Raw genomic sequence first — 57,671 nt, forward strand, 5'->3', positions numbered from 1 at the left:
GAAAAAGAGCTCAGAGCCTACTACGACAATTGGCATGTCATGCTTAAAAGCGATATCCCACAAAATGTAGAAGTTCTGAAAAAATTGAGCAAAACCAATTATCATTTGTATGGTCTAACCAACTGGTCTGAAGAAACATTTCCCTACGCTTTGGAGAACTATGATTTTTTCCAGCTTTTCGATGGTAAGATTGTTGTTTCAGGAACCGAAAAGTTCATCAAGCCAGATCCTAAAATATGGCACATCTTACTGGAACGATATGGAATTCAGGCAAAGGAGTCTATTTTTATCGACGATAATCCTAAGAATATCGAAATGGCAAAGGAATTACGATTTCATACCATTCGGGTTTATCCAGAAACCAATTTACGACAAGAGCTTATCCATTTGGGTGTAAGATTAGAATAACCCATTCAGAATAAAATTTTATTAATCCTCATTATAAGTTATTTTTATTAATTTAGATGGGGATTTTTACATCCTGCCATTGTAAACCGAAGGTGAACTACTTTAAGACCTTTCATTTAACTTTCGGTAACCGATGCAATCTTATATACATATACACCATTACTAAATAACAAAATATGATACGTTCAATCTTATTAACTACCCTATTGATGACATCCGGAGTTTTATTCAGCCAAAAGCTTACAACAGTTTCTTATAAAGATGGTTCACAAAAGCTGAATGGATTGATCACGTCCAATGCAGGGAAAAAGCTCCCTGGCGTATTAATATTACCGGCATGGAAAGGAATTGATGAAGAAGCCAAAACTGCGGCATTAGAGCTTGAAAAACAAGGTTATATTGCTTTTATAGCTGATATTTACGGAGAAGGAAACATCCCGGCTAACAATGATACAGCAGGAAAAACAGCAGGTCACTACAAACAAAACTATACAGAATACCAAAAACGTATTTCATTAGCATTGGAAGAGCTTAAGAAAAATGGTGCTGTCTCCAATAAGTTAGCAGTTATTGGATATTGTTTTGGTGGAACAGGAGCATTAGAAGTTGCCAGAGCAAATATGCCCGTAGCAGGAGTGGTTTCTATTCATGGAAGTATTGGAAAAGATCAGACCAGGAAAAACGGAGCAATATCTACAAAGATGTTAATTGAAAATCCGGCTGATGACAAAGGTGTTACTCAGCAAGATTATGACAACCTGGTCAAAGAAATGAATGAGGGAAATGCAGATTGGCAAATTATAACCTATGCGCATTCCAAACACACTTTCACGGATCCGAAGTCTCCCGATTACAATGAAGTAATGGCTAAAAGAGCCTGGAATCATACATTGATATTTTTGAACGAGGTTTTGAAATAGATAAACTACTTCTATTTAAATTCTATAATTAGAGAAAGGTGAGCGTAAAAGCCCACCTTTTATGTTTAAGGTTTTTTTGAATGGTATAAATTATTTAGCTTCTAATTCAACGCTATACTCTTTGGGAGAATATTTAATAAATGAGCCTGTTGCTAAATCGATTCCAATACCAATAGCACCACCAAGAAGAATGTTTACTAGTGTTACCGGATTAAAAGTCTTAGTCAACTTTACCTCTTTATTGCCAAAACCTTCTTTTTCAAATGTAACGGTCTGTTTTCCTAATCCTCGTGAGATAGGTGCAACGCAAGGAGTAGTGCATTTTTCAACTCCTTTATGAATCACTTTAGCCCCTTCAGGATTTGAATTAAAAGATACCTTATCCGTAGTTCCGGTAAAAATAGTTGCACATGAAGTAGTAGAAAGTACCATTACTGACAATAATACAATAGATAATTTATTTCTCATAGATCGATTTTTAAAGCGGCGAATTTACAAATAATCTTTATATAAAAAATAACCTCAATAATTGAAGTTATTTATATCTCTATGATTTCAATGAAATTCATTTCTATCATTGCCGTTATTATAGAAAGAAAGTCTATTCTTCCCTATTCACAAGATCAATGGAAAAAGCAGGGAGACAAATAGCAATATATTCACAGGGCTCTGTAAAAGGATTGCTATATCGTACCCTTGCACCTTTCTCTACCAGGATACTTTGTCCCTTTTCTAGTGTGATTACCTCTCCATCTATTTCGAATTGTTTTTTACCTGAAATAATAATTGTGAATTCATCAAACTGTGGAGTCTGATGAGGCTCGCTCCAATCAGGAGGAGCTACCATATGAGCAATGGATACATTGGAATTTTGGGTGGAATTTCCCCAGTGCTCTTCAATCAATTTTCCATCTGTGGTAGGAACTACAAAAGGAGATTTCTGAATTTTATATTTTTTCATTCCAGCCAGTTTTCTTTTTTAATTTCATATACAAAATTCGTTCTGGTGGGTTCTGCAAAATAAGCAACTTCCTCTTCTCTGATTTTATCTCCGCCTAACCTTTCCAGTGCAATTTGAGAACGAAGGTTTTCCTTTCCAATATGAAAATGAACTTTGTCTACAAACTGAAAGATATAATCAAGCATTAGCTTCTTCACCTTTGGATTAACTCCTTTTCCCCAGGATTTGGTTCCATAGAAAGTATATCCGATAAATATGCTGTTATCTGCTTCATCAAAATCATAATAACGGCTACTTCCCAATATATCGCCGGAAGTTTTATCCATGATTTTAAAAGCTCCTTTGCTTTCAATAGCTCCTCTGAAAAAGTTTTCAAAAACCTCTCTTTTATATCGGTCTTTATTAGGGTGTTGTTCCCATACTTTTGGATCGGAAGCCACTTCGTATACAGATTCAAAATCCCCTTCTTGTAAGGGGATTAATTGAAATTCTTTATCTTCTAAAATAGGTTGAATAGAAAAATTCATGAGTCTTAGCTTTTTGCTTTAGCAGCGTCAGTTTCTATTTTTTTGATTTCTTTAAGCTTATCGGAAATTTTGATTACGGCATCTAATTTTGCAGGTTTCAAAGCAACTTCTGCCTCAGCCATATCCCATTTGATTACTAAATTCCCAGAGTTTTCATCGGTTGGATTTAATGTAATCTCAAACCATTCCTGCTTATCTGCTAATTTGTTAACAGGTACAGTAACATCTACCACATCTTGTTTTGGATCATAGGTATAAGCTCCCCATTGCTGGAAATCTTTATTCAGAATCACTTTCCATTCCTTTTCTGTAGGTATGATAAATAATCCATATGTTCCTGCAGGAACTGTTTTACCACCAAAGTTTACAGATTGTCCGAATGTAATTTTTGTAGAGGAGTTAGCTCCCGCTCTCCAAACCTGTCCGTAAGGAACTAGCTCACCGAAAATCTTACGGCCTTTTACTCCCGGTCTTCCGTAATCAATGCTGATTTTAGACATAGAGAATTGCTGTTCTACCTTTTGGCGCGGACTTGCAGCCGGTACTGAATAATCCTGTGCGAAACCTAAAGCTGAAGCTGATATGCAAAGTGCAAATAATAACTTTTTCACGTGTAAATTTTTGCCTAAAAATACGAAATCAAAACAAAACAACCTGCTTCAATGTCAATAATTTTTGCTTACTCCCAATCTTTTTATCTGTTCTAACAATGCTATGTAACAACAAAAATGGAAGTAAAAAATTAATCCGCAGAAACGGTACAATCAGAATAAAATGGCTTTCTCTAATTCCAATAATTTCTGCTTTCTCCAGATTCCGCCTGCATATCCTACCAGATCACCATTAGATCCGATCACACGATGACAGGGAACCAAAATTGCTATTTTATTAATTCCGTTGGCAGTTCCTACTGCTCGTATCGCTTTTGGATTTCCCAGAAATTCTGATTGTTGTTTGTAGGTCCTGGTTTCACCCATTGGAATTTCCCTTAAAAGTTGCCATACTTTCTCCTGAAATTCCGTTCCGGTCATGTACAACGGAACATCAAATGTTTTTCTCTTCGCTTCAAAATATTCTTTTAATTCATCTTCCAGCTGCTGGAAGTGTTTATTCTCGCCCTGTACGATCTCAGCATTTAATGCTTTGGATAATGCTATAAATTGCCTTTCCATATTTTTCCGGTCCGTAAACTCAAGTAAGCAAATACCCTCATCTACTGCACAGGCAAACATGGTTCCCAAAGGAGTTTCAATTCTTTTAAGGTCAATAATTCTTCGTATTCCGGTATTTTTAGGTGACACGCCTACTATATCTTTAAAACGTTCATTGAACCCGCTTAAACTTTCATATCCTGAATCAAAAGCTGCACTTACAATGCTCTCCCCATTTTTTATTTTTTTGAAAGCTTTATTCATTCTCAGCTCCCTCTGAAAAGACTGAAATGTCATTCCATGATTTTTAAGAAACCAGCGGCGAACTTTTACCGGTTCAATATTTCTTTTCATAAGCTCTGCATCCTTAATTTTTAAAGACTCATTGTTTTGTAGCTCATCCAGTAATTCCTGTATGTATTCCGGTGTTTCATTCAGCTTTCCAAGAGGCTTACAAATTTTACAAGCTCGGTATCCCTGCTGCATGGCTTCTTCGACATCCAAAAAAAACTCTACATTTTCTTTCTTTGGTTTTCTTGCAGTACATGTTGGCCGGCAAAAAATACCGGTTGTTTTCACCGCCATCCAGTAAATCCCCTCAAATGAGGAATCTTTATCCAGAGACGCCTGATACATTCTTTCTTCTGTCAGTTTCATGATTACATAAAAATAGGTGAAAAGTTCTGTTGATCTATAATTTCCCGGCCTGCAGTTTCCAAATGATTATAAATATAACCATTTAAAAAATTACCCAGAGAAATTCTTCTAACTCCCAAATTCTTCAAGGTTTCAAAATCCGGAAGATCGGGCATACACATGACATTGACCGGTAGCTTCGTAGCACCCACCACCGTTTGAATATCCTGTTCAGCAGTTATACAGGGAACAAAAATTCCATTTACCTCAATGGTTTCCAAAAGCTTTATTCTTTCCAGAGTTTCATTGAGCGGATTTTCGAGCCTCAACAAGAAGGGGTCAGTTCTCAGATTAATAAACATTTCAACATTCTGCTCTTTAAGCTTTGCCATTATCTCACCCAACCTATTATTAATAGCTCCTTTATCCAATATTTCCCTGGTTCCGTCAGCCACAATACTGTCTTCAATGTTAACACCAACGACTCCCATTGATGCCAGTTTTGAAATATTGGAAACAACCTCATCCGCATTATTGCCATAACCGGCTTCCAAATCGACAGACAGAGGTAATGACACGGATTTCAATATTCTTTCAATAATATACAGGTATTCATCAAAGCTCATCTCTTCTCCATCTTCATACCCTAAACTGTGAGCTACCGCAGAACTTGAGGTTGCTATTGCTTTATATCCTAACCGTTCATATATTTTGGCACTTTGTGCATTCCAAACATTTCCTATTAATAAAAGTTCATCCTGATGATGTAATTCTTTGAAAATCTGAGTATTTTTCATTTTATTTTTTTATAAAATTACTCTAATTCGCGTTTTCTATGCAACCGAAAAATGGACAAGTATTTTTTAGTTCTTTTGGATTTCAAAAATAAAGGGTAATTTCCTGAATTAAAATTTTTGAACTTATAACCAATACAAAATGCTTAGAAAAATACATATTCTCTTTCTTCTTGGCCTTGGTTTTATTCTTGCCCAAGCGCAAGAAACCATTCCGTTCCGGCTGACTAAATACAACAACATTATCGTAAAAGCTTTGGTCAATCATAAAGATTCTCTGCATCTGATGTTCCAGATTGCTATGCAAGATGCTTCCATATCTCCTGAACGAACGAGAAAAGCGGATCATATTACCTTTAGCAGTGATGACATCAGCGACAATAATACCTTACAAATCGCCCAAATAACCAAGACCAACATCCGGTTTTTTAATAATGAACTCACCGGCCATGAAGCAGATGGTAAAATAGGCACAGGTCTTTTTTCAGGTAAGGTATTTAAAATCGATTATGACAATAACCGGTTTGTTGTCTATGATCAGTTACCTGACATAAAAGGTTATCAGGCTATTCCATTGTATCCGGAAAGAGATCAGCTTTATATCAATGCCAATAATATTATCGACAATAAAGCACAGGAAGGTCATTTTCTTTTGCAATCAGGATATTCCGGTGGACTTTTATACAGCAACCAATTTGCAGAGGAAAATGAACTCGATAAAAGATTAAAGATCACTACTGAGAAAACTTTGAAGGATTCCAGTGGTAAAAGTGTCATTACAAAACAGGGCATTTTACCACAATTAAAAATAGGCGGTATTATTATGGATCAGGTTTCTGCTGGATTCTTTGCAGGAGATATCAAAACACACAAAGTGAATTATTTTGGTGCTGATACACTCAGAAGATTTATCTGGATATTTAGTGCTGACCGGACAACCGCTTATATTAAGCCTAGTAAGTATTTTACCGCTCCTTATTATAAAATCAATTAATAAAAATAATTCGTGCATTCATGGCTAAAAAATAGTGTCTTGATCTTTTTTATTCCTCCAATTGAAAATTTTGATTCGCCCACATTTTACAAGGTTTTATCCATTCATCAGATGCTATGTATAAAAATCTATGCTTTAGTCCTGTATTTAACTCAACTTCTCTGAAATTTTTGACGGGCAACTTTGATAATTCCTTTCTCTTAATTGCAGACACTCCATAAGTATCTGACTTTTCATAGATCGTCAATATATTTCCACAAAAATTGATTTCCGGCATTTCTTCAATATCGGAATCCTCAAAGCTGCCTATAAAAACAAAATTAAGATTGGGATTTTCGGCATACGTTGAGACATATTGAGCAATATATCCTCCTTTTGAAAGCCCAATCACGGTTATATTATTGGATTTTATTCCTTTTGCCAATAAACTATCAATTTGATGTACCACTTTTTTAGCATAGTCAATGGCATCGGTTTTCGGTTTTCTTTTTTCGCTCAATACAATAAAACCATCTTTTCTAAAGGACTCTAAAATTTCATTGTATTCTGCTTTTACACCATAATTCGGTTCAAAAGTTCCGGAAAGATTCTGTTCTAAAAACTTGTTGTGTAAAAAGAAAATATATTTTTTTTCAGTTTTGTTAAGCTCCGTTTTATTTGGATGACAATTGAAAAGGAATAGTGAAACTAAAAATAGAATTAATATATGATTTGTTTTCATTATTTGGATCTAAAGTTATATTCCATAACTGGATATCTGAAAAATGGAATCTTTAATCATAATAGTACAATATGATAAGCTAGTACTATTTACTTAAGCCACTCATTAAATGTAATAAAATAATTTTATGCGTAAGCTATAGTTGTTCCAGTTTCGTTCTAAAATATCCATTTCCATAAATCAATGTTTTTTCAGAGGAAAAGCTTTTATCTTCTATAACAAAATCTATTTTACCATAGATACTATCTCCAACTTTGTAATAAATTTTGTCTAGGGTTATATTTTGTTTCAGTATTTTATAATCTGGAGATTTTCTATTATCCGGAATGACATCAGTAAAAGAATAGGGTCGTAATTCGAATCTTCCAAGTATATAATCTAATTCATATCCTCCTCCATAATACCCAGAATTAAATCCAATCTTTATTATGGTTTTTCCATTCCAACATATGGCTCTACAATTGTTAAAGTTAGCTATTTCAAACTCTTCTTTTGTTACAGGCTTTTTGTCAGTATAAAATAAAACATTTGAACTTTTCTTTCTATGAAATCATAAATCTCTGTTCCATTTATAATTTCTTTTTGGGTATCCATTATTCTGAATATTTTTTCACTTCGAATGCTTGAATCAATGGTAGCAGGAGTTAACCTTGAATAAATACCTATATAAAAATAAAGAGTTCCTCCTATTAAAATAAGAAAGATAAACATTAAAAAATATTTTAAAAATTTCATTTAATTTCTATATAAGAATACTATTGTCTAAATTATTCAAAAAATTCAATTTTCACTAAAAAGCCTCGTAAGAAAACTTACGAGGCTTTTTATATATTTGATTTTTACAGATTACATCGCATCCATTTTGAAAGTCATGCTTTCAATTACTTTTAAGATGGCTTCTACCGTATCCATTGAAGTTAAACATGGTACTCCATTTTCAACACTCATTCTTCTGATCTGGAAACCGTCTCTTTCAACCTGTTTTCCTTTAGTCATGGTATTGACAACATACTGTACCTTTCCTTTTTGGATCAGGTCAATCAGATTGACATCTTCCTCTCCTATTTTGTATCCTATTTTACAAGGAATACCTTTTTCTTCGAAGAACTTCGCCGTTCCTTCCGTAGCCCAAACTCTGAAACCTACTTCATGGAATCTTGCTGCTAATGCCGCCGCTTCCTCTTTATGCTTATCTGCTACGGTGAAAAGAATGGAACCATGCATAGGAACTTTTCTTCCAGCAGCAATTAGTCCTTTGTAAAGTGCTTTTTCCAAAGTGGTATCTTTCCCCATAACCTCTCCTGTAGACTTCATTTCAGGTCCCAGAGAGATATCCACTTTTGTTAATTTTGAGAAAGAGAATACCGGAACTTTCACAAACACTCCTTCTTTATTAGGAACCAGTCCGTTTTTATATCCAAGATCTTTCAGCTTCTGACCCAGAATTGCTTTTGTTGCAAGATTAGCCATTGGTACATCTGTAATTTTAGAAAGGAAAGGAACCGTTCTTGATGAACGTGGATTTACTTCAATTACAAAAACATTTCCTTCGAATAAAACGTACTGGATATTCATTAGTCCGATCACGTTCAATCCTTTTGCCAGTCTCTGGGTATAATCAACCAGGGTATCGATTTCCTGCTGTGAAACATTTTGTGGTGGATATACCGCAATAGAGTCTCCGGAGTGTACTCCCGCTCTTTCGATATGCTCCATAATTCCCGGGATAATCACTGTCTCACCGTCACAGATGGCATCTACTTCAACCTCTTTTCCGGTAATATAGCGGTCTACCAATACAGGGTGTTCCGGGCTTGCGTCCACCGCAAATTCCATATAGTGCGCCAGTTCTGATTCGGTGTATACAATCTCCATTGCTCTCCCTCCCAGTACATAACTTGGTCTTACTAAAACCGGGTATCCGATTTCGTTAGCGATTTTTATAGCTTCTTCTTTTGATGTGGAAGTCTTTCCTAAAGGCTGAGGAATTCCAAGCTCCTGAAGTGCTTTTTCAAATTTGTCTCTGTTTTCTGCACGATCAAGGTCTTCTAATGAAGTTCCTAAAATCTTCACCCCGTGGCTTGCCAATTTGTCAGCAAGATTGATTGCAGTCTGCCCCCCAAACTGTACAACAACTCCTGTTGGTTTTTCCAGTTCGATGATGTTCATTACATCTTCTTCTGTTAATGGTTCGAAGTAAAGTTTATCTGAGATCGAGAAGTCTGTAGAAACAGTTTCAGGGTTATTATTAATGATGATCGCTTCATAACCCATTTCTTTGATCGCCCATACTGAGTGTACTGTTGCATAATCAAATTCAACTCCTTGTCCGATTCTGATCGGTCCGGAACCTAGAACGATAATCTTTTCTTTATCTGTAACTACACTTTCGTTTTCTTCTTCGTAAGTTCCGTAGAAATAAGGGGTTTCACTTTCAAATTCGGCGGCACATGTGTCTACCATTTTGTACACCGGCATTACCCCGTTTTCTTTTCTGAAGTTGAAAATCTCGCGCTGGCTAACATCCCAAAGGTGAGCGATATTCAAGTCTGCAAACCCCAGTTTCTTAGCTTTAATTAATGTTTCCTTATCGAATTTATTATCAGCAATCACTTTTTCGAAGTCAATCAACTTCTTGATTTTCCAGATGAAGAATTTATCAATCTTACTCCATTCCACGATTTGCTCCCAGTCATACCCTCTTCTTAATGCATCTCCGATAATGAATAGTCTTTCGTCATCACAAACTCTGATTCTTCTTTCTATTTCTTCTTCTGTAAGAGCTTCAGCCTGCTTTTTCTTTAATCCTAAATGTCTGATTCCTGTTTCTAAAGATCGGATGGCTTTCTGTAAAGACTCTTCGAAATTTCTTCCGATAGCCATTACTTCTCCCGTTGCTTTCATCTGCGTTGACAATCTTCTGTCCGCTGTTTCGAATTTATCGAATGGGAATCTTGGGAATTTTGTCACCACATAATCTAAAGCCGGCTCGAAACATGCGTATGTTTTCCCTGTAACCGGATTCATAATTTCATCCAATGTTAATCCTACCGCAATCTTAGCCGCAATCTTAGCGATTGGATATCCTGTTGCTTTACTTGCTAAAGCTGATGATCTTGAAACCCTTGGATTTACTTCGATGATATAGTATTCGAATGAGTGCGGATCTAAAGCCAACTGTACGTTACATCCTCCTTCAATTCCTAATGCTCTGATAATTTTCAGGGAAGCGTTTCTCAACAACTGATACTCTCTGTCAGAAAGTGTCTGTGAAGGGGCAACTACGATCGAGTCTCCTGTATGAACCCCTACAGGATCTATATTTTCCATGTTACAAACCACAATTGCATTGTCATTTGCATCACGCATTACTTCGTATTCTATTTCCTTGAATCCTGCGATTGACTTTTCAATAAGACATTGGGTAACCGGGCTGTATTTCAATCCCAGTTCAGCGATCTCCTTTAGTTCAGTTTCATTGGCAGCAATTCCACCTCCTGTTCCTCCCATAGTAAAAGCTGGACGAACAATCACCGGATATCCAATTTCTTCAGCGAAATTAAGAGCTCCTTCTACTGTATTTACAATATCAGATTCAGGAACTGGTTCATTCAGCTCTCTCATCAATTCACGGAATAAGTCTCTGTCTTCTGCCCTGTTGATCGCTGAAAGTGTTGTTCCCAATACCTCAACTTTACATTCTTCAAGAATTCCTGATTTTTCCAGCTCCACCGCCATATTAAGACCGGTTTGCCCTCCAAGTGTCGGTAACAATGCATCCGGACGCTCTTTTCTGATGATGTGACTTACAAACTGAAGGGATATCGGCTCGATATATACCTTATCAGCGATTTCAACATCCGTCATAATCGTTGCAGGGTTTGAGTTGATCAAAATTACCTTGTAGCCCTCTTCTCTCAGGGACAAACAAGCCTGCGTTCCTGCGTAATCGAATTCTGCAGCCTGTCCGATAATGATGGGCCCTGAACCTATTACTAAAATTGTTTTTATATCTGTACGTTTTGCCATTTTCTTTTTTTTATTAGAGTCAAGAATCAAGAGCCAATAGCCAAGATTTTCAGACTTTACTTTAAATTATTTTTAAATGAATAAATCATTTTCTGAATTTCAGAAACTTCATTTAATAACACTTCTATTTTTTCCTCTGGTAAGAGATCCAGTTCTTTTACCAAAATTAGCTGTGTTTGCACTTCAAAAGCAGAGCCTAAGGCTATTGCTAAAAAGTGATTAAATTCTTTATTACTGTTTCTTCCTGAGCCTTCAGCTATATTTGAAGGAATAGAGATAACAGATCTTTTAATTTGAGAAATCAATCCATATTTTTCATCATTATTCATTTCTTGACATACTTCATATATATGCTTTGCCAGTGAAATAGATTTCTTCCAGAAAAGGAGTTTCTCAAAATTATGCATATGCTCTTTATTCTTGGTTCTTGATTCTTGGCTCTTGGCTCTTAAAATCCTCCATTAATTCAACGAAATCATCAAACAAGTAGTTAGCATCCTCAGGGCCCGGGCTTGCTTCCGGGTGATACTGAACTGAGAAGCAAGGGTGGATTTTGTGTTTTAATCCTTCATTCGTTCTGTCGTTAAGTGCAATGTGAGTTTCGATAAGGTCAGTTCCTTTAAGACTTTCCTGATCTACCGCATAACCATGATTCTGAGAAGTAATGGAAACTTTGTTTTTCTCCAGGTCTAAAACCGGGTGATTTCCTCCTCTGTGACCAAATTTCAGTTTGAATGTTTTTGCTCCACAAGCTAATCCTATTAACTGGTGTCCTAAACAAATTCCAAAAATGGGAACTTTTCCTAATAATCCTCTGATCATTTCTAAAGCTTTAGGGTTATCTTCCGGATCCCCAGGACCGTTTGACAACATGATTCCATCCGGATCCATTAGCAAGATCTCTTCAGCAGTAGTATCATGAGAAACAACGATGATATCACAATTTCTCTGAGATAACTCCCTGATAATTCCTAGTTTAGAACCAAAATCTACCAACACCACTTTGAAACCTCTTCCCGGATTTGCATACGGTGTTTTCGTAGATACTGTTTCTACCTGGTTGGTTGGGAACGTTGTTGATTTTAATTCTTCTACCGTTGTGTTTTCGTCGGCATCTGCATTCACGATTTTCCCTTTCACTACTCCGGAATTACGAAGAATCCTTGTCAGTCTTCTTGTATCAATTCCTGAAATTCCTGAAAGATTTTTCTTTTTAAATAATTCATCCAAAGTAATCTGTGTACGGAAATTAGAGGGTAAGTCACAAATCTCCTTTACAATAAGACCTTTAATAGCGGGCTCAATACTTTCATAATCATCACGGTTGATCCCATAATTCCCGATCAACGGATAAGTCATACATACAATCTGACCACAATAAGATGGGTCGGAAATCAATTCTTGATATCCCGTCATTCCGGTATTGAAAACCACTTCTCCTGCTGTTTCCAATTCTGTTCCGAAACCTTCTCCGTAAAAAACCTCTCCGGATTCTAATATTAATTTCTTTTTCATTTTTATTTTTGTTGTACAGTGTATTCATGTATTAACCTATTAACGATTTTCATGAATACCTTTTACATTAATACTTTTTACAATTATTTAAATTTAAACCCTTTATCTTCCAAAGCATTTTTAAGTATCGCCATTCTTGCGAAGACTCCGTTTTGCATTTGCTTAAAAATTCTTGAACGCTCACTTTCCACTAAATCGTTGTCGATTTCCACCCCTCTGTTGATCGGTGCGGGATGCATAATGATCGCTTCTTTTTTCATCGCTTTCTCTCTTTCTTTCGTCAAACCATATCTTCTATGATAATCTGAAGCTGAGAAACTCATTTTCGCATCATGTCTCTCATGCTGGATTCTCAGCAGCATTAAAACATCTACATCATGGATCAGCTCATCTACTGACAGATATGTTCCATTGATTAAAGCTCCTTCATCAAACCAATCTTCCGGACCGGAAAAGTACACTTTAGCACCTAATCTTCTCAAAGCTTCCGCATTAGAATTAGCAACCCTGCTGTGCTTTACATCTCCGACAATTCCTATTTTAAGACCTTCAAATTTTCCAAATTCCTGATAGATCGTCATTAAGTCCAGCATACATTGTGACGGGTGATTTCCTTTTCCGTCTCCTCCGTTGATCACTGGAATAGTAATATTTTTTAATTCTTCAAAGAAGCCGTCTTTCTTATCCCGTATTACGACTAAGTTTACTCCTAAACTTTCAATCGTCTTTACTGTATCGTATAAACTCTCCCCTTTGTTTACAGAGCTATGGGAAGCATCAAAAGGAACCACCTGAAGACCTAATTTTCTTTCAGCAATATCGAAACTTGTTTTTGTTCTCGTGCTGTCTTCAAAAAATAGATTTGAGCAAAAAACTTCGCCTTCTATTTTAGCAGTTTTCCCATTTGCAAAAGCTATCGCTTCTGTCAGTATACTGTTGATTTTCTCGGTACTTAGTTCTGTAATCGTAAACATAATATCTTAATTTTTTACATAAAAAAAGCGAAGACAAAATCTTCGCTTAATAACAATAAATATCGTAAAGGGCGCTGTCGCCCGGTAAATCTAATGATATAAATACTCTTTTATTCATTAGGTGCAAAGATATAACATTTTACCGATATCACAAAATCAAAGTGCCAAAAAAATTAAAAAACCTTAATCAACCCTTATTCTCATTTTTTCTTAATATTTTTGTTAAATCTCAATTTTATCGCATGGATGCTAAAGACAAAATGATTCTCAGTATTATTCAGGAAGACTCTACTCTATCTGTAAAAGAAATTTCAGAAAGGATAGGTCTTACTTTCACTCCGACGTATGAACGTATCAAACAATTGGAGAAACAGGGAGTCATTGAAAAATATGTAGGTCTTCTCAACCGCGAAAAGCTGGGTCTCAATATTGTAGTGTATTGTAATGTCCGTCTTAAAGAGCAATCCAAAAAAGTTTTGGAAACTTTCGAGAAAAACATTAGCAAATATGACGAAGTACAGGAAATCATCAGCCTTTCCGGCGAATATGATTATATGCTTAAAATCATTGCAAAGGATATCAATTCTTATAATGATTTCGCTGTAAGTGTCATTTCCAATATCCCTAATATTGGGCAATATCACAGTTCTATTGTATTGCATGAGGTGAAAAAATCCACCAAATTCAAAATCGACCTCGCTTAAATAACTTTTGTATTTGTAAGGTAAAATCGTAAAACCGCAAAATCGCTGATTTGCTCAATTGCGAATTTTACGACTGCATGTCATTGCGAGCAAGGCGAAGCAATCTCTTCATGACCTTATAGCTTAATAGAGACTCTCAATCGTTCAATCACCTTAACCCAATATTTTATTTTTCAGCTTATTAAACTGATAGCTTACTTTATCCAGACAAAGATTTCCAATACTTCCCTGATGAGTATGGTTTAGATTCTCTATTTCAAAATCAAAAGCATTATTCTCTATCTCCTGCCCTACTTTGACATAGGCATCACGGAATGAACTTCCATTTTTTACCTCTTCATTTATTTTCTCCACACTGAAAAGGTATTTATATTTCTCATCTTCCAGGATTCCCTCTCTCACTTTAATATTAGGTAAGGTATAGTTTAGAATCTCAAGACATTCTTTTAAAGAATCAATTGCAGGGAATAAAATTTCTTTTGTCAACTGCACATCTCTATGATATCCGGAAGGCAGGTTATTCGTTAATAAAATCAATTCATTAGGTAAAGATTGAATTCTATTACATCTCGCCCGCACCAGCTCAAAAATATCAGGATTCTTCTTATGCGGCATAATACTGCTTCCTGTTGTAAATTCTTTAGGGAAGCTGATAAAGTCAAAATTCTGACTCAGATACAGACATACATCATAAGCAAATTTACCAAGTGTTCCTGCTATGGTAGCCATTGCCATTGCTAACAGCTTTTCAGACTTCCCTCGGGTCATCTGAGCATATACTGCATTATAATTCATGGTTTGAAATCCCAGATTATAGGTGGTACTCTCCCGGTCGATTGGAAAAGAAGAACCATAACCAGCAGCAGAACCTAGTGGATTTTTATTAATGATATTTTTTACTGAAAATAACATCTCAACATCGTCCAACAATGCCTCCGCATATGCTCCAAACCATAGTCCGAAAGAAGAGGGCATAGCAATCTGCAAGTGGGTATACCCAGGTAACAATACGTTTTTATGTTGTTCCGCCAATGTGATCAAAAGCTGAAAGAACTCATCCGTAAGGCTTGCTATTTCACGAATCTCGTCCAATAAATACAGTTTGATATCTAATAAAACCTGATCATTTCTGGATCTTGCCGTATGAATCTTCTTTCCTGTATCTCCTAATTTTTCAATCAGGATTGCTTCGATTTGCGAATGGATATCTTCTGCCTCCTGATCTATTTCAAAGTTCCCATCTTCGATATTCTGTAAAACTTCGGATAAAACAGCAGTCATCTGCGCTGCTTCTTCGTTGGAAATAATACCTACTTCTGCCAGCATTTTACAATGAGCCATAGAACCTTTTACATCATACTTTGCTAATCGCTCATCAAAGTCCAGGTCTTTTCCTACTGTAAAATTATTGACTAATATATTAGTGGCAAGATCATCTTTCTGCCATATCTTTTTCATAATTGTTTGGTTTAAATATTACTGTGCAATTTGTTTGGTTTGCGCCGTTTATAAATTTGTTTTGGGCTCAGCATGATACGCTCCTGCTTATTGAAAAAACTTTAACAACTTCCACATTCAATAAAGTCTTTCATTTTTAATCTTCCTCTTGCATAAATCTTATTAAAAACTACATTCTTCATGATGATCATGCTAAGCTGAATCAAAACATTTATATAGTTGGAAGCATGGGGTTAGAAGCTGGAAGTCAATATCAATCCTTCCCCCATCTTCCTTTCTCCCTGCTCTACAATACCTGTTCTAAAATCCTTATATAAATCTCAATTCCCTGCCTTATTTCATTGAGCTCTATAAACTCATCTGCGGTATGGGAGCGCCTGCTGTCTCCGGGGCCTATTTTAACGGATGTACAAGGAATAATAGCCTGGTCCGAAGAAGTTGGAGATCCATACGTGGTCCTTCCAATAGCCAGCCCAGCTTGTACAAAGGGATGATCTAATTCTATTTTTGAAGAATTCAGCCTGAAAGATCTTGCTGTAAGATTTGATTTCATTTGTGATTGAATGATTTCAAAAGCTTCCTGATTGCTGTATGCATCTGTAACTCTTACATCCAAAGTAAAATGACACGCTTCAGGAACTACGTTATGCTGAACCCCTGCATGAATGCCTGATAATGTAATTTTAACCTCTCCCAGATAGTCTGATATTTTTGGAAATTTAAATTGGGTAATATGCTGCAGATCCTGCATACACTTTAAAATAGCATTATCTTCATTAGGATGAGCAGCATGAGAAGGAGTTCCTTTCATTTCTCCATCGATTACCAAAAGTCCTTTTTCAGCAATAGCAAGATTCATTTGCGTCGGTTCGCCCACAATAGCCAACTCTATATTTGGCAGCTGTGGAAATAGAGCCTCAATTCCATCAAATCCTGAGATTTCCTCCTCGGCGGTCAAAGCAATAATTAAATTATATTTTAAATCTTTTCTTTCATAAAAATGTAAAAAGGTCTGTGCCATGGAAACCAGAGAAGCACCCGCATCATTACTCCCCAATCCATAAAGCTTTCCTTCCTTTTCTATAGCTACAAACGGATCTAAAGTATATCCTTTATTAGGCTTTACCGTATCATGATGAGTATTTAACAATACAGAAGGTTTCCATTCATCAAAATGCTTATTGACTGCCCATATATTATTTTTAAAGCGCGTAGGAGTAATTCCCTTCTTCTGAAAAAAATTCTCAATCTCTACAGAAGTATTGTATTCGTCTTTACTGAATGAAGGAATTTCAATCAGGTTTTTCAACAATCCAACCGCATTATTGAACAATTCTTCTTGACTATAAACAGATTTGAGTGCCTGCATGATGATTTTCTATATGGTTCTTCAACTCGGTTTCTTTAATCAGAAACACCTTATTCACATTGTTTTTTATTGCACCCAGCGCATTCTCAAGCTTGGGTAAAATTCCTTTGTGCAATTTCCCTTCTTCTTTTAAAATTGAGAAATCTTCCTGGGAGACACTTTTAATAATAGAATCAGGATTATCCACATCTTCCAATACGCCTTCTTTATCAAAACAGTATAATAATTCTACATCGTACTTTTCTGTCAATGCCTGCGCAATAATGGAAGCAATAGTATCTGCATTGGTATTTAAAAGATTCCCGTTTTTATCATGGGTGATTGCAGAGAATACAGGAACCAGATCCAAATAAAGGAAATAGGAAATCATTTTTTTATGAACACTTCCTTCATCTATATCCCCTACAAATCCAAAATCTATTTCAGGATGGTTTCTTTTTTTAGCCTGAATCACATTAGCATCAGCCCCTGAAAGTCCTAAAGCATTACAATTTCTCTGTTGTAGCTTGGAAACAATGTTTTTATTGATGCTTCCTGCATACACCATCGCTACAATATCCAATGTGGCTTTATCCGTAATTCTTCTTCCATTGATCAGCTGCTGCGTTATTCCCAACTTATCAGCCAGTGTCGTTGCCAGCTTTCCTCCACCATGAACCAGAATTTTCTTTTCCTGAATTCCTGCAAACTGCTCTAAAAACTGATCGAGCAGCTTCTCATCATCAATCAAAGCTCCTCCTATCTTGACCACAAAAAGTTTATCTTTCATGATTCGGATTATTTAGTGAAGTTGATTTCATCTAAGATTTCACTGAACACGGCTTGTGCTGAGAAAATACGGTTTTTAGCCTGCTGATAAATAATAGAATTCTCCCCGTCCATTACTTCATCACTCAATTCCACATTACGACGGACAGGAAGGCAATGCATTACTTTTCCGTTATTAGTTTCTTTCAGCTTTTCTCCGGTCAGCATCCAATTTTCCTTTACTTCAGGCATAGCAGCATAATCATCAAAAGAAGACCAGTTTTTAACGTAGATAAAATCTGCATCTTTTAAAGCCTCCTCCTGATTATGAATGATTTTTGTATCCTTAGTAAAGTTTTTATCCAAATCGTATCCTTCAGGATTGGCAATGACAAAGTCCACATCCATTTCATGCATCCACTCGGTAAAAGAGTTCGCAACAGCCTGGGCAATAGGTTTAATATGCGGAGCCCAAGTCAATACAACCTTTGGTTTATGATCTTCTTTCCAGTTTTCTGTTATCGTAATGCAGTCTGCCAGACTCTGTAAAGGATGACGAGTTGCTGATTCTAATGAAATAACCGGAACTTTGGCGTGTTTTTGAAATTGACTTAAAATACTTTCATTTACATCATCTTCCTTACTTTTCATTCCTGCAAAACAACGAACTGCAATAATATCGCAATATTGATTTAATACTTCAATAGCATCTTTAATATGTTCTACAGTATCACCATTCATTACTGCTCCATCAGCAAACTCAAGATTCCATGCTTCTTGCGCAGCATTCAATGTAAGAACATTCAATCCTAAATTCTGAGCTGCAATCTGACTGCTTAAACGGGTTCTTAAACTTGAGTTCAAGAATACCAGTCCTATTGTTTTTCCCTTTCCTTTTTCAGTTTCGGAAAGTGGGTTTTCTTTTATATTTAAAGCTTTTTTTATAGTTTCCTGCAAGTTTTCAATATCACTTACAGCGGTAAAATTTTTCATTTGATAATATTATTTATTGGTCAATAGACTCTTATTGTTTTATCCACAAAGGCACGATAGTTTTATTTTAAACACAAAACATTTAGTTGTAACTTAAAACCACTAAAGTGTTCAAGCTTTTGTGACTTTTGTGGTTTAAATATCCTGGCTCAGGTTTTAACGAAATTGCTTAGATTCCTACGAAATGACAATCCTGATGTTATATCCTACATTAGTTGTTTTTCAAAATTCTGCCTTTCAACAGTTTTGCGATTCAACGATTTTATAGTTCTTCGATTTAGCCTTTAAACAATTTCACAACTCTCCTGCAAAACACCTTTCAAAGCATTGATGAAAAGATTTGTTTCCTCTTTCCTGATATTAAGTGCAGGAAGAATCCTCAGTACAGACTTATCATTAGAATTTCCAGTAAAAATATGATGATCGTAAAGCAGACTTTTCCTCACTTCCGAGCAATCCCTATCCAGCTCAATTCCAATCATCAGTCCTTTCCTTCGGATAGATTTAATGTGTGGAAAGTCCTTAATTTCATTTTCAATATATTGTCCCATATTTTCAGCATTGGCCATCAGGTTCTCATCCTTCATAACATCCAGGACAGCAATTGCAGCTGCACAAGCCAAATGATTTCCCCCAAAAGTAGTTCCTAATAAACCATTACTTGCTTTAAATTTCGGATGAATCAAAACACCTCCAATAGGGAATCCATTTCCCATTCCTTTTGCGATAGTGATGATATCCGGTTGAACTCCAAATTCCTGATGAGCAAAGAAGTATCCTGATCTTCCATATCCAGATTGTACTTCGTCTAAAATCAAAACAGCATTATGCTGTTCACACAATTCTTTAATTTTAGATAAAAACTCTGCTGTCGGAATCATAATTCCTCCTACTCCCTGGATTCCTTCAATAATAACAGAAGAAATATCATTTCCCTGGGTTTTAAATATTTCTTCCAGCTGTTCGATATTATTCCATTCCGATTTAATGAAGCGTTCGGAATAATTAACCGGTGCTACAATTTTAGGATTATCCGTTACTGAAACAGCCGCAGAAGTTCGTCCATGAAATGCTCCCGAAAAATAAATCACTTTGCTTTTCCCATTATGAAAAGAAGCTAGTTTTAAAGCATTTTCATTGGCTTCTGCACCGGAATTACACAGAAAGAGATTATAATCTTGATATCCTGATAATTCCCCAAGCTTCTCAGCCAGTTCAGTTTGCAATTCATTCTGTACTGAATTGGAATAAAAAGAAATTTTATCTAACTGATCTTTCAGTTTCGACTGATAATGCGGATGATTATGACCAATAGAAATTACGGCATGTCCTCCGTAAAAATCAAGATACTTTTCTCCCTTATCATCCCAGAGAAATGATCCCTGAGCTTTTACAGGATTGATATTGAATAATGGATATACGTTGAATAAGTTCATTTTTTCTTTAGTTGTTAGTTACGAGATGTGAGGTTCGGGGTTCGTGATGCGAGGTTTTTAGGTAAGTGGAAAATACTTCTATAATTGATTCGGTTTCACGATTCCACGGTTTCACGATTCCACGGTTTTACGATTTAGCTTTTCAGCAATTTCGCCTTTCAGCAGTTTTACGATTCCGCGATTTTACAGTTTAGCTATTGATCCATTTCCCTAAAATCCCACCGGCTTCAAATCCAGTCCCAAATTCTCTTTCCACCCCATTGCAATATTCATGTTTTGAACTGCCTGTCCGGAAGCTCCTTTTAACAAATTGTCAATCGCCGAATGAATAACCACTACATTATCATTCTTTTCTATATGAATCACACAGCGATTGGTATTGACAACCTGTTTTAGATCAATTGCCCTTTCATTCACCTTTACAAAAGGTGCCTCTTCATAGAAATCACGATACAATTGCTCAATATCTGAAAGCTCCAAGTCTGATTTGACCGTTGAGCTGGTAAAAATCCCTCTCGTAAAATCTCCGCGCCAAGGAATAAAATTCAAACCTACTTTCTTATCATTAAAAGAATTTAACTGCTGTAAGACCTCATCCACATGCTGATGTGTTAAAGTTTTGTATGCAGAAATATTATCATTACGCCACGTAAAATGGGTAGTCGATTGCAAAGATTGTCCGGCTCCTGTAGAACCTGTAATTCCTGTAGTATATACTTCATTCAGCAATCCTTTTTCAGCAAGTGGCAATAAAGCAAGTTGAATCGCTGTTGCAAAACACCCCGGATTCGCAATACTTTTGACTCCTGAAAGATTTTTTTTATTGATTTCCGGCAGTCCGTAGATAAAATTTCTATTCTGGAAACTACCATCTAAACGAAAATCATTTCCCAGATCAATAACCAAGGTCTCATCTCCAACCGTATTTTGGCTCAACCAATTCTGGCTTTCTTTATGAGGTAAACACAAGAACAGAATTTCTACTTGTGAAGGCTTATCGGTTAAAGTCATTTCACAAACCGTCGCTAAATCCGGGTACAGATCAGAAATCTTTGTACCCGAATTAGAACGACTATATAAAAAACTCAATTCTATCATAGGGTGAAAAGCCAGCAAACGCACCAATTCACTCCCTGTATACCCGTTAGCACCTACAATTCCAACCTTCTTCATATTTTCACTCCGTTAATCTGATGATAAATATTCAGTGAATTACTTACAATTTTAGTATACCCTTTTACATCATCTCCACTCCATGCACGATTCGCTTCTCCATAGCTTCCGAATTGATCAGACATTAAATCATGATCAGATTCAATTCCATTCAGAACAAATCTGTACGGATATAGTGTAACAAAAACTTTTCCAGTTACCATCTCCTGAGAGTCTGATAAGAAAGATTCTATATTTCTCATGACAGGATCTAAAAACAATGCTTCATGAAGCCAGTTACCATACCAATCGGACAATTGAGACTTCATCATCTGCTGATATTTAGATAAAGTATGCTTTTCTAATAAATGATGAGCTTTGATAATAACCGATGCCGCAGCAGCTTCAAATCCTACTCTCCCTTTGATTCCAACAATAGTATCCCCTACATGAATGTCACGGCCGATTCCATAAGCAGAAGCCAGCTGTTCAATCTTCTGAATCGCATAAACAGGATGTTCGTAAGACACTCCGTTCACAGAAATGATCTCTCCTTTTTTAAATTCAATTTCAAGCTCTGAAGGATCTGTCACTTTAATCTGCGACGGAAAAGCTTCTTCAGGCAGATTATTTCTTGAAGTCAATGTCTCTTTTCCTCCTACTGAAGTCCCCCAAAGTCCTTTATTAACTGAATATTGGGCTTTTTGAAATTCCAAATCATATCCATGGCTTTTCAAAAATTCTATTTCTTCTTCTCTGGACAATGCCATGTCACGAATCGGTGTTATAATCTCCACATCAGGAGCCATTACCTGAAATATCAGATCAAAACGAACCTGATCATTCCCGGCACCTGTACTCCCATGAGCAATAGCATCTGCATTTGCTTCCAAAGCATATTTTGCAATTTCCTGAGCCTGAATCGTACGTTCTGCACTTACTGAAAGTGGATACGTATTGTTTTTAAGCACATTTCCGAAGATCAGATATTTAACACATGAATTGTAGTAATCTTCCTGCGCGTCGATGCACCTGTATTCTTTTACCCCAAGATGTAAGGCTTTCTTTTCCAGTTCTTTCTCTTCTTCTTTAGAAAAACCTCCTGTATTTACAGTTACTGCGTACACTTCATAACCTAGTGTTTCACTAAGATATTTAGCACAGTAAGAGGTATCCAAACCACCGCTAAACGCTAAGATTACTTTCTTTTTCATCTGAATTCTTCTTATTATTAATTGTCAAACGCAACTCGCCAGATCCTTTTGGTGTTGAGTGCACCTCATTCTTCTGGCTCACTTCATTATTATTATATTCTTTTTGAGGCGAACAATTCTCAGCCTCATTGATTGTATTATTGGGCGGAACAAAAAGCATTGCCGTACACAAACAGTTTTTACGTTCCTTCTGCATTAAAATATCATAATTCACACAGCTTTTACATCCGCTCCAAAATTCTTCATCCTGTGTCAATTCAGAATAAATAACAGGCTTATATCCTAAATCACTGTTGATTTTCATAACAGCCAGTCCTGTTGTTAATCCAAACACTTTAGCTGTTGGATATTTATCTCTGGACAATTGAAAAACCCTTTGTTTGATCTGGGTAGCCACTCCTCCGTTCCTGTATTTGGGTGATACAATCAGTCCGGAATTAGCCACAAACTGGCCATGTGACCAAGTTTCAATATAACAGAAACCTACCCACTCTCCATTTTCAGTAGCAACCACAGCATTGCCATCTGAAATCTTTTTACTTAAATATTCGATGGAACGTTTTGCGATCCCCGTCCCTCTTCTCTGTGCAGAATCATACATTTCCTGCTGTATTTCACTCACATACATTAGATGTTCGCATGAGGAAATTTCTATTTCCATTTATTTATCTGAATTTTTTGACAAATTTAAAGCATAATAACTTTATAAACCAAATTAAAAAGATATTTTTTTTGTTTAAAACAGAATTAAAAGATAATATATCTTATTGGTTATATTTTAATTTGCTAAATTATTATATATTTGCTAAAATACTATACATGGAAAATAAATGTCCGAAATGCAACAGCACTAATACTGTAAAAAGTGGGATAATCAATGAAAAGCAAAGATTCCATTGTAAGGACTGTAAGTATTATTTTACAGTAAAAAAACTGGGAAAACAGATCGATGACTATTATGTCACCAAAGCCCTTCAACTATACCTCGAAGGTTTGAGCTATCGTGAAATAGAAAGAATTATCGGGGTTTCTCATGTAACCATAAGTTCATGGATCAAAAAGTATAATATCACAAGACCTCCTCATTCCGAATTCCATCCCGTATATAAAGTATTAAAACAAAATGAGCTCATTGAATATATGTCGAATGAAGAAAACATTAAAAATTCAGGACTGATTATCACTCAGTTTGCTGACAAGTATATGCTGATTAAATGGGAGAGATTTAAGAAATAGATTTATGGAAAGGCAGAATCGCTGAAAAGCTAAATTGCGGAAAGGCAGAAAGGCTAAATCGTAAAACCGCGGAATCGTAAGACTGAATCAATTATAGAACTATTTTCCACTTACCTAAAAATCTCGCATCACGAATCCCGTAACTCGAACCCCGAACCTCGTATCTCAAACCTCGCATCACGAACCTCACCTATCACTTAATCCAAAAACTATACACTTACCAATAATATATACTAAATTTCTATAAACAAATTATTAATTACAATTTGGTGTTCACAAAATTAACGCCAAAAAATTGATAATTTATGAAGAAAATACTCACTTTTATTGGATTAGCTCTAATTAGTAGTTCACTATACTCTCAAGGATCTCCGGACTACGGAGGCGGGCTAAAAATAAACTTGAATCCCGAAGGAGATAAATTTGTAAGATTCATTTTATGGGATCAATTCTGGCTCAGAAATACCCAAATGAACCCAGGAAGTATGGTGGGAGACGAGCCTACCAATAATACATGGAACGTAGGAAACCGCAGACTCAGAGCACTCACCTATGCCCAGATCACTAAAAGATATATGATTTTACTCCACTTTGGAATCAACAATCAGACTTTCATTAACGGCGGAGCACCGGGAACAACAGGAACAGGAGGAAATGGAAACGGAAAGAAAACACAATTATTCTTTCATGATGCCTGGAATGAATATGCTGTAATTATGCCAGGAGAAGCAGGAAAATTCAGCCTTACATTAGGTGCCGGATTACATTATTATATGGGATTATCCCGAATGACAATGGGATCTACTCTTAACTTTATTACAGTAGATGCTCCTATTTTTAACTGGCCATTAATTGATAATTCAGATCAATTCGCCAGACAACTTGGATTCTTTGCTAAAGGAAAATATGGAAAATTTGAATACCGCTTAAGTGTAAATAAACCTTTTGCTACTAATTTAGCTCCGGTAAATGTAACTGATCCTGCAAAAGCTGCCGCTGTAGATAACAATGGAAATCCAAGCTTCTCAAAAGCAGGATACCTTGAATACCAATTCTTAGATCAAGAATCAAATACCTTACCTTTTAAAGTCGGTTCTTATCTTGGAACCAAGAAAGTCTTCAATATTGGAGCAGGTTTTTACCACCAGGCAGATGGAACGAGAACCTCTGTCAACTCCAACATACAAAAGCATGATATCACCCTTTTAGCAGTAGACGCCTTCGCCGATATTCCATTGGGAAATGCCAAAAACAAAATGGCTATCTCTGCTTATGCGGGGTATTACAACTACCAATTTGGTCCTAATTATGTCAGAAACATCGGCATTATGAACATCGCTACCGCCGATCCTAACTTTACCGGTCAGCAATCTATTACAGGCGTCGGTAATCTTCAACCTACAATAGGAACAGGTAATATTATCTACGCACAAGCGGGACTTCTTCTTCCTAATCAAACAGAAAAGCCTAAAATAAGAATTCAGCCTTTTGCAGCGTATACCCATAAAAACTTTGAAGCATTTGATAAGTCTTCTTCCCAATTTGACATAGGAGCCAACTGGTTTTTAGATGGACACCATGCAAAAATAACAACTCAATATTCCACAAGACCTGTCTATATGAGTCCTACTGAAAGACCAAAATCAAGAGGGGAATTCATTGTTCAGTTCCAAATTTATCTATAAAACAACGGATGACAGAATATACTTATTAAAAATTTATTAACATCAAAAATCAAATCCTATGAGCGAAAAGCATCACGAAAGCTACGAGAATATGACCGATAAGCAGAAAAACCGTACCATCTGGGGCGTCATCACTGCATCATCACTCGGAACACTGATAGAATGGTATGACTTCTATATTTTTGGAAGTTTAGCTGTTATATTAGCAACAAAATTCTTTCCGGCAGACAATCCTACCGCTGCATTTTTATCTACTCTCGCTACTTTTGCAGCAGGATTCGTAGTAAGACCTTTCGGAGCCTTGTTTTTCGGAAGACTGGGAGATATTATCGGAAGAAAATATACCTTCCTCGTTACTTTACTCATCATGGGATTCTCAACCTTTCTCATCGGATGTATTCCTAGCTATGAAACCATAGGCTTTATGGCTCCTGTATTAGTTTTAATTCTTAGATTATTACAAGGATTAGCTTTAGGAGGTGAATATGGAGGTGCCGCTACCTATGTTGCGGAATACGCACAACCTCACCGAAGAGGATATTGGACTTCATGGATTCAGACTACTGCTACAGCAGGACTTTTTATCTCTCTTATTGTAATTCTGATAACAAAAAATACGCTTTCTGCAGATCAATTTGACGGCTGGGGCTGGAGAGTTCCTTTCTGGATCTCCATTTTAATGGTGGGAGTTTCTTACATCATCAGAAAAAACATGAAAGAATCACCACTTTTTGCAAAAGCTAAAAGTGAAGGAAAAACTTCTAAAAACCCTTTAAAAGAGAGTTTCGGAAACAAGTATAACTTCAAATTTGTTTTATTAGCACTATTCGGAGCCGCTATGGGACAAGGGGTAATATGGTATACCGGCCAATTTTATGCCATGAGCTTCCTACAAAAAGTAATGAATGTAGAATCCGCGCAAGTTGATTCATTAATGGCTATCGCACTACTTTTAGGAACTCCTTTCTTTGTATTTTTCGGATGGCTCTCTGATAAAATAGGCCGTAAAGCCGTCATGATGACCGGAATGCTCGTTGCTATTTTAGCGTATCGCCCTATTTACAACAGCATGTATAAAAGCGTCAGTCTTGAAAACAAAACTATCGCCTCTAATGGTATCACCGAAAAAAGGACGGCTAAAATTCATAAAGAAATTTCCAGCGACAGTTTAATTACATTCCATAAGGAAACTTTATATACCGACGGAACTTTGATTAAAAAAGACAGTATCGTTCATTGGGCTGCTGCAGGCCCAGTAATAAAAGCAGACGGAAAAGCTGAAGAACCAAAAATTTCCCAATCTTTAAAACTTGCAGACAACACCAAATGGTATCTCATATTCCTGGTGTTCATCCAAGTAATCTTTGTCACCATGGTTTATGGTCCGATCGCTGCATTCCTTGTTGAAATGTTCCCTATACGGATTCGCTACACCTCTATGTCATTGCCTTACCATATTGGTAACGGAGTTTTCGGAGGACTTCTTCCTGCCGTAGCCACCTATTTGGTTACTTCAGGAAAAGATGCAGGACATGCGACATGGTATCTTGAAGGACTTTGGTATCCTATCGGTGTTGCAGGAGTCTGTTTATTAATCGGATTAATTTATCTTAAAAACAAGAACAATAATATTCACGATTAAGCATTGAATCACTCAAATTTTCATTAATTTTAAAACTACTAAAATGAACGCATTAAAAAAAATATTAGGTATTCTCTGGATTTTAATCGCTATAGCTGTAGGTTATTTTGGAATAACCATGTTGGGAATTCCAAAAATCACCTCCGGAAAGCAGGAAGATCTGGTGTTCGGTGTTATCATACTTTTTGTACTGATGCCGATCATCTCGGGCGGAATGGCCATTTTTGGTTACTATGCCCTAACAGGAGAATATTCTGACGATAAGGCCTAAAAAAACACTTTTGATAACTGATGAACCATTACTTATTTGTTTTGTTCATCAGTTATCTTTTATTAATTATGAAGAAGAGACACGAACAAAAACTGATTATTCTCAGCATTGGATTAATGATTGCTTTCAGCATTCCCATTTCCCTGCTATTCAATAGCGACAAAGACAATCTTGGCTATCCCATGATTCTAATCTACATATTCGCTGTCTGGACGGTGTCTATTATCATATCTTTTGTAATCGTAAAAAAGTATGATGAATAGTTTTTCTTTATTTGTTGTTGTTTTACTTTATCTGGCTCTTTTATTCTTAGTTGCCCATCTGGCAGAAAAGAAAAAAAGCAAGCTATGGATCAACAATCCCTATATCTATGCGTTATCATTGGCTGTTTACTGTACAGCCTGGACCTATTACGGAAGCATTGGCGTAGCTGCAACAAGCGGTCTCAATTATTTGCCCATTTATGTAGGTCCTATTATAGTAATCCCTGCGTGGATTTTCATTAATACCCGAATCGTAAGAATTTCAAGAGTCAACAAAATAAGTAGTCTTGCGGATTTTATTTCATTAAGATATGGAAATAGCAGAAGCTTTTGTGCTATCATCACCATTGTCTGCCTCTTTGCCATTGTTCCTTATATAGGATTACAGATCAAAGCGATTTCTGAAACATTCCATTTGGTAACGGAAACTCCCATGTCTAAAAATATTCTTACGGACAATGCTACTTTCGTGGTTATTTTAATTGCCCTCTTCTCTTCTTACTATGGGACAAGATATGTAGATGCTTCGGAAAAGCGTCTTGGAATTATTTCAGCCATTGCATTGGAAAGCTTTTTAAAGCTCTTTTTTATCATTATTCTGGGTCTGTTTGTTATCTATTTTGTTTTTGACGGGTTCTCAGATATCTATGAAAAAGCGAGCCACTTCAAGGATTTTAAAGAGAAAAATACATTCAACGGTGTTGAGGGAGCATTAAACTGGATGATTCTGTGTATGATTTCGGCAACAGCAATCTGTATTCTTCCAAGACAGTTCCATACCGCAATTGTTGAAAACAGACAGGAAAAACATATTAAAACTGCAATTTGGTTTTTCCCATTATACCTTTTAATTTTTACTATTTTCATCTTTCCTATTGCATGGGGTGGAAGACTTATCTTTGATGGGCAAAATGTAAATCCCGAGTTCTATTCCATACTGATTCCACAACATTTCAATAATACTTTAATTACAGTTTTGGTTTTCCTTGGCGGATTGAGCTCATCTATTTCAATGATCATTATCTCAGCCATCACCTTATCCATTATGCTTTCCAATAACCTTATTATTCCTTATGGTTTATTAGGGAAATTCAAATCGGAAAACGAGTCTCAAAATACACGAAACATTACCAATATCAGGAAAATAAGCATTTTCGCACTCGTTCTCATGGCTTTTGCCTTCTATAAATATTTCATTCTCAAAACTTCATTAGACTCTGTAGGATTAATTTCATTTGTTGTGATAGCCCAGCTTGCCCCTGCCTTTTTCGGTGCGTTATTTTGGAAAAGAGGCAGCTATAAAGGAGCTGTTACAGGATTGATCGCAGGATTAATCATCTGCTATTTCGGACTGATCATCCCGCAATATTATTTTTCCTATAACCAGGAATTTAAAGGAGCCTTAAGAGACCTATATATGGCTTTTGATTTCTTTAACATCCCCTATTTAAGCAGAATTCCTGAAATCTTTTTCTGGTCTATTTTAATCAACATAGGTCTGTTTACTATAATTTCGGTAAGCATCAAAGGAAATTACCGGGAAAGAAATTTTGCTGAATTATATGTAGATATCGACAAATACATTCAAAATCACGAAAATGCTTTTATCTGGCGTGGAACAGCATACGTATCCGATATCAAAAATATCCTGGAACGCTTTTTAGGCAAAAAGAAAACAGAACAAGCATTGAGGATTTTCAATCTGAAATATAATATAGATTCTGAGACTGAAACCGCTGACTCCAGGTTTATTAAGTTCTCAGAAAACTTGCTGGCAGGCAGAATAGGAACCGCTTCAGCAAAGATTCTGATCGAAGGCGTAACAAAAGAAGATAAAATATCTTTAAAGGAAGTTTTAAATATTTTGGAAGAGTCTAAAGAAAACATTTCCCTAAATAAGAAACTTATTGAAAAATCAGACGAATTGAAGCAACTTTCAGATGAGCTAACAGCTGCCAATGAAAACTTAATCATCAAAGACCGCCAAAAAGATGACTTCCTGGATTCAGTAGCCCACGAGCTGAGAACGCCTATTACAGCCATCCGCTCCGCAGGAGAAATTTTAGCTGATGACGATGATATTCCTTTAGAGATAAAAAAAGAATTCCTCCATAATATCATTACCGAGTCGGACAGATTAAGTGAAATCATCAACGACATTCTTTATCTGGACAAACTAGAACATGGAGAAATTGCTTTAAATGTCAATCAAAATAACATTATTGAGACCTATAAAAAATCCCTTAACCCTCTCCTCCACCTTATTCAGCAAAAAGATATTCATGTATGCGATGTCAATCTCCTCCAGCAACATCTGTTTGAATATGATGAACCAAGAATGATTCAGCTATTCCAGAATATTCTGGGAAATGCTTTGAAATTCACGGATGAACAAGGAATCATACAAACAAAGTTTTATGAAAAAGAAAATCACTTAATCATCACCATTTTCAATACCGGAAAAATGATTCCTGAGGAAGACTTGACGCTGATTTTCAATAAATTTTATCAATCCAGAAATCAAAATATTTTAAAACCTACAGGAAGTGGCCTTGGATTAGCTATTTGTAAAAAAATTATTGAAGCTCACAAAGGCTCGATACAAGCGGAAAATACAGGACTTGGGGTAACCTTTACAATCGTTCTTCCCCACTTGATACAAGAAATAAAAAATGAAGTCGAATAACCATAGAAACAACATATGAAAAAGATAATCATTGCAGATGATGAACACAAAATACTCATGTCACTGGAGTATAGCTTTAGGAAAAACGGTTATGACGTTTTCATTGCACGGGATGGAACTGAAGTTTTAGAATTCTTAAAAACTATGGTTCCGGATGTCATCCTATTAGATATTATGATGCCTAACCTTGATGGATACAGCACTCTTGAAAGAATCAAAGAACAGGAAAATCTAAAAAATACAAAAGTTCTTTTTCTCAGTGCTAAAAACAATCCTAAAGATATTGAAAAAGGTTTGGAAATGGGAGCCGATGCCTACATCACCAAACCCTACTCCATAAAAAAACTAATCCAGCAGATTGAGGAACTGTTTGAATAAAATATGAGATTGCTTCGCTTTGCTCGCAATGACAAAGATTTAAAATAAACCTGAAACACAATTATTAATATGAATGCAGACGAATTATTTACAAGAAGTATAGAAGAAAAAGAGAATTTCTGGAAAGAACAGGCTCGGGAAATCGATTGGTTTGAATTTCCCAGACAGATTCTTTCACAAGATCAAAATAATTATACCCAGTGGTTTTCCGATGGAAAACTGAACCTATGTTATTTATGCATAGATAAACACATTGAAGACGGATTTGGAGAACAGATTGCTATTGTTTATGATTCTCCGGTCACTGGTCAGAAAATAAAATATACCTTTCACCAAGCTCAGGAAGAAATCTCAAAATTCGCAGGTGGCCTGGCCTCATTAGGTTTGGAAAAGGGAGACACCGCCGTTATCTATATGCCAATGATTCCCCAAACTCTTTTTGCGATGCTAGCCTGTGCAAGAATCGGTGTGATTCACAATGTTGTATTTGGTGGCTTTGCTCCTAATGAACTCGTGGTAAGGATTGATGACTGCAAGCCTAAAGCTTTAATTACAGCTACCGCAGGTATAGAAATCGCGAAAAGAATTCCGTATTTACCATTGGTTGAAAAAGCAATCCAACTTGCGCAAGATAAAGTTGATCACATCATTGTTTATAATCGTAAATTAACGGATAATCAGGATGAAATGTTTGATGGATTGATCGATTATGAAGAACTCGTAGAAAAATCAGATCCTACACCCTGCGTTTCCGTAGAGTCTACCCATCCGCTTTACCTGCTTTACACCTCAGGAACCACTGGAAAACCTAAAGGAATCGTCCGTGACACCGGAGGTTATGCTACAGCTTTGAAATTTTCCATGAAATATATTTACGGAATAGAACCAGGAGAAACCTTCTGGGCAGCGTCCGATTTCGGCTGGGCCGTGGGACACAGTTTTTCCGTTTACGGACCCTTGCTGAACAGAAATACCACCATTATTTTTGAAGGAAAGCCCATCATGACCCCTGATGCAGGAACATTTTGGAGAATTATTTCGGAATATAAAGTTTCTGCAATGTTTACAGCACCTACTGCGATTCGGGCAATCAAAAAAGAAGATACCAACGGAGAGCTGGTAAAACAATACGACCTATCTCACTTCAAAAAACAGTTTCTGGCTGGCGAACGCTGTGATGTTGCTACTTTAGACTGGTTCAGCAAACACATTGGAGTGCCTGCCATAGATCACTGGTGGCAAACCGAATCAGGCTGGCCTATGCTGGGACTCATGACCTTCAATGATCTTTATCAGATCAAAAGAGCTTCTGCCGGTAAGCCAATCCCGGGATATGATATCAAGATTTTTGATGAAAACGGCTTTGAACTCAACCCGCATCAAGAAGGGTATCTGGTTATTAAACTCCCTCTCCCTCCCGGAGCCCTTTTAGGAATATGGAAAGACAATGAACGTTTTCAAAACAGCTATCTGTCTCAATATAACGGCTATTATTTTTCCGGAGACGGAGCTATTCAGGATGAAGACGGTTATATTTTCATTACAGGGAGAGTGGATGATGTTATTAATGTAGCCGGACACAGACTTTCTACATCAGAAATGGAGGAAATTGTCGCTTCACATCCTGAGGTTGCCGAATGTGCCGTTGTCGGAATTGATCATGAACTCAAAGGCCAGATTCCTTTTGCGACAGCTGTTTTAAAAAACGGCTCATCAATTTCCGAACACGATCTGGAGCAGGAAATCGTACAAATGGTAAGAGATAAAATCGGAGCCGTTGCTTTCTTAAAAAATGTAATGGTTGTCAAACGTTTACCTAAAACACGTTCCGGAAAAACTTTAAGAAAGCTCATCAGAACTCTTCTGGATGGGAAAGAATTTCAGGTTCCATCTACGATAGATGACGAAAAAATAATCGAAGAAATACAAGAAAAAATCGTGGATTACAGGGGTAAATCCACAAATTAAACTTAAATTTAAGATATAAAATAAATTCAAATTTCAAAAAACAAAAGGGATATGAGAAATTACTTGATAGAGGATTTGCCTCACTATTTTGAAGAATACAAAAAGTCTATTAAAAACCCTAAAAAATTCTGGGATAAAATAGCTGATCAAAACTTTGTATGGTATCAAAGGTGGAGCAAAGTGGTTAAGTATGATATGAATGAGGCAAAGATTACCTGGTTTAAAGATGCTAAATTAAATATTACCAAAAACTGTATCGACAGACACCTTAATGAAAGAGGTGATAAAACGGCTATCATCTGGGAGCCTAACGATCCAAAAGAAGAAGCTCAGCACATTTCCTATAATGAACTGTATACCCGCGTCAATAAAACAGCCAATGTTTTAAGAGATATGGGAATAGAAAAAGGAGACCGTGTCTGTATTTATCTTCCAATGATTCCAGAGCTGGCCATTACTATGCTTGCCTGTGCCAAATTAGGAGCTGTACACTCCGTAATCTTTGCTGGATTTTCTGCCAATGCAGTAGCTTCAAGAGTCAATGACTGTGCGGCAAAGGTGGTTATTACTTCTGACGGAAGTTACAGAGGAAGCAAAGTACTGGATCTAAAAAGCATTGTAGATGAAGCTTTGGAAAAAACACCGACTATCGAAAAAGTACTGGTAGTCAATAGAACCCATAACGATATCAAAATGAAGGAAGGCAGGGATTACTGGATGTCTGAACTTTATGAAAAAGCCTCTCCTGACTTTGTTACCGTAATTATGGATGCTGAGGATCCCCTATTTATTCTTTACACTTCCGGATCTACAGGAAAACCTAAAGGAATGCTTCATACCTGCGCCGGGTATATGGTGTATACTGCTTATACATTTAAGAATATCTTTAACTACCAGGAAAATGATATCTACTGGTGTACAGCGGATATCGGCTGGATTACAGGACACTCTTACATTCTTTACGGACCATTATGTAATGGAGCCACTACAGTTATGTTTGAAGGGGTTCCTACTTATCCGGAACCGGACCGTTTTTGGGAAGTGATTGAGAAACATAAAATCACTCAATTCTACACCGCTCCTACCGCTATTCGTTCACTGGCAAAAGAAAGCACAGAATGGGTAGACAAACATGATTTAAGCTCTTTAAAAGTCATAGGGTCCGTAGGAGAGCCTATCAACGATGAAGCATGGCATTGGTTTAATGATCATGTCGGAAAGAAAAAATGCCCGATCGTAGATACCTGGTGGCAAACAGAAACAGGAGGAATTATGATTTCACCTCTTCCTTTTATCACCCCTACCAAACCCACTTACGCAACACTTCCATTGCCTGGAATACAACCCGTCCTTATGGATGACAAACGAAATGAAATAACAGGAAACCAGGTGACAGGGAATCTTTGTATCCGTTTTCCTTGGCCAGGAATCGCAAGAACCATCTGGGGTGACCATCAAAGGTATAAGGAGACCTACTTCACCGCCTTTCCTGGAAAATACTTTTCTGGTGACGGTGCTTTGAGAGACGAGGTAGGTTACTACAGAATCACAGGACGTGTAGATGATGTCATTATTGTTTCCGGGCATAACTTAGGAACTGCTCCTATCGAAGATAGCATCAATCAGCACCCTGCAGTAGCAGAGTCCGCGATTGTAGGATACCCCCATGACATTAAAGGAAATGCCTTATATGGTTATGTCGTATTGAAAGAAACCGGTGAAGGGCGCCAGAGAGAAAATCTTAAAAAAGAGATTAATCAGCTCATTTCTGATCAGATTGGCCCTATAGCAAAACTGGATAAAATACAATTTGTTTCCGGACTTCCAAAGACACGTTCAGGGAAAATCATGAGAAGAATCCTAAGAAAAATTGCAGAGGGAGACTTTAATAATTTCGGAGATACTTCCACTTTATTAAATCCTGAAATTGTTGATGAAATTAAAAACGAAAGATTAGATTAATTTTTAAATTAATATCAAATAAAAGACGAAGAATTTTTCTTCGTCTTTTATTTTTTTCTATTACAAAAACCTCATAGTTTTTTTGAAAGCTATCAGGTTTATTATTTCGGACACATTATTTTAATTAGACAAACACCCGGAAATAGAGTTCAGTCCGCATCAGTAGTCAATTATCCCCAAAATGACTTTAATAAAACCAAACAGACGATTGATAGAAATAATCAAATATTTTCAATATATATTATAGATAAAACAACATTAAATAAATTTTATTAAATTTTTTATAAAATAATTCGAATTTAATTATTATCTTTAAGTACAAATTTAAAACACATTATTATGTCAAAAATATTAGCTGGATTATTTGAATCTCATAGTGATTATAAAAAACTTGAGACGGATTTAGAAAGTTCTGGTTTTGAAAACTCAGATTATATCGTTTACCTTAATGATCATCATAATGCTCAGTATTTGGCGAGTGTTGCGGTACGTGATAACGACCAAACAGATAATGCTAGAAATATTTTCAGCCAAAACTCTGTTCTAAAAACCTACTTATTCGAAAACATGAGCATTGAACAAGCTGACTATCATAGCCTTAAAAAATACATAGATGCAAGAAGCCGGGCAGAAATTCACAATAGTCCGAACGTAAAAATAAAAGGTTCTACCAATGGTATGGACTCAGAAGTAAAATTCTAAGCAAACTAAATTCTAATAACCGGAAATCCGTAGAGCCTATCTACGGATTTTTTGTAATTTGAAAAGTGGAAAAATTTTCGTATTTTCGTTTAATTATAGGCATTGTACACAAATGAGTTACGACTTAGAACAGGAGAACAAAGAGATACTTACCAGGTATAAGGATCTGATTTCTAATACCTACCGGACTCTGGATGAGGAAAACAACAAACTCATTCGGAAGGCATTTGATATTGCGCTAGATGCACATAAGGATCAAAGAAGAAAATCCGGGGAACCTTACATCTACCATCCCATTGCCGTTGCTAAAATTGTAGCAACTGAAATAGGTTTGGGAGCAACCTCTATTGCGTGTGCTCTGCTGCATGATGTCATTGAAGATTCTGATTATACCTATGAGGATGTTAAAAAGATATTTGGCGAAAAAATAGCCAATATCGTGAATGGGTTAACCAAGATATCCATCATGAATCATCAGAATATCTCGGTGCAGTCAGAAAATTACAGAAAATTATTACTGACACTTTCTGAAGACTTCAGGGTTATATTGATTAAGATTGCAGACCGCCTTCACAATATGCGTACCCTAGAAAGTATGGCACCGGATAAGCAGAAAAAAATTGCTTCTGAAACGGTTTACATTTATGCTCCAATGGCGCATCGTCTGGGGCTGTACAATATCAAATCCGAGCTTGAAGATCTTTCATTAAAATATAACAATCCGGAAATTTACAATGAGATCGCGGAAAAATTAGAATTAGCTAAAGAAAACCGCGAAAAGTATATTGAAGAATTTAAAAAAGAAGCTTCTCAAAGATTAAAAGAGGAAGGACTGAATTTCACCATAAAAGGACGTGCCAAAGCTATTTCTTCTATTTATAGGAAAATGCTTAAACAGGGAGTTTCTTTTGAAGAGGTTTTTGATAATTATGCAATCAGGATTATTTACAAATCTGATGCAAAAAATGAAAAGTTTCTTGCCTGGAAAATCTATTCTATTGTAACGGATGTTTATCACAGTAACCCTTCAAGAATGAGAGACTGGATTACACAGCCTCGTTCTACAGGATATGAAAGTCTCCACCTAACCGTTCTTGGGCCAGACAAAAAATGGATCGAGGTACAAATCCGTTCCGAAAGAATGGATGAAATCGCTGAAAAAGGTGTTGCTGCTCATTACAAGTATAAAGAGGGTTATAAACAAAGCTCTGATGACAGAAATTTTGAGAGATGGGTAACCGAAATTCGTGATGTTCTGGAGCAACAGCAAAACCTTTCCACTTCTGAGCTATTAGATAATATCAAGCTCAATTTATATTCGAAAGAGGTCTTTGTATTTACTCCTAAGGGAGAAATTAAAATTCTACCTACCAATGCCACGGCATTGGATTTTGCTTTTTCTGTACACTCTGATCTGGGGATGAAGTGTTTAGGCGCCAAGATTAATGGTAAATTAGTTCCTATTTCTTATGTGCTGCAAAATGGAGATCAGGTTGATATCCTCTCTTCCCAGAATCAAAAACCGAAATCTGACTGGCTTGAATTTGTGGTCACTTCAAAAGCAAAGTCCAAGATTAAAAGCTACCTGAATTCACAAAAAAATCAACTGGTAGAGGAAGGAAAAGAAATTCTTCAGCGTAAACTTCGACATGCTAAAATTAATTTCAACGATGAGGAAGTCAATAAGCTTCAAAAGTTTTTTAATTTAAAAACTTCCCAGGAGCTATTCTTAAAATTCCAAAGCAATGAATTGGATGTAAGCAGCTTAAGAAGATATATAGAAAGTAAAAATGTTTTCAACAACCTTCTTTCAAGGTTTAGAAAATCACCGTCGAAAAATGTTCACTTCGAAGAACCGAAGGAGCAAAACCTTGACATGATTGTCTTCGGAAAAGACGAAGAAAAACTGAACTACAGCTATGCAAAATGCTGTACCGTAATTCCCGGAGATAAAATTTTCGGATTTATTACTATTTCTGACGGAATAAAAGTACACAGTGATAACTGTCCCAACGCTATTAACCTCAGAGCTCAATATGATTACAGGGTTATTCCTGCAAAATGGGTTAACGCTGAGAGCTTCAAAAACAGGGTCAAAATTGAAATTGAAGGACTGGATAGAATGGGAATGATTAATGATATTACCGCTGTTATTAGTGGCACCATGGGAATGGATATGAAAAGTATGTCTATTGAATCCAACAACGGAGTTTTTACAGGCAACATCAATCTCGAAGTAAAAAACAAGGGACAATTAGAAGAAACCTTCAAAAAACTTAAAAATATAAACGGCGTTTCAAGAGTGAGACGATTACAATCTTAGACATGAATTTATCTATTTATTTTAAAAAATTTTTCAACAATAACCTATGTTCAGGGATCATACTTATTTTTTGCGTAGTTGCCTCTTTATTAATTGCTAATTCATCATTAGGAGAAGGGTTAGATAATTTTATTCATAAAGAAATAGGTACCCCTCTTTTTGGGTTGAAATTTCCAATACATATATGGATCAATGATGGCTTAATGGCAATTTTCTTTCTTCTCGTAGGTTTAGAAATCAAAAGAGAATTGGTAGAAGGAGAACTATCTTCTTTCAAAAATGCATCTCTTCCTATTTTTGCTGCAGTCGGCGGGATGCTTGTCCCTGCAACCATTTATGCTCTTTTTAATTCAGGCACTGAATATAGTAACGGATGGGGAATTCCTATGGCTACTGATATTGCTTTTTCTCTTGCACTTATTTCAATGCTGGGGAGTAAAATTCCTAACTCCATTAAAATTTTTCTTGCAGCCCTCGCTATCGTTGATGATTTAGGTGCTATTCTGGTAATTGCAATTTTTTATACGGAACAGATCCATTGGTCTTATCTTGCTTTATCTGCTGGGGTTGTGGTTCTTTTGTTCCTTTTGAATTTTTTAAAAGTAACAAAAATTATATTCTATATTATTCCTGGATTATTTTTATGGTATTTCCTACACCATTCAGGAATCCATGCTACTATTGCAGGTGTATTGCTGGCTTTATCAATTCCAACCAATGCATCCAATGTGGAAATCTCTCCACTTGAAAAATTAGAACATACATTACATATTCCTGTAAGCTTTCTGATCATGCCGATATTTGCTTTAACCAATACTAATATAGTATTCCACGACGGGATGGTAGAAGGATTGGCCAGTACGCTGGGACTAGGAATTATTGGTGGATTGGTTTTAGGAAAGCTGATTGGAATCAATCTATTTTCCTTCATTGCTATAAAGTTAAAATTAAGTAAACTTCCTTATAATAGTACTTGGGCACATATGATTGGAGTAGGTTTACTTGCCGGAATCGGGTTTACGATGTCTATTTTTATTGCACTTCTTTCATTTAAAGAAAGGTATGAAATCCAGGAAGAAGCTAAATTTGCTATTTTAATAGCCTCTCTCTTATCTGCTGTTTTAGGGGTAATCATATTGAGTATGAGCTCTAAAAAGAATAAATTAATTAACGAAGATGAGGAAAACGACTTCGAAGACGATGAATAAGATATAAACAATAAAAAGAGGGCATTTAATTAAATGCCCTCTTTTATTTTATCTCAACCACATTGATAAGTACTTATCCTGCACAGTCCCCTGCAACAATAGGTATTTTCACCCGGACAATAATTGGTGTTTACTTCATATGCTAGTCCGCCTTGCACAATTTTCAGATCGTGTCTTGTTAATTTTTTGATGTTTTTCATAATAATGGATTGGTATTAGTTCTCTTACTCTATAAGCTTTTCAGATGCCGCTATATATAATCTATTCTTTGATACTAACTGAGGATATATTATTTTTTTGGATGATACTCTTCATTACTTTTTAAATCAGGTTCTGTACTTCGTACCGGATATCCGGGATTTTCTTTCTGCAGCTCATCAGACAATAGTTTTTCAATCCTAAGCTTTCTGATAGCCATATTGAGCTCATTTCCAAACAAAAGCAGATATACATTTACATTGACCCACACCATCAAAAGAATCATACTTCCAATAGATCCGTACAATACGTTATATCTGGCAATATCCTTAACATAGATAGCAAAAATATATGTAGTAAGAACAAATAAAACTGTTGTGAGGATAGCTCCGGGAACTGCCTGTCTGAACCTTGCAATTTTCACCGTTCCTAACCAATAAAATAAGGCTAAAAGTATAAAGTAAAAAAGGGGAAATGATACAAATCCAATAATTTTGGAAAGGTTATTGACCAGCCATGAAATGCTATAGGTAGGGGTAAACAGCTTCAATACAACTTCTACATAATATACTCCAAAGAGCGCCAAGAAAACAATGGTAATAAAGCCAATCGTAATAAAAAAAGAAAGAATAAATTCTTTAACATCACTGAGTTTTTCATCTGAATTCTCATTGAATCCGTTAATCAGGGAAAAGGTTCCATTGGTTGCAAAAACCAAAGCAAGGACAATCGTTATATTACTGATTCCCCGCATATTAGGAATAATACTCTTTTCGATATACCCTCTCACATCCGTTTCCATATCAGAAGGGAAAACATTGTGAATCAAAACTTCAAAAATATAAAAATGAAGTTTATCATAGTGCGGCATATAAGGTAATACGGAAAGCAAAAACAGCAAAAACGGAAACAGACTTATAGTAAAGCTCCATGAAATGGCGGCAGCCTTCCTCCCTATTTTATCCTTAAAAATCCCTGAAATATAGATTTGAAACATCTGCCAGAGCGATATCCCTAAAACAGGAATATGTATGCCATCCAGGAATTCTTGAATTTTCAAGACAAAATTAGGTACTTTTATACTCATATTTATTCTAGAATATTTTCTATTTTATCAAAAGTTTTATTAACAAATTTAGGAGAACCAATTCTAACTCCTACCCCTACTCTCACCTGCCATTGCGTTGTAGAATAGAAATTAACCTTTGAACTGTTTAGCCAATTAATCTGTCCTTCACCTCCAAAAAACCACTTCCCATTATCATATCCTATTCTCATATTGGAATTAAGACCAAAATTGAATTCATAGTTTTTACTATCAATCAATGTTGCATAATAAACTTGTGGATAAAGTTCCATTACAGTATACCAATTGTTCTTTAATACTTTCTGCATTCCTGCACCTGATCTTAGAGCTACTCTAATGTCTTTGGTTACCGTGGTATGGAAATCAGGATCACTCACCTCTCTTCCTTTATAAATCATTTTATTTGCGTCTCTCAATACATTATACTGATAGAATAGCCCTGAGATTAGCACAAAATTATTTTTTAATGGTTTATACGTCATATTGGTATAACTCCTGTAATTCGTTTTATCCCCAACCCAAAGATAGCTGGTTTCGCCTCTAAAGGATTGATATTTCGAATCCGGAAACTGAAGATATCCATCATTAAATACATCTTGTAATTCTGGTTCTAAAAAAGCCTTTACAAATTTTTGTGTACTTTCAAGATAGAATCCTTTAATATGGGTATAATTAATAACCTGTCTTATTTTTGGACACAAAAAAAAGGCAAATCCTATATCAAAATACCTTGTTTTCCCTTTAACATCATCATCGTTATTTATTTTGAACAGCTTAGGTTCAAAAGAAATATTGAAATCCAGCCATCTATATCTAACTAAAAATTCCGTATAAAAGGCCTCATTAGGTTTCAAAAAAAAGGTCTGTCGGTCAGCATATAGTCCAAATGAATTATCAATGTAACGTGTTGCTGCCACAACGGAAATCTTCTTTCTGTCTTCTTCCAGATATTTTTCATTATCGCCTCTAACTTCCTGACTAAAAAAAGCTAAAGGGAAATATAAAAAAATGCTGGAGATCAATCTCAGCTTCATCATATTGTGTTAGTTACGTAAAAATACTGATTTTTTTAGACTTCATATCCATTGTCCTTTTTTGATTTTCTATCACAAAGAAGAAAAAGCATGAAAAAACACAAAATAATTCTTGAATTTATGAATATCTTTGACCTCATTAAAATTGATTATACATTCTATGCGAATCAGCCTGCTTTGTATTGGGAAAACAGATGATAAGGAAATTACCTCACTAATAGGGTATTATCTAAACCGCCTTCCTAAACACTGGAATTTTGAAATTACTGAAATCCCGGATATTAAAAATGCAAAAAACCTATCTGCCGATCTTCTGAAAAAGGAAGAAGCCAAACTTTTTATGAATCACATTGATAAAAATGATCTGGTCGTTATTCTGGATGAAAAGGGAAAACAGTTTACCAGCAGGGAGTTTTCACAGAAAATTGATACATGGATGAATTCTTCGGTGAAAAAAGTACATATTTTAATTGGAGGGGCCTACGGGTTTTCTGAGGAAATATATTCCAGAGCCAATGAAAAAATATCGTTGTCTAAAATGACATTCACCCATCAGATGATTCGATTGTTTATCGTTGAGCAATTATATCGGGCAGATCAGATTTTACAGGGGAAGCCTTATCACAATGATTAATATCATTTTGTAGGACATTTAGCAAAGTATTCCATTAGTAAAGGCTTTTCATATCCTAGGCTTACAGCTTTTTCCAGATTAGAGCATGCCTCTTTAGGTTTAGCTGTTTCAAAAAGAATCAATGCTTTTGTAACATATGATTGAGCAAACTTTGGGTCGATTGAAATAGCTTTGTTGATATCTGTTAAGGCTTCTTTAGTCTTTTTCATTTTCAGATATAGATCTCCACGTCCGTTGTATAAGAGTGATTCAGGTTTTTCAGAAATAAGCTGATTGTAATCTTTTAAAGCTCCTTCCAGATCACCGTTATTCTTTTTTAAATTGGCGAGCCCGGTTCGTGCAAAAATATTATTCGGTGCAAAGGTTAAAATCTGATTAAGATCTTTCATCGCCAGATCTTTTTTTCCCTGACTGTCATAAATCTTTGAACGGGTCAGATACATATCTGTATTTTCAGGATCAATCTGCAAGCCTTTCTCTACATAGTCCAAAGCTTTCTGTTTACTTCCTTTCTGGCTATTTATAGAAGCCAGATTAGCATATACTGATGCTGACATTGGGTTTGCTTTTAAAGCAGATTCATAGGACTTGAATGCAAGAGTCGTTTTGCCCAATCTTCTTTGGGCAGTTCCTAAATTGTTATAGTATTCTGATTGGTATTTCTGGATCTGTTCTTTTTCCGCTAATTTCGAATATTGCTCTTCAGCACATTTGTAATCAGCTTTTTTAAAGCATTCTTCAGCTGTTTTTGCATCCTGGGAATAAAGCTGAGCAGAAAGAAGGATTAAGGTTACCAGTAATAAATGTTTTTTCATGAGTGTATAGTTTGTTTTTTGATTACTTTTTTTGCGAGCGCAGAAAAAATCACTCCCAATAAAAGTCCAACAAACGCCCCCACCAAAATATCTATCGGGAAATGCACTCCTAAATATATACGGCTGTAAGACACTACTACAGCCCACACAAATATAGCATAAGGAAACCATTTAAGTTTCTTTTTTAATAAAACACTTAAATAAGTTGCTAAAAAGAAAGTATTGGAAGCATGAGCAGAATAAAAACCAAACTGGCCACCACATTTAACAATCCTCATGTAATGATCAATAGTAGGATCATGGCACGGCCTTAATCTTGCCACTCCATATTTAAATATGCTTGCCACCTGATCAGAAACCGTAGTTCCGATAAGGATGAATAAAAGAATATAGGCTAAGGATTTTAAGGGATAATTTTTATATAGAAAATACAAAAATATAATATACAAAGGAACCCAGATCCATGTACTGGAAATCAGCATCCAAAACTGATCAAAAGAAGAGTCTCCCAGATTATTGAGATACAAAAAGATTTTCTTATCCTCCTGAATTATTTCTTCCATCAATTATCGACTTACAGGTCCTTCGTAAGTTTCATCTTCAGAAGGTTTTGGTTTAGCGGGCTCAGAAGAAGGTTCGGTAAGAATATCTTTTTCGATATTTTTCACCGGATTGAAATCTTTAGCAGCATCTTTTACTTTCTCAATCTCACGCTTAATTTCAGAAACAGGATTATCTGTCTCTTTCATTATTTCGGTTTTAATATCTTCTACCGCACCACGCATCTTCCTTACGCCTGCACCTAAGTCACGCGCTATTTGAGGGAGTTTATCCGGTCCGAATAATACAACGATTGCCACTGCAATCAATGCCATTTCTCCAATGCTTAATTCCATGATGTAAAATTACAAAAGATTATACATATATAACGTAGAAACATAAAATTTAAACAAATTTTAAGATTTTTAATTTCAGACCTTTATAAATTTTTAATTATCTCCTGTCAATCCATATTAATATTAATACCATAACAAAATAATTCCCTATTGTAAGAATTATATTATTTTTTTAATTAAATTTACCTTCTAAAACTAAAAATATTAAACCATGAAAAAACTAACAACAATTTTCAAGCTCTTTATGCTGGCATCAGTATTACTCCTTAGTAGCTGTCAAAATGAAAGCACTGAAGTACTTCAGGAAGACACTACCGCTAGAAATTCGGTTGCAGAGCTGAAAAAAGAGCTGACCCCATCATCATTATCCATTCCTGAAGCTGTCCAGACACAGCTGAACGATTCTAAGCAAAATATTGAAAAATATTTAAGAGCTAATCTCCAGATAACAGGAGTTTCGGTTCTAGGCCAGCTTTCTACTGAAAAAGGGATTTCTATTTCAAAAGATCTTATATCTAATAAAGGAAGTTATATTGCTTCAGGGAATATTACTGATCCGGAATCGGTAAAAATTGGAAAAATAGGAAGCATCAATTCTGCAGAAGAGTTATCTGAGGCCCAAAAGGGTTTAACGGATCTTGTTGCTCAGGAAGTAAAAACCAATACCGGAGTTCTTGAAATTACCTGGAATCATAAAGGAGAACAATTCTCTACTCTTTGTTTTTACAATAGCAATGGAATTATCTGGGATAATGTTTTGGGAGGATTGATTATGATGGATAGAGGTAGTACTATAGAGACGTCAAAAGATACCCAGGCAAAGGTAGCGTCTAAATGGTTTAAAGAATGGTGGACTGCAAAATGGCTGTGGGGTTCTAAAAGAGGTGAAATCGGTTATCAGATAACTATTTATTATAACGGTTCTACAGTTTCCAATGCAGACGTTAGCGATTGGGGTAACATCAGTTTAGGTAAAGCAAAAAGTGAAAGCAAAATACTTAAAAGAACCGGTGCGTATGGACAGTGCAAATATGCACTTGGCCTTTGTACTCCTACAGGCTCTTTAAGCTTTAATTCAAATAATTTTACAGTTTCTTTCTCAGGACTTGGAAGTAATATTGTAAGCAACGGAACAAAATCACTTTATCCATAAATTCATTAATTCATTTTATTTAGCTTATCAGTTAGAAAAGCGGGGAATCGGTTACGATTTCCCGCTTTCTTATGCATATTATATTTGGAACAAATGATCATAGGTTTTTGAAACTTATGAGATTTATTAGAGGTTTACCTTGCCTCATCCCAGCTTAAACTAATTACTTTTTAATTTCTTTTTTCTGAAACGCATAATAAGTGATAACCACACTTATTGCCATTAAAATAAATGCCAAAAAGAACGGCGCCCCAGAGAACTCAAAAGGAGCTTCATCATGGGTAAAATAATAAAATAAATTCGTCATCAATGGCGGTCCCACAATAGCAGTGGCACTCATTAAACTTGTCAACGCACCCTGAAGTTCACCCTGCTCATTAGAAGGTACACTTTTCGTAATGACAGACTGAAGTGCCGGCCCACAAATACCTCCTAAACAATAAGGAATTAAAAACACAAACATCATCCAGCCTTCTGTAGCAAAAGCAAACAATAGCATTCCGATGGCATATAATGCCAATCCATAATAAATACTTCTCTCTTCTCCTAACTTGGGAGTCGTCCACCGGATTAAAACTCCTTGTACCAATCCAACCAATAATCCTACTACTCCAAGGGATATTCCTACCATCCTTTCCGTCCAGCTGAATTTATACATCGTAAAGAAACTCCAGTTACTTTGCACTGCATGTCCCGCAATATAAATTAAAATAAGAGCTACAATCAGTCCTGAAATTTCAGGATGTTTCCCTAAGAATTTAAATGACCCTACAGGATTAGCTCGTCGCCAGTTAAATTCTCTGCGCTTATCTTTGTCCAAACTCTCCGGCAGAATAAAATAACCATAGAGAAAATTAAGCAGACACAAACCTGCTGCTGCATAAAAAGGTACTCTGGCACCATAATGTCCCAAGACACCACCCAATACCGGTCCAATAATAAATCCCAGACCAAAAGCAGCTCCAATCAAACCAAAATTCTTAGCCCTGTCTTTATCTGTAGAAATATCTGCAATATATGCACTGGCTGTTGTCACACTGGCCCCTGTTATACCCGCTATTATTCTTCCTAAAAAGAGCCACCAGATAGTTGGTGCAAGAGCCAGGAAAATATAATCAACGGCAAAACCAAAAAGGGAAATCAGAATAATCGGTCTTCTACCAAATTTATCACTCAGGTTTCCTACAACCGGTGAAAATATAAATTGGGTAAATGCGTAGGCAAAGCCTAACCAGCCTCCATATTTGGCAGCTTCACTGATATCCGCATGAATGAGTTCTTCAATCAGCTTGGGAACAACAGGAATAATAATCCCCCAACCTGTAATATCAATTAATAATGTTATGAATATAAAGCCTATAGCAGCTTTTTTCTTTGAGTTTTCCATGATTCTGCAAAAATAACGAAATATAGAAAATAATGATTCTAAATTTCATTGTATTAAATAAGTTAATATAGGGATACGCAAAAAGCCTTTCAAATGAAAGGCTTTTTGCTATTTGTTGTAGTTATTATTATTTTGAAGCAAGTACTTCTTTCGTCGAAGTAGTTTTTCCATGTACATCTTCTTCTTTTCCTGATTTCAGGAAGTCATATGCAATTGCCGAAGCAACGAATATGGATGAATAAGTACCGAAACCAATACCGATCAACATTGCAAACATAAATCCTCTAAGGTTATCTCCACCAAAGATGAAAATAGCTAAGATTACAAGGATTGTTGTGAATGATGTATTGAATGTTCTACCCAGTGTACTGGAAATAGAATCATCAAATAGCCCCGCCAATGTTAAAGATTTCTTCTCTCTTAGATATTCTCTAATTCTGTCAAAGATAATAACGGTATCATTGATTGAGTATCCTAATACAGTTAAGATCGCCGCAATAAAGTCCTGATTGATTTCCATATTGAATGGCATATACTTGTGAAGCAATGAATATGTTCCCAAGATAATTACCGCATCGTGGAATAATGCTGCAACTGCTCCCAATGAGAATTGCCATTTTCTAAATCTGAATAAGATATAGATAAAGATCCCAGCTAATGCTGCAACAACAGCAAGAATACCATGGGTTTTGATATCATCTGCTACCGTAGGTCCTACTTTTTCAGATGAGATAATTCCCGCGTGCTCTTTGTCTGCTGATTTAAAGTCCTGTAATGAAATATTAGCAGGAAGGTTTGTTTTCAATCCTTCATATAGCTTTTGCTCAACAGCCTGGTCAGCTTTTAAAGATTCATCATCAATCAGATAATCCGTAGAAATTTTCAATTGTTTAGAGTTCCCAAAAGTCTTAGCCTCCACAGAAGAATTCTTACCATCTTCTGTTTTGAATATTTTTACCAGGTTTTGTTCAATATCTTCTGCGTTAACTTCTTTATCAAATCTCACGACATAGTTTCTACCCCCTGTAAAGTCGATTCCATATTTAAATCCATTGACAAAAATAGATCCAATAGAAATAACCGTTAGCACAGCAGAAATAATATAAGCGTATTTTCTTTTTCCAATAAAGTCAATCCAGGTATTTCTGAATAAGTTCTTCGTAAGTGGTGTCCATACAGAAAGGTGTTTTCCTTTATTCAGTCTGCTGAAGATCATTACTCTTGAAAGTAGAACTGAAGTGAATAACGTCATCACAATACCAATGATTAACGTTAAAGCAAATCCTTTAATAGGTCCTGTTCCAAAGAAGAATAAAACAACTGCTGTTAACAACGTAGTTGAGTGACCGTCAATAATTGCACTTAATGCATGCTTGAAACCATCCTTATAAGCTTCTAAAATATTCTTTCCAGCAAATAATTCTTCCTTCGTTCTTTCATAGATAATTACGTTCGTATCCACGGCCATGGCCATCGTAAGTACGATACCTGCAATACCAGGAAGCGTAAGTGTAAAGTCTCCGGAATCCATAATTCCGAAAATATAGAATAAGTTAATTACCATTGCAATTACAGCGTATACTCCTGCACCACCATAATAGAAAATGATATAAACGATAATAATTAAAAATGCAATAGCGAAAGAGATCATCCCAGCGTTGATAGACTCCTGTCCTAAAGAAGGTCCTACCTGAGTAGCCTGAACTACCTTAGCACCTGCAGGTAATTTACCAGCTCCTAAAACATCAACAAGTTCTTTAGCTTCTTCCTGAGAGAAGTTACCAGAGATCTGTGTTCTTCCGTTAGGAATAGCATTCACTACATTAGGCGCAGTATATACTCTGTTATCAAGGGTTACAGCAACTGGTTTGTTAACGTTTTTCTCAGTTAATGTTTTCCATTCTTTAGCCCCTTTAGAATCCATCTGCATATCAACCACTACTCTTCCCAGCTCATCATAACTGATGCTTGCTGTTTCAACGGCTCCGTCTACCGGCGCTTTTTGGTTGATATTTCCTCTGATCGCATATAAAACTAAACTTTCAGGATCACTTGCTTCAGGCTTGTATCCCCACATAAATTGAGTATACTTAATATTAGCCGGACGTAATGCCAAACCTACTTTGCTATTTAAAATCTTATTAACAACAGCAGTATCTGACAACTTAATATTCGCAACACCATTGGTTCTTAGTTTATCCAAATGCAAAAGATTCATGAAGTTTACACTCTTGTCTACTCCCATAGAATCTCCTTTTGCTCCTACCATAGCTGTCAAAGTCTGGAAGTAAGGTGCAATTTCAGGAACCTGCTGTACTTCCCAGAATTGAAGTTTTGCAGAAGTCTGTAGCATTTTTTTCACCTTATCAATATCCTTCATACCCGGCATTTCAACAGAAATTCTAGCTGTTCCCGGTACTCTTTGAACATTTGGCTGGATAGCTCCCAGTTTATCAATTCTCGTTCTGATTACTTCGAAAGCAGTACCTACAGAAGCGTCGATTCTTCTTTTGATGATACTCTTTACCTGCTCATCAGTTGTGTTATATTTAATCTCCGTAAGATTCGTGTTTCCGAATAATTCCGGATCTGCAAGTTTAAGATTGGTTCCTTTTGCTTTATTGATAGCTTCAAACTGTTCGAAGAAGTTATCAATATAAGCTTTTGTAGAATTCTTCTGAACTTCGTCAGTCTTGTTTAAAGCCTCGATAAGAACAGGATTTGTAGAATAATTAGTTAAATCATTCACTAAATCTCTTTGGTTGATCTCCAAAAGAACGTTGATCCCTCCTTTCAAGTCAAGACCAAGTTTCATTTCTTTGTCTTTTGCTTTAGAATAGTAAAGCTTTGTATAACCAAGATTAAGAGTATCTTCTTTTATTCGCTTGATCTCTTTCTCGTTTCCGTTCGCAGCTTCAATCTGCGATTCAATTTTGCTGGCGTACCAGGTTGGTATAAGCTCATTTAGGCAAATCAACCCCAGTACAATAGCAACAATTGTAATAAGTCCTTTTCCTTGCATTTTGTTATAACTACGTTAAATTAAGTCGGCAAATATAATGATTTTCTTTATATTTTATGAATTATTAACAACAGAAATCGTTTATTTTCAGATATATCGGCCACCTAACCTCCATTTAAGATTTATCAATTTTACTTCAATATCTTAGTGAAGTTTGTAAATTTTGATTGGTATGAAATTTTCATTTCTACTTCAATACACTAAATATCAAAATATTATGAAAATTTTACTTTTTATGACAAGTATTTTTTCTTCCTTATTCCTTAATTCTCAAAGTATTAATTTGGAAGAATTTGCAAGCGGACTCACCAGTCCTGTCGAAATTACTAACGCCAATGACAGCCGGTTATTTGTCGTTCAGCAAAATGGGATGATCAGAATTATCCAGCCCAACGGAACAATCAATGCCACCAACTTTTTAAACCTCAGCAGTAAAATCCTTTACGGTGGCGAAAGAGGACTTTTAGGATTAGCTTTTCACCCACAATACCCAACCAACGGGTATTTTTTTGTGTATTATAACAATACTGCAGGAAACATCACCGTTGCAAGATATAAGGTAAGCACAGCCGATCCCAATGTGGCTGATCCTAATTCTGAGAAGATCTTACTCAATATCCCCAAACCGTTTGATAATCACAATGGTGGAAGCATTCATTTTGCACCCGATGGAAAATTATGGATCGTGACCGGAGACGGCGGGAGCGGAGGAGACCCTAACAACAATGCACAAAATAAAAACTCTCTTCTTGGAAAGATGCTCCGGATTGATGTGAATTCCACTAATCCATACAACATACCTTCTGACAATCCTTTTGTAGGAGTTGATGGTGCAGATGAAATCTGGTCTTACGGGCTTAGAAATGCCTGGAAGTTCTCTTTTGACCTTACTACAGGAAATGCCATGATCGCAGATGTAGGACAAGGTCAGATCGAAGAAATTAACAAAAAGCCTATTTCGCAGGCAGGAATTAATTACGGATGGAGATGCTATGAGGGGAATACTCCATACAATACCAATGGCTGCGCTAACTCTTCATCAATGACATTTCCAATTGCTGTTTATGATCATTCCAATGGAAAATGCTCAATAACCGGAGGATACGTCTACAGGGGAAATGTGTATCCAGCATTGCAGGGAAAATATCTTTTTGCGGACTATTGCTCCAATCAGATAGGCATATTGAGTTCTGACAATTCAATCGTCTGGACGACGGCCTACTCCGGCAATGGCTTTTCAACTTTCGGACAAGACTATCAGAAAGAATTATATATTGCAGGAATTAATAGTGGGAAAATCTACAAAATCAAAAGCACTACACTTTCCACAAAGGAAAATAATACTTTTAGCCAGATAAAAATATATCCTAATCCTTCCTCAAAAAAAATATTTGTTGAAGGACTAAAAGACAAGAAAATTTCAGCTGAGATAATCAGTTCTGAGGGTCGAAAAGTTTTAGAGCAAATAAAAATTAATGATGATAACAGTATCGATATTTCAGATATTCCATCTGGTATTTATTACATCAACCTGAAGTCCGGTGATTTAAAATCCTACAGCCAAAAGCTCTTCATTAAATAAAAAGACATTAGGGCCTCAATATATTTTTATTGAGGCTTTTATAATAATAAAACATCATCAAAAATATAGGCAATAGACCAATAACACGTTCTAAAAAAGAAAATCGCTCTACTTCGTCATCCATTAAAATATTGGGTCCAACTCCCACAAGCAAGATAGAAATGAAAAAAACTATGGTTTCAGAAACGGATATCTTATTAAGTTTAATTTCATCATCTTTCCATTGATCATTCAGGATTCCAAATACTATAAACATAATCATATAAGGAAACGACCAGATTCTGTAAGTATCCCAGGCAATAGCATTTAATAAAAGTGGGAAAAATATAACTACAAGTGCTATAAAAAATAAATAAGTTCCTATCTTTTTATAGAATCTTTTATATAGGATAAAACACAAAAAGAGCAATGGAACTCCACATAATATCGTACATGTCGAAATAAACAGTCTTTGAAAGAGATGGGGGCTTTCTTCAGCAAAATAATAGCTCAGTTTTTCAGTATAGGCAGACGCTACCGATCCGGCAACTCTTTCACCTATGAATTGTATATTCTTCAGATAATTGAATAAGTAAAAATAGCTCTCTTTCCCATAAATCTCTTCATACAGGGAAATCCCGATTACCGTTATCATAGGTAATATCAGAAATATAGCTGATTTTCTAAAAAGTCTATCCTTAAGGACCGGATTATTCTTTTGCACGCCAGATACAATTAGGGCAAAAACACTCACTGGCAGAATTAGAAAAAACGATATTTCGTGAATGACCATCCCAATAGAAAGCAGAATTGAGGGTAACAAAATTTTCCTCTTTAAAATCAGCTGAACAATAAATATTCCCAGTAAAAAAATAATATGATCTAAATAGCCGATCAGATGAGCAGAATACACCAGGTATTGAGAAAGGAAAAAGATGATATAAAACATTCCCGTATATAGCCCATTCCCTTTACTACTCAAGGTTTGTTTTATAGCTACGAGGAGAAGTAAGGGATACAGTATACCGAGTATAACACCCGATACCCATACTATTACAGATTCATTTTTTTCAACAAAAAAGCCTAGAATCTCCCCTGCTAATCCTCTTTTAATAAAACCGAATCTGTAATCAAGCATCCAATGAGCTTCCGCCCAACTATTAGGAAATCGTATAGATTTTAAGACACTAAAGACAAGTGTATATAAATATAATATGACGAAGAAAATCTTCTTGTTCATGTATTACATTTATTTTATATCGTCATAGAAAAAATTCTGGTTTCGGGTTTATTCCGCATCATTCTGAGATCAAATACCATGGCTACATTTCTCGTAAACGCCCTACCCTTTTCGGTAATTTTAATTTGATTTTCATTAATCTCCACCAGGTTATCCCGTTCCATTTCCTTCAGCATATCCAAAGCATTTTCCAGTTCAGGAAAAGAATTCTGAACATCCCACGTAGTTTCAAGCTGACACATTAAATTCAAAATATGCCTTCTTACTACAAGGTCTTCAGGATTTAAAATATGCCCTTTTACCACAGGAATCTCACCTTCTTCAACAATCTTCTGGTACTCTTCCACTGTTTTTACATTTTGAGCAAAAGCATACCATGAATCTGAAATGGAAGACATACCAAGCCCTACCATCAGCTGGGTTTTACTTGAAGTATATCCCATAAAGTTTCTGTGAAGCTTTTTCTGAATTAAAGATTGGTATAAATCATCGTGTTCCAAAGCAAAATGGTCCATCCCCACTTCAATATATCCTAGTTCCTCCAGAAGGCTTTTTCCATCTTCGTATAAGCGCCTCTTCTCTTCTCCACTAGGAAGATCGTTTTCATCAAAACCTCTCTGCCCCACTCCTTTTATCCACGGAACGTGTGCGTAAGAATAAAAAGCCAGTCTATCTGGTTTAAGCTCCAATGTTTTACGGATGGTATATTCCATTGCATCCCAATGCTGGTGCGGAAGTCCGAAAACAAGATCATGGCTTATCCCTCCGTATCCTATTTCTCTTGCGAGTTCTGTTACTTCTTTAACTTTTTCAAAAGGCTGAATTCTGTTGATAGCTTTCTGTACTTTAGGATCATAATCCTGTACTCCAAAGCTCACTCTTCTAAAGCCAAGATCATATAATGTCTGAAGATGTTCCCTGGTTGTATTATTGGGATGACCTTCAAAGGAAAATTCAGGATGTTCTGCTATTTCAACAGTTTCAAAAATACCTTCCAGTAAAGCTTTTAAATTCTTAGGTGAGAAAAAAGTCGGAGTTCCACCACCTAAATGGAGCTCTTTCAGTTTTGGTTTCTCATCAAAAAGCTGAAGATAAAGCTGCCATTCTTTTAAAACACTCTCCAAATAAGGTGTTTCTACACTGTGTTGTTTTGTGATACGCTTATGACATGCACAAAAAGTACAAAGAGCTTCACAAAACGGCAAATGGATATAAATAGAAATTCCTTCTTCCGAATTACTTTCATGAAAAGATCTTATCACACTTTCTTTCCACTTCTCAGGAGAAAATGTGCTTTCATCCCAATATGGAACAGTAGGATAAGACGTATAACGCGGTCCGGGAATATTATATTTATCAATTAAAGAGTTCATTTAAAAATTTTAAATTTTTATAGATCGATATGAAATCCAAATGGAATTTCATTCTGCAAAATTAACTATAACTTATGAATTTTAAATCATGAATTATATTAGGGTTTATTTTCGAAATTTATAATGAGTCTAAATACCTCATCTGCAAAGTTTTTCCCCAAGTCGATATAGCCTGCACTGTTATAATGCCATGGATCATTTCCGTAGCCATATTTTTGGGTCGAACGCACAATGGCTGCATTATGATCATTTCTTACAAATTTCTCCTGAGCATATTGCACCAGCTCACCCATAGGCCATACTTTTCCACTTTTATCTTTTCCTGAATCTGAAATTTTACCAATAACAACCGGTAAGTCATCCGTCATCAAAGCTGCCCTTATCTGATTCATTAAAACCTTTAAATGATTATAGTAATTTCCGGCAATCTCTTCGGTATAGCTAGCATCTCCTTCTCCCTGCATCCACAAAATCCCTGAAGGAATCAGTTCATCCTTTTTTCCATCTCTGTCCATATCAGATTCAGACAATGCATTTTTGAGGGTCTTTAGGAAATTATCATACTGATTCACTCCATTTTTCCCATGAAAGTCAGAATCCCAGCACCCAAAATCACTTTTAGCAAGACTATCAATTGAAGTCCCTTCTCTTGCATATTTGATCAAGGCTATTTTGTCATTAGGAAAAAGCTCTTTCATTCTTTTTGCAAATGACAGTTCCAACCCAAAACGATCCGAAAGTGTATTGGTCTTTCCATCTGTTTTAAAGCCGGTTCCATTTCCTGGTTTTAAAACATCCCACTTTCCTGTTCCACCACTCAAGCTCCCGTCAGGAACCGAGTTTCCCTGAAAAATGTAGACATCCTTAAAAGACTTCAAATCACCGGGAAGATCTTTATTATATCCAAAACCATTCATATTGGATTGCCCGGCTAAGATAAAGACTCTTATTTTCTGACTATATATGACAGCTGGAAAAACAAGAAGGAGAAATATTTTAAAGTTTCTCATCTGGAAATTTTATTCAAAATTAGTTCTAAGGCTGCAATAAATAACAGTATTAATAAAGATTTCCTCTATACTGAAAATCTAAAATTTTAATGTCATTCTTACTATCCTATCATTTCCGGCAAAGGCCACTGTATTTTTATCAATCCATTCACAGGCATAAAGATTTTTTTCATCTGAAATTTTCTTCCACGTTTTTCCATAGTCTGACGAATAACTGATATGCTGATCTCCTACTGCAATTATTTCTTTTCCTACGGACCCAGGCCTGATCTTCACACAGGTCATATATCCTGCATTTTCTCCGGAAGCCTGTATTTTCCAGGTTTTACCACCATCATTGGTTGTTGCAATATTATTGATGTTAGAGTTCTGTTTTGTATAATCACCACCTACAGCAATTCCAAACTGATCATTATAGAAATCTATGGAGTATATTCCTTGTGATGATTCTCTCTGAACAAATGGAGTATCAAACACTTCAAATTGTTCATTCTCTAAATGTAACCTTATAATCCTGGAAGCCTTTCCTCCTGTAGCAATCCATATATACTTTTTAGTAGAGGCAATATTGGTATTACTGGCTGCAAATGCAGCTTCTCCTTCATGTAAGATAATTTTGTTTTTTAATGGACTCCATTTTCCATTTTTATAGACTGCCAATTTTAAACCATGATCTGCATCAGCATCACTAAAAGCATACGCAAAATGATCTCCCACAAAATGCAGAGCATCATAAAAAGCTGTTTTCACAGTATCTTTAAACACTATCTTTGACCTTAGACTTTTTTTATCAATTTCAAAAAAATAAGCCGGGCTTTCAATATTAATGGCGTAAAAGTGATTCTTATTTTGTGCCAATGTACGAAACTGCAGTTTCTCTTCAGACAGCTTCATTTGTTTCTGGTTTTGAATATTTTTTAAATCCACAAAACCAAATTTTGAATCTGTTCCACTATACCAGATTTTGTCATCCCAAACCTGAATAGCTCTTATGCTTATTTTATCTTTGAATATGGTTTCAAAACTCACTTGCTGAGAAAATGAAAATATTCCTAAAAAGAAAAGTGAAGTGGTTATAATATTTTTCATAATAGACAAAAATAAAAAATCCACAGCGTTCTGTGGATTTTTTATTTTATTTTTTTATTAATCTATATCTGGTTTTTCCAAAGGTTCCTGTTCAGCCTTAAAAGTTTCTCCATATCCTCCGTTCTGAAGTTTAGAGTTTCTTTTACTATACAAGAAGTAAATAATAAAACCGATAATTAACCAAATAAAAGAATATGTTTTAGCTTCTCTACTTAAGTTAAAAATTAGATACACATTAATTGTAATTCCTAAACAAGCAATCAAAGGTAAAGCAGGAACTCTAAAGTTTCTCTGCAAGTTTGGTTCTTTAACCCTCAATACCCAAACAGCTACGCAAACCATTGTAAATGCAAACAAAGTTCCGAAACTAGTCATGTGTGCCAAGTCATTGATCGGTGTTAAAGAAGCAATAACAGAAATAATAACCCCTAAAATCATTAGGTTCTTTGTAGGCACCCCTGTTTTTGGATTTACTTTTGAGAAAGTAGCCGGGATCAATCCGTCTTTAGACATTCCTAAGAAAATTCTTGACTGTCCCATAATCATTACCATTAATACGGAGATCAATCCAACTGTAGCTGCAATAGTAATAATATAACCAGCCCAAGCCTGCCCTGCAATATCAAATGCATAAGCTACAGGAGCTTTAATTGCATCAGGATATTTTCCAAGTGGGTTAAAATCTGTATAATGCATCATTCCTGTTAAAACAAGTGAAACCAGAATATACAAAAGTGTACAGATTACCAATGAAGCAATAATAGCGAAAGGCACATCCTTTTTGGGATTAATAGCTTCACCTGCCTGTGTGGAAACCGCATCAAACCCAACGTAAGCAAAGAAGATCGCGGAAGCTCCTGCAACAACCCCTCCAATACCATAAGCTGAATGAGAGACCCCATTTTCTGTAATTATAGTTGCTTCAGGGATAAAAGGAGTCCAGTTATCTGTGTTAATGAAGAATATACCTGCAATAATTACAAAAATAATTGCAGAAACCTTAAGGACTACAATAAAGTTATTTGCTTTTGCAGCACCTTTTGTTCCTCTAACTAAAATTGAAATAACAAATAATACAATCAAAAATGCAGGTAAATTCATTGAGAAACCAGAGTTTCCTGCGGCGAGATAGGTCTGCGGGTCTGTGGTCAACCATGCGGGAAGATGCAAACCAAACATTTTGAGCAATTTAGCAAAATACCCGGACCAGGAGACGGCGACGGTCATGGACCCCATTGCATATTCCAAAATTAACCCCCAACCTATTATCCACGCGAAGATTTCACCCACCGTTCCATAAGCATAAGCATAAGCTGAACCTTCTACAGGAAGTATGGAAGCAAATTCTGCATAACATAAAGCAGCAAACACACAAGCAATTCCTGCAATTACAAAAGAAAGCGCCAATGCAGGTCCTGCATTATAATAAGCTCCTGTTCCTGTAAGTACAAAAATTCCTCCTCCAATGATCGCTCCAATTCCAATAGCAGTAAGGCTCCATTTTCCTAAAACGCGTTTCAGCTGGCTTTTCTTGATATCCGCTTCATAGGCGCTCATTGGTTTTTTAACCCAAATTTTTGACATATTTTTTTGTTTAATTAAGATTTACGAAAGTATAAAAAATTTACAAATACTAACAATTATTGACAAACTTTCATTATTAAATTTAAATTTAAGAAGATAAAAAACTGATTTACATACTATTCAACTCATTTTTCATGTATAATGATTTTTTGCTTATTTTTGAACACATGAATCTATACGACCTCTTTGTAAAACCGTATGAAGACTATACTGCTTTACAAATTATGCTGGAAGCCACAGGGACATTTTTTGGTATTTTAAGCGTCTATTTCTCTATTAAAAAAAATATCTGGGTATATCCTACCGGTATTGTTTCCACCCTTATTTACGTTTACATTCTCTTTAATTTCGGATTGCTCGGAGATTGTATAATCAATATTTACTATACTGCAATGAGTGTTTACGGATGGATTTTATGGTCAAAAAACTCGGAAGACAACGTTCATGTAGATGTAGCCTGGGCCACTAAAAAAGAATGGGTATTTGCAACTGCGCTTTTTTTCATAAGCCTTCTCTTGGTTACCATTATTTATTATTATAAACCTTATATCGACAATAATT

Annotated in this window: 52 protein-coding genes (2 of these 52 only partly in view); 20 read left to right on the plus strand and 32 right to left on the minus strand. The window is 35.9% G+C overall.

Going from position 1 to position 57,671, the window contains the following annotated elements:
* Both CJF12_RS06585 and CJF12_RS06590 read left to right on the plus strand, forming a co-directional pair.
* On the plus strand, positions 1–408 hold the 3' portion of the coding sequence (locus CJF12_RS06585; protein WP_034683112.1) for an HAD family hydrolase. The gene continues 207 nt to the left of window position 1, outside the view; 408 of the gene's 615 nt are visible here — the last part of the coding sequence; its start codon lies off the left edge, out of view; the stop codon is at positions 406–408.
* 176 nt (positions 409–584) lie between these two features.
* The gene (locus tag CJF12_RS06590; RefSeq protein ID WP_034683116.1) at positions 585–1,328 is read left to right on the plus strand and encodes a dienelactone hydrolase family protein; all 744 of its coding nucleotides are present in this window, start codon (positions 585–587) and stop codon (positions 1,326–1,328) included.
* 90 nt (positions 1,329–1,418) lie between these two features.
* Here the strand turns inward: CJF12_RS06590 and CJF12_RS06595 are convergent, their stop codons facing one another.
* From CJF12_RS06595 to CJF12_RS06620, 6 genes are all read right to left on the minus strand, one after another.
* Positions 1,419–1,796, minus strand: a complete 378-nt coding sequence (locus CJF12_RS06595; protein ID WP_051887236.1) for a PEGA domain-containing protein — start codon at positions 1,794–1,796, stop codon at positions 1,419–1,421.
* Positions 1,797–1,929: 133 nt separating this feature from the next.
* Positions 1,930–2,289: a cupin domain-containing protein gene (locus CJF12_RS06600; RefSeq protein WP_034683120.1), complete on the minus strand. Its 360-nt coding sequence runs from the start codon at positions 2,287–2,289 to the stop codon at positions 1,930–1,932.
* Positions 2,286–2,816 carry a GNAT family N-acetyltransferase gene (locus tag CJF12_RS06605; protein ID WP_034683123.1) on the minus strand — a complete coding sequence of 177 codons (531 nt, stop codon included), beginning with the start codon at positions 2,814–2,816 and terminating at the stop codon, positions 2,286–2,288. The genes CJF12_RS06600 and CJF12_RS06605 overlap by 4 nt, the downstream gene beginning before the upstream one ends.
* Before the next feature lie 5 nt (positions 2,817–2,821).
* Positions 2,822–3,427 (minus strand): DUF2911 domain-containing protein, encoded by a 606-nt coding sequence (locus tag CJF12_RS06610; protein ID WP_034683126.1) that lies wholly within the window; start codon positions 3,425–3,427, stop codon positions 2,822–2,824.
* Positions 3,428–3,580: 153 nt separating this feature from the next.
* The gene (locus CJF12_RS20385) at positions 3,581–4,624 is read right to left on the minus strand and encodes a bifunctional transcriptional activator/DNA repair enzyme AdaA (protein WP_034683129.1); all 1,044 of its coding nucleotides are present in this window, start codon (positions 4,622–4,624) and stop codon (positions 3,581–3,583) included.
* Between the two features lie 2 nt (positions 4,625–4,626).
* Positions 4,627–5,400 (minus strand): isocitrate lyase/PEP mutase family protein, encoded by a 774-nt coding sequence (locus CJF12_RS06620; RefSeq protein ID WP_034683134.1) that lies wholly within the window; start codon positions 5,398–5,400, stop codon positions 4,627–4,629.
* Between the two features lie 139 nt (positions 5,401–5,539).
* Between CJF12_RS06620 and CJF12_RS06625 the strand changes: the two genes are divergently transcribed.
* Positions 5,540–6,391, plus strand: a complete 852-nt coding sequence (locus tag CJF12_RS06625) for a hypothetical protein (protein WP_034683136.1) — start codon at positions 5,540–5,542, stop codon at positions 6,389–6,391.
* A 49-nt stretch (positions 6,392–6,440) separates the two neighbouring features.
* Here CJF12_RS06625 and CJF12_RS06630 read toward each other — a convergent pair whose 3' ends face one another.
* The 5 genes from CJF12_RS06630 to CJF12_RS06655 form a co-directional block, all read right to left on the minus strand.
* Positions 6,441–7,112, minus strand: coding sequence for a hypothetical protein (locus CJF12_RS06630; RefSeq protein WP_034683139.1), 672 nt, complete (start codon positions 7,110–7,112; stop codon positions 6,441–6,443).
* A gap of 846 nt (positions 7,113–7,958) precedes the next feature.
* Positions 7,959–11,141, minus strand: a complete 3,183-nt coding sequence (carB, locus tag CJF12_RS06640; protein WP_034683347.1) for a carbamoyl-phosphate synthase large subunit — start codon at positions 11,139–11,141, stop codon at positions 7,959–7,961.
* A gap of 56 nt (positions 11,142–11,197) precedes the next feature.
* The gene (locus CJF12_RS06645; RefSeq protein ID WP_034683144.1) at positions 11,198–11,548 is read right to left on the minus strand and encodes a four helix bundle protein; all 351 of its coding nucleotides are present in this window, start codon (positions 11,546–11,548) and stop codon (positions 11,198–11,200) included.
* Between the two features lie 7 nt (positions 11,549–11,555).
* Positions 11,556–12,656, minus strand: coding sequence for a carbamoyl phosphate synthase small subunit (locus CJF12_RS06650; RefSeq protein WP_034683148.1), 1,101 nt, complete (start codon positions 12,654–12,656; stop codon positions 11,556–11,558).
* A gap of 83 nt (positions 12,657–12,739) precedes the next feature.
* Positions 12,740–13,630, minus strand: a complete 891-nt coding sequence (locus tag CJF12_RS06655; protein ID WP_034683151.1) for an aspartate carbamoyltransferase catalytic subunit — start codon at positions 13,628–13,630, stop codon at positions 12,740–12,742.
* 242 nt (positions 13,631–13,872) lie between these two features.
* On the opposite strand from CJF12_RS06655, the gene CJF12_RS06660 reads away from it, so the two are divergent.
* Positions 13,873–14,334, plus strand: coding sequence for an Lrp/AsnC family transcriptional regulator (locus tag CJF12_RS06660; RefSeq protein WP_034683155.1), 462 nt, complete (start codon positions 13,873–13,875; stop codon positions 14,332–14,334).
* Positions 14,335–14,487: 153 nt separating this feature from the next.
* On the opposite strand, the gene argH is transcribed toward CJF12_RS06660, so the two are convergent.
* From argH to CJF12_RS06700, 8 genes are all read right to left on the minus strand, one after another.
* Positions 14,488–15,792 carry an argininosuccinate lyase gene (gene argH / locus CJF12_RS06665; protein ID WP_034683157.1) on the minus strand — a complete coding sequence of 435 codons (1,305 nt, stop codon included), beginning with the start codon at positions 15,790–15,792 and terminating at the stop codon, positions 14,488–14,490.
* A gap of 286 nt (positions 15,793–16,078) precedes the next feature.
* Positions 16,079–17,161, minus strand: a complete 1,083-nt coding sequence (locus tag CJF12_RS06670) for a M20 family metallo-hydrolase (RefSeq protein WP_034683160.1) — start codon at positions 17,159–17,161, stop codon at positions 16,079–16,081.
* A complete protein-coding gene (gene argB, locus CJF12_RS06675) occupies positions 17,136–17,930 on the minus strand; it encodes an acetylglutamate kinase (RefSeq protein WP_034683163.1) in 795 nt (264 codons plus the stop codon). Before argB ends, CJF12_RS06670 begins: the two co-directional genes overlap by 26 nt.
* Before the next feature lie 8 nt (positions 17,931–17,938).
* Positions 17,939–18,901 (minus strand): Rossmann-fold NAD(P)-binding domain-containing protein, encoded by a 963-nt coding sequence (locus CJF12_RS06680; RefSeq protein ID WP_034683174.1) that lies wholly within the window; start codon positions 18,899–18,901, stop codon positions 17,939–17,941.
* Positions 18,902–19,185: 284 nt separating this feature from the next.
* Positions 19,186–20,337, minus strand: coding sequence for an aspartate aminotransferase family protein (locus CJF12_RS06685; protein ID WP_034683178.1), 1,152 nt, complete (start codon positions 20,335–20,337; stop codon positions 19,186–19,188).
* Between the two features lie 210 nt (positions 20,338–20,547).
* Entirely contained in the window at positions 20,548–21,510 is a 963-nt protein-coding gene (gene argC, locus CJF12_RS06690) for an N-acetyl-gamma-glutamyl-phosphate reductase (protein WP_034683181.1), read from the minus strand.
* Positions 21,507–22,703, minus strand: coding sequence for an argininosuccinate synthase (gene argG, locus CJF12_RS06695; protein WP_034683184.1), 1,197 nt, complete (start codon positions 22,701–22,703; stop codon positions 21,507–21,509). Before argG ends, argC begins: the two co-directional genes overlap by 4 nt.
* Positions 22,675–23,364: a GNAT family N-acetyltransferase gene (locus tag CJF12_RS06700; RefSeq protein WP_034683187.1), complete on the minus strand. Its 690-nt coding sequence runs from the start codon at positions 23,362–23,364 to the stop codon at positions 22,675–22,677. Before CJF12_RS06700 ends, argG begins: the two co-directional genes overlap by 29 nt.
* A 158-nt stretch (positions 23,365–23,522) precedes the next feature.
* Between CJF12_RS06700 and CJF12_RS06705 the strand changes: the two genes are divergently transcribed.
* The 12 genes from CJF12_RS06705 (at position 23,523) to nhaA (ending at position 39,027) form a co-directional block, all read left to right on the plus strand.
* Entirely contained in the window at positions 23,523–23,939 is a 417-nt protein-coding gene (locus CJF12_RS06705) for an IS1/IS1595 family N-terminal zinc-binding domain-containing protein (protein WP_034683189.1), read from the plus strand.
* 305 nt (positions 23,940–24,244) lie between these two features.
* Positions 24,245–25,624 carry a hypothetical protein gene (locus CJF12_RS06710; protein WP_034683192.1) on the plus strand — a complete coding sequence of 460 codons (1,380 nt, stop codon included), beginning with the start codon at positions 24,245–24,247 and terminating at the stop codon, positions 25,622–25,624.
* Between the two features lie 58 nt (positions 25,625–25,682).
* Entirely contained in the window at positions 25,683–27,266 is a 1,584-nt protein-coding gene (locus CJF12_RS06715) for an MFS transporter (protein ID WP_051887237.1), read from the plus strand.
* 43 nt (positions 27,267–27,309) lie between these two features.
* Positions 27,310–27,537: a DUF6814 family protein gene (locus CJF12_RS06720; RefSeq protein ID WP_034683194.1), complete on the plus strand. Its 228-nt coding sequence runs from the start codon at positions 27,310–27,312 to the stop codon at positions 27,535–27,537.
* A gap of 68 nt (positions 27,538–27,605) precedes the next feature.
* Positions 27,606–27,800 carry a hypothetical protein gene (locus CJF12_RS06725; RefSeq protein WP_034683198.1) on the plus strand — a complete coding sequence of 65 codons (195 nt, stop codon included), beginning with the start codon at positions 27,606–27,608 and terminating at the stop codon, positions 27,798–27,800.
* Positions 27,793–30,486, plus strand: a complete 2,694-nt coding sequence (locus CJF12_RS06730; RefSeq protein ID WP_034683207.1) for an ATP-binding protein — start codon at positions 27,793–27,795, stop codon at positions 30,484–30,486. The genes CJF12_RS06725 and CJF12_RS06730 overlap by 8 nt, the downstream gene beginning before the upstream one ends.
* A 15-nt stretch (positions 30,487–30,501) precedes the next feature.
* The gene (locus CJF12_RS06735) at positions 30,502–30,864 is read left to right on the plus strand and encodes a response regulator transcription factor (RefSeq protein WP_034683210.1); all 363 of its coding nucleotides are present in this window, start codon (positions 30,502–30,504) and stop codon (positions 30,862–30,864) included.
* A 69-nt stretch (positions 30,865–30,933) separates the two neighbouring features.
* On the plus strand, positions 30,934–32,832 hold the full coding sequence (locus CJF12_RS06740; protein WP_034683213.1) for an AMP-binding protein: 1,899 nt from the start codon (positions 30,934–30,936) through the stop codon (positions 32,830–32,832).
* 51 nt (positions 32,833–32,883) lie between these two features.
* Complete coding sequence (acs, locus tag CJF12_RS06745) at positions 32,884–34,794, plus strand: acetate--CoA ligase (RefSeq protein WP_034683216.1); 1,911 nt, start codon at positions 32,884–32,886, stop codon at positions 34,792–34,794.
* A gap of 339 nt (positions 34,795–35,133) precedes the next feature.
* A complete protein-coding gene (locus CJF12_RS06750; RefSeq protein ID WP_034683219.1) occupies positions 35,134–35,496 on the plus strand; it encodes a hypothetical protein in 363 nt (120 codons plus the stop codon).
* Between the two features lie 112 nt (positions 35,497–35,608).
* Positions 35,609–37,819 carry a RelA/SpoT family protein gene (locus CJF12_RS06755; protein WP_034683222.1) on the plus strand — a complete coding sequence of 737 codons (2,211 nt, stop codon included), beginning with the start codon at positions 35,609–35,611 and terminating at the stop codon, positions 37,817–37,819.
* A 2-nt stretch (positions 37,820–37,821) separates the two neighbouring features.
* Entirely contained in the window at positions 37,822–39,027 is a 1,206-nt protein-coding gene (nhaA, locus tag CJF12_RS06760; RefSeq protein ID WP_034683225.1) for a Na+/H+ antiporter NhaA, read from the plus strand.
* 53 nt (positions 39,028–39,080) lie between these two features.
* On the opposite strand, the gene CJF12_RS20535 is transcribed toward nhaA, so the two are convergent.
* From CJF12_RS20535 to CJF12_RS06770, 3 genes are all read right to left on the minus strand, one after another.
* Positions 39,081–39,227: a bacteriocin-like protein gene (locus CJF12_RS20535; protein ID WP_449384835.1), complete on the minus strand. Its 147-nt coding sequence runs from the start codon at positions 39,225–39,227 to the stop codon at positions 39,081–39,083.
* Between the two features lie 89 nt (positions 39,228–39,316).
* A complete protein-coding gene (locus tag CJF12_RS06765) occupies positions 39,317–40,312 on the minus strand; it encodes a YihY/virulence factor BrkB family protein (protein ID WP_034683229.1) in 996 nt (331 codons plus the stop codon).
* A 2-nt stretch (positions 40,313–40,314) separates the two neighbouring features.
* The gene (locus CJF12_RS06770; RefSeq protein ID WP_084675618.1) at positions 40,315–41,349 is read right to left on the minus strand and encodes a DUF4421 family protein; all 1,035 of its coding nucleotides are present in this window, start codon (positions 41,347–41,349) and stop codon (positions 40,315–40,317) included.
* Positions 41,350–41,506: 157 nt separating this feature from the next.
* On the opposite strand from CJF12_RS06770, the gene CJF12_RS06775 reads away from it, so the two are divergent.
* Entirely contained in the window at positions 41,507–41,980 is a 474-nt protein-coding gene (locus CJF12_RS06775) for a 23S rRNA (pseudouridine(1915)-N(3))-methyltransferase RlmH (RefSeq protein ID WP_034683235.1), read from the plus strand.
* A gap of 2 nt (positions 41,981–41,982) precedes the next feature.
* Here the strand turns inward: CJF12_RS06775 and CJF12_RS06780 are convergent, their stop codons facing one another.
* From CJF12_RS06780 to CJF12_RS06790, 3 genes are read right to left on the minus strand one after another with little or no spacing between them, the layout of a single operon-like run.
* On the minus strand, positions 41,983–42,795 hold the full coding sequence (locus tag CJF12_RS06780) for a tetratricopeptide repeat protein (protein WP_034683237.1): 813 nt from the start codon (positions 42,793–42,795) through the stop codon (positions 41,983–41,985).
* Complete coding sequence (locus CJF12_RS06785) at positions 42,792–43,358, minus strand: phosphatase PAP2 family protein (protein WP_034683354.1); 567 nt, start codon at positions 43,356–43,358, stop codon at positions 42,792–42,794. The genes CJF12_RS06780 and CJF12_RS06785 overlap by 4 nt, the downstream gene beginning before the upstream one ends.
* Before the next feature lie 3 nt (positions 43,359–43,361).
* Positions 43,362–43,691: a Sec-independent protein translocase subunit TatA/TatB gene (locus tag CJF12_RS06790; protein ID WP_034683242.1), complete on the minus strand. Its 330-nt coding sequence runs from the start codon at positions 43,689–43,691 to the stop codon at positions 43,362–43,364.
* A 211-nt stretch (positions 43,692–43,902) separates the two neighbouring features.
* Between CJF12_RS06790 and CJF12_RS06795 the strand changes: the two genes are divergently transcribed.
* Positions 43,903–44,844: a hypothetical protein gene (locus CJF12_RS06795; protein WP_034683245.1), complete on the plus strand. Its 942-nt coding sequence runs from the start codon at positions 43,903–43,905 to the stop codon at positions 44,842–44,844.
* A gap of 163 nt (positions 44,845–45,007) precedes the next feature.
* Here CJF12_RS06795 and CJF12_RS06800 read toward each other — a convergent pair whose 3' ends face one another.
* The gene (locus tag CJF12_RS06800) at positions 45,008–46,231 is read right to left on the minus strand and encodes a TCR/Tet family MFS transporter (RefSeq protein WP_034683248.1); all 1,224 of its coding nucleotides are present in this window, start codon (positions 46,229–46,231) and stop codon (positions 45,008–45,010) included.
* A 127-nt stretch (positions 46,232–46,358) separates the two neighbouring features.
* On the minus strand, positions 46,359–49,253 hold the full coding sequence (locus CJF12_RS06805) for a protein translocase subunit SecDF (RefSeq protein WP_034683252.1): 2,895 nt from the start codon (positions 49,251–49,253) through the stop codon (positions 46,359–46,361).
* 217 nt (positions 49,254–49,470) lie between these two features.
* Here CJF12_RS06805 and CJF12_RS06810 point away from each other — a divergent pair, with 217 nt between their 5' ends.
* On the plus strand, positions 49,471–50,835 hold the full coding sequence (locus CJF12_RS06810) for a PQQ-dependent sugar dehydrogenase (protein WP_034683260.1): 1,365 nt from the start codon (positions 49,471–49,473) through the stop codon (positions 50,833–50,835).
* 7 nt (positions 50,836–50,842) lie between these two features.
* Here CJF12_RS06810 and CJF12_RS06815 read toward each other — a convergent pair whose 3' ends face one another.
* The 5 genes from CJF12_RS06815 to CJF12_RS06835 all read right to left on the minus strand — a co-directional run bounded on the left by CJF12_RS06815 (position 50,843) and on the right by CJF12_RS06835 (position 57,110).
* On the minus strand, positions 50,843–52,054 hold the full coding sequence (locus CJF12_RS06815) for a hypothetical protein (RefSeq protein WP_034683263.1): 1,212 nt from the start codon (positions 52,052–52,054) through the stop codon (positions 50,843–50,845).
* Positions 52,055–52,068: 14 nt separating this feature from the next.
* Positions 52,069–53,427, minus strand: a complete 1,359-nt coding sequence (hemN, locus tag CJF12_RS06820; RefSeq protein WP_034683268.1) for an oxygen-independent coproporphyrinogen III oxidase — start codon at positions 53,425–53,427, stop codon at positions 52,069–52,071.
* 98 nt (positions 53,428–53,525) lie between these two features.
* Positions 53,526–54,437: a sialate O-acetylesterase gene (locus CJF12_RS06825; RefSeq protein ID WP_034683271.1), complete on the minus strand. Its 912-nt coding sequence runs from the start codon at positions 54,435–54,437 to the stop codon at positions 53,526–53,528.
* A 78-nt stretch (positions 54,438–54,515) separates the two neighbouring features.
* Entirely contained in the window at positions 54,516–55,526 is a 1,011-nt protein-coding gene (locus CJF12_RS06830; RefSeq protein WP_034683272.1) for a WD40/YVTN/BNR-like repeat-containing protein, read from the minus strand.
* A 57-nt stretch (positions 55,527–55,583) separates the two neighbouring features.
* On the minus strand, positions 55,584–57,110 hold the full coding sequence (locus CJF12_RS06835) for an APC family permease (protein ID WP_034683273.1): 1,527 nt from the start codon (positions 57,108–57,110) through the stop codon (positions 55,584–55,586).
* Positions 57,111–57,277: 167 nt separating this feature from the next.
* Here CJF12_RS06835 and pnuC point away from each other — a divergent pair, with 167 nt between their 5' ends.
* Positions 57,278–57,671 carry the 5' portion of a nicotinamide riboside transporter PnuC gene (pnuC, locus tag CJF12_RS06840; RefSeq protein ID WP_034683356.1) on the plus strand. The gene runs 284 nt beyond the window's last position, so 394 of the gene's 678 nt are visible here — the first part of the coding sequence; the start codon lies at positions 57,278–57,280; the stop codon falls past the right edge of the window.

This window comes from Chryseobacterium piperi (assembly GCF_002285635.2).
Classification (GTDB): domain Bacteria; phylum Bacteroidota; class Bacteroidia; order Flavobacteriales; family Weeksellaceae; genus Chryseobacterium; species Chryseobacterium piperi.

Excerpts from the sequence above, each read along its gene's own strand:
- CJF12_RS06590 (WP_034683116.1), top strand. The coding sequence starts at position 585 with ATGATACGTTCAATCTTATTAACTACCCTATTGATGACATCCGGAGTT.
- CJF12_RS06595 (WP_051887236.1), bottom strand. The coding sequence starts at position 1,796 with ATGAGAAATAAATTATCTATTGTATTATTGTCAGTAATGGTACTTTCT.
- CJF12_RS06600 (WP_034683120.1), bottom strand. The coding sequence starts at position 2,289 with ATGAAAAAATATAAAATTCAGAAATCTCCTTTTGTAGTTCCTACCACA.
- CJF12_RS06605 (WP_034683123.1), bottom strand. The coding sequence starts at position 2,816 with ATGAATTTTTCTATTCAACCTATTTTAGAAGATAAAGAATTTCAATTA.
- CJF12_RS20385 (WP_034683129.1), bottom strand. The coding sequence starts at position 4,624 with ATGAAACTGACAGAAGAAAGAATGTATCAGGCGTCTCTGGATAAAGAT.
- CJF12_RS06620 (WP_034683134.1), bottom strand. The coding sequence starts at position 5,400 with ATGAAAAATACTCAGATTTTCAAAGAATTACATCATCAGGATGAACTT.
- CJF12_RS06625 (WP_034683136.1), top strand. The coding sequence starts at position 5,540 with ATGCTTAGAAAAATACATATTCTCTTTCTTCTTGGCCTTGGTTTTATT.
- CJF12_RS06630 (WP_034683139.1), bottom strand. The coding sequence starts at position 7,112 with ATGAAAACAAATCATATATTAATTCTATTTTTAGTTTCACTATTCCTT.
- carB (WP_034683347.1), bottom strand. The coding sequence starts at position 11,141 with ATGGCAAAACGTACAGATATAAAAACAATTTTAGTAATAGGTTCAGGG.
- CJF12_RS06645 (WP_034683144.1), bottom strand. The coding sequence starts at position 11,548 with ATGCATAATTTTGAGAAACTCCTTTTCTGGAAGAAATCTATTTCACTG.
- CJF12_RS06650 (WP_034683148.1), bottom strand. The coding sequence starts at position 12,656 with ATGAAAAAGAAATTAATATTAGAATCCGGAGAGGTTTTTTACGGAGAA.
- CJF12_RS06655 (WP_034683151.1), bottom strand. The coding sequence starts at position 13,630 with ATGTTTACGATTACAGAACTAAGTACCGAGAAAATCAACAGTATACTG.
- CJF12_RS06660 (WP_034683155.1), top strand. The coding sequence starts at position 13,873 with ATGGATGCTAAAGACAAAATGATTCTCAGTATTATTCAGGAAGACTCT.
- argH (WP_034683157.1), bottom strand. The coding sequence starts at position 15,792 with ATGAAAAAGATATGGCAGAAAGATGATCTTGCCACTAATATATTAGTC.
- CJF12_RS06670 (WP_034683160.1), bottom strand. The coding sequence starts at position 17,161 with ATGCAGGCACTCAAATCTGTTTATAGTCAAGAAGAATTGTTCAATAAT.
- argB (WP_034683163.1), bottom strand. The coding sequence starts at position 17,930 with ATGAAAGATAAACTTTTTGTGGTCAAGATAGGAGGAGCTTTGATTGAT.
- CJF12_RS06680 (WP_034683174.1), bottom strand. The coding sequence starts at position 18,901 with ATGAAAAATTTTACCGCTGTAAGTGATATTGAAAACTTGCAGGAAACT.
- CJF12_RS06685 (WP_034683178.1), bottom strand. The coding sequence starts at position 20,337 with ATGAACTTATTCAACGTATATCCATTATTCAATATCAATCCTGTAAAA.
- argC (WP_034683181.1), bottom strand. The coding sequence starts at position 21,510 with ATGAAGAAGGTTGGAATTGTAGGTGCTAACGGGTATACAGGGAGTGAA.
- argG (WP_034683184.1), bottom strand. The coding sequence starts at position 22,703 with ATGAAAAAGAAAGTAATCTTAGCGTTTAGCGGTGGTTTGGATACCTCT.
- CJF12_RS06700 (WP_034683187.1), bottom strand. The coding sequence starts at position 23,364 with ATGGAAATAGAAATTTCCTCATGCGAACATCTAATGTATGTGAGTGAA.
- CJF12_RS06705 (WP_034683189.1), top strand. The coding sequence starts at position 23,523 with ATGGAAAATAAATGTCCGAAATGCAACAGCACTAATACTGTAAAAAGT.
- CJF12_RS06710 (WP_034683192.1), top strand. The coding sequence starts at position 24,245 with ATGAAGAAAATACTCACTTTTATTGGATTAGCTCTAATTAGTAGTTCA.
- CJF12_RS06715 (WP_051887237.1), top strand. The coding sequence starts at position 25,683 with ATGAGCGAAAAGCATCACGAAAGCTACGAGAATATGACCGATAAGCAG.
- CJF12_RS06720 (WP_034683194.1), top strand. The coding sequence starts at position 27,310 with ATGAACGCATTAAAAAAAATATTAGGTATTCTCTGGATTTTAATCGCT.
- CJF12_RS06725 (WP_034683198.1), top strand. The coding sequence starts at position 27,606 with ATGAAGAAGAGACACGAACAAAAACTGATTATTCTCAGCATTGGATTA.
- CJF12_RS06730 (WP_034683207.1), top strand. The coding sequence starts at position 27,793 with ATGAATAGTTTTTCTTTATTTGTTGTTGTTTTACTTTATCTGGCTCTT.
- CJF12_RS06735 (WP_034683210.1), top strand. The coding sequence starts at position 30,502 with ATGAAAAAGATAATCATTGCAGATGATGAACACAAAATACTCATGTCA.
- CJF12_RS06740 (WP_034683213.1), top strand. The coding sequence starts at position 30,934 with ATGAATGCAGACGAATTATTTACAAGAAGTATAGAAGAAAAAGAGAAT.
- acs (WP_034683216.1), top strand. The coding sequence starts at position 32,884 with ATGAGAAATTACTTGATAGAGGATTTGCCTCACTATTTTGAAGAATAC.
- CJF12_RS06750 (WP_034683219.1), top strand. The coding sequence starts at position 35,134 with ATGTCAAAAATATTAGCTGGATTATTTGAATCTCATAGTGATTATAAA.
- CJF12_RS06755 (WP_034683222.1), top strand. The coding sequence starts at position 35,609 with ATGAGTTACGACTTAGAACAGGAGAACAAAGAGATACTTACCAGGTAT.
- nhaA (WP_034683225.1), top strand. The coding sequence starts at position 37,822 with ATGAATTTATCTATTTATTTTAAAAAATTTTTCAACAATAACCTATGT.
- CJF12_RS20535 (WP_449384835.1), bottom strand. The coding sequence starts at position 39,227 with ATGAAAAACATCAAAAAATTAACAAGACACGATCTGAAAATTGTGCAA.
- CJF12_RS06765 (WP_034683229.1), bottom strand. The coding sequence starts at position 40,312 with ATGAGTATAAAAGTACCTAATTTTGTCTTGAAAATTCAAGAATTCCTG.
- CJF12_RS06770 (WP_084675618.1), bottom strand. The coding sequence starts at position 41,349 with ATGATGAAGCTGAGATTGATCTCCAGCATTTTTTTATATTTCCCTTTA.
- CJF12_RS06775 (WP_034683235.1), top strand. The coding sequence starts at position 41,507 with ATGCGAATCAGCCTGCTTTGTATTGGGAAAACAGATGATAAGGAAATT.
- CJF12_RS06780 (WP_034683237.1), bottom strand. The coding sequence starts at position 42,795 with ATGAAAAAACATTTATTACTGGTAACCTTAATCCTTCTTTCTGCTCAG.
- CJF12_RS06785 (WP_034683354.1), bottom strand. The coding sequence starts at position 43,358 with ATGGAAGAAATAATTCAGGAGGATAAGAAAATCTTTTTGTATCTCAAT.
- CJF12_RS06790 (WP_034683242.1), bottom strand. The coding sequence starts at position 43,691 with ATGGAATTAAGCATTGGAGAAATGGCATTGATTGCAGTGGCAATCGTT.
- CJF12_RS06795 (WP_034683245.1), top strand. The coding sequence starts at position 43,903 with ATGAAAAAACTAACAACAATTTTCAAGCTCTTTATGCTGGCATCAGTA.
- CJF12_RS06800 (WP_034683248.1), bottom strand. The coding sequence starts at position 46,231 with ATGGAAAACTCAAAGAAAAAAGCTGCTATAGGCTTTATATTCATAACA.
- CJF12_RS06805 (WP_034683252.1), bottom strand. The coding sequence starts at position 49,253 with ATGCAAGGAAAAGGACTTATTACAATTGTTGCTATTGTACTGGGGTTG.
- CJF12_RS06810 (WP_034683260.1), top strand. The coding sequence starts at position 49,471 with ATGAAAATTTTACTTTTTATGACAAGTATTTTTTCTTCCTTATTCCTT.
- CJF12_RS06815 (WP_034683263.1), bottom strand. The coding sequence starts at position 52,054 with ATGAACAAGAAGATTTTCTTCGTCATATTATATTTATATACACTTGTC.
- hemN (WP_034683268.1), bottom strand. The coding sequence starts at position 53,427 with ATGAACTCTTTAATTGATAAATATAATATTCCCGGACCGCGTTATACG.
- CJF12_RS06825 (WP_034683271.1), bottom strand. The coding sequence starts at position 54,437 with ATGAGAAACTTTAAAATATTTCTCCTTCTTGTTTTTCCAGCTGTCATA.
- CJF12_RS06830 (WP_034683272.1), bottom strand. The coding sequence starts at position 55,526 with ATGAAAAATATTATAACCACTTCACTTTTCTTTTTAGGAATATTTTCA.
- CJF12_RS06835 (WP_034683273.1), bottom strand. The coding sequence starts at position 57,110 with ATGTCAAAAATTTGGGTTAAAAAACCAATGAGCGCCTATGAAGCGGAT.